Here is a 57,671-nt window from a genome sequence, read left to right as displayed (position 1 = left end):
TTCGTGGTGCAGCGAGCCTAAAGGCCGTACTGTTCGAGGAGCCGCAACCAGACCTCGCTGATGGTCGGGTAGGCGGGTACCGCATGCCACAACCGGTCCAGGGGAACTTCCCCGGCAATCGCGATGGTCGCGGCGTGCAGGAGTTCAGCGACGTCCGGGCCAGCGAAGGTCATGCCGATGAGGACCTTCCGGTCCTCATCGACCACCATCTGTGCCCACCCCTGATATCCGTCGGAATGTAGTGCCGACCCGGCCACAGCGATCTCCAGTGACGTTTCGCTGACGTTGAGGCCCGCGTCCTGCCCCTGCTTCAGGGTTCTGCCGGTCATGGCGATCTCGGGGTCGGTGAAAACTACCTGCGGGACGGCGTATTGGTCGGCGGTGGCCGCGTAGGCGCTCCAGTCCTGGACCGTGTTCCCGAGGGTCCCGGCCGCGCGCGCCGCGATCGCCGAACCGGTGATTCGGGCTTCATATTTCCCTTGGTGCGTGAGTAGGACCTTGCCCGCCGCGTCACCGACCGCGTAGAGCCAGCCGGCGCCCTGCACCCGGCCCGACGGGTCGATGACCAGCTTCGTGGGGTCAAGGTCGAACTTTTCCAGTCCCAGGTCAGCAAGGGCAGGACGACGCCCGGTGGAGACCAGGAGCTTTTCCGCGGTTACCGTGGCGCCACCGTCAAGGGAAACCGTTACCGTGCCATCACCCGACTGCCGCACCGATTCGGTGGCTGTGTCGGTCAGGACCTCGACGCCGTCGTTCTCCAAGCCCTTCCGCACCAGCTCCCCCGCGGGTTTGGGGTAGTTGGAGAGAAGGCCGCCCCGGGCGATGATGGTCACCTTTGCGCCCAGGCGGGCGAAGGCCTGCGCCAGTTCGGCGCCCGCAACACCGCCGCCCAGAACCGCGAGCGACGACGGCACGAGGGCTGCCGAGGTTGCTTCCCGTGTGCCCCAAAAGTCGACGGCGTCCAGGCCATCAATCGGGGGGATTATGGGGGAGGAGCCGGTGGCAAGGACAACGGCAATCCGCGCCCGGAGGGAAGTCACGCCGTCGTCGCGGGTCACCTCAACCGAACGCTCACCCGTGAGCCGGGCCGTTCCACGGACGAGGGTGATCCCGCTCTCGCTGACCCAGTCGGCTTGCGAAGCATCGTCCCAGTTGGAAGTGAATTGGTTGCGCCGCTCCAATACCTGCTCGACATCAAGCGAGCCCGTGGCCGCCTCCCGTGCGCCGGCAACTGTTGTTGCTGCTTTCAGGGCGGTGCCCGGGCGGAGGAGGGCTTTGGACGGCATGCAGGCCCAGTACGAGCATTCTCCACCCACCAATTCCGCTTCTATCAGCGCTGCCGACAGCCCCGCCTGCACCACGCGATCCGCCACATTTTCGCCGACAGCGCCGGCACCGATCACGATTACGTCGAAGTCTTCAGAGTTGGTCATGCTTTAAGCTTTTCACTGCTGCCGCAGCGGGGCAACCTCTGCCGGTGGTTAGACACACGTAATTGACACGTAAAGGCCTTCATTTTGCACATGATCGAATCAGCACGACGACGACGGCGGCGGACCGGCCGGGTTGCGTTGATTGTTCCGCACGGCGTGTTGCTCCGAGCTGGCTCCGAAAGACGCATCAAGAAGTCGCTGATCGAGGAAAACCTGCTGGACACGGTGGTGGGACTGCCGGCGAACCTGTTCACCACCACCGGCATTCCCGTCGCCATCCTCATCTTTGACCGTTCGCGTGAAAAATAGGGGGCTCCAGTGAGGGCCGAGACGATGTCCTGTGCATTGATGCCAGCCGGGACTTTACCGCGATCAAGGCCCGGAGCCCGCTCGATGAGGAACACCATAAGCGGATCGTTGAGACTTACCGCGGCCGGACGGAATCTGAAGGGTACTCGCGCCTAGTACCCCGCGAGGAGATCAGCGAGAACGATTTCAACCTCAACATCTCGCGCTGCATTGACACCCTAGCGGCCGAGTCTGAGATTGACGTAGCCGCCGTGCAGAGTGAGATCGAGCAGATCGAAGCCGAGCTGGTGGAAATTCGTGCCCGCATGGCCGGCTACCTGAAGGAGTTGGGTCTCGATGACTGAACAAGGGGCGGAGAGGGTGGCATAGCTGGTGAACCGGTGCTCTACACGAGCGACGACGGTCAGGCGCACGTGCAGGTGCGGCGTGGTTGACGCAGCGCGGAATTACTGAGCTGTTCGGGAAGGATGTGCGCATCATCAACGAGCACATCCAGAACGTCATCACCGAGGCGAGGCGGATTTCAACGCAATTATCCGGAAATTCCGGATAGTTCAAAACGAGGGCGATCGTGAGGTTGCGCGTGAGATGGAGCATTACAACCGCAATGTCATTTTTGCCGTCGGCTACCGGGTGCGTTCGGCCCGCGGTGTGCAGTTCCGCCGGTGGGCCACCACCGTACTGAGTGAGTACTTGGTCAAGGGCTTCGCCATGGACTATGCCGAGCTCAAGGATGCCAAGCAGTGGCATTACTTTGACGAGTGGCTCGGACGCATCCGGGACATTCGTGTCTGCGAGAAGCGCTTCTACCAAAAGGTGCTGGACCTCTAAGCCCCCGCCGCTTACTACGACCCGAAGCCGGATGGTGCGAGTGTCTTCTTCAAGGCGGTGCAGAACAAGAGGCTGTGGGCAGTGACCGGCAAGACGGCAGCCGAGCTTATCGAGAACCGGAGTGACTCCGGTGCACCGAACATGGGACTGACCAACTGGGCTGGCGGCCGAGTGCGCGAGGGCGACGTAGCCACGGGCAAAACTACCTGACGAGCGAAGAACTGGAGGCGCTGAACAGCATCGACACCATGTACCTAGACTTCGCTGAGGACCAAGCCAAGCGACGCCACGTGGTTGCTGTGGCCGATTGGAAGGACAAGCTGGATGCCTTTCTGCAATTCAACGGCACGAACGCAGACGAAGCGGACTCCGCTGGACGGCACTACGCCCGGATCAAAGGCGGACCGGATCGTCAGTGCCATGGAATAAGAAGAGCTCCTCACCCGGAGGTGAGGAGCTCTCAACTGTGCGCGCGAAGGGACTCGAACCCCCAACCTCCTGATCCGTAGTCAGGTGCTCTATCCATTGAGCTACGCACGCATTGCCGCTATATCAATCCGTGCCACGTCTCAATTTGGGACCTGACACGACCTATTGGCCTTGAATAACTTTACCGCTCTTGCCTATTTACGCCTAATTCGAGGTGAAGCGAGTTGCCCGGCTGGCTGCGGCACCGCTGAACCGTCTGGCGTAGACTAGACCGGTCTACGTGTCCTTAATCACATTGTAGCCCCTTGACAGCGCTCGGTCGCCGTGGATTCTAGGGAAATACCCCCATAAACCCGAGCTTGGACCGGGTGGTGGTGCCCCGGCCGCGAGTGAGAAGGACCATAGCATCGTTACACCACCCACCCAACGAAGGGACATGTTATGGGCGATCCTGTACGCCAACTGGTTGATCACAAGAACCTTGACGCAACCGATCAGAGCGGCATGCCTGTCGTGCGAGTCGGCGGGTCACAGACTCCGGCACCGACCACCCATGCAGGATTACTCGCCTGGGTTCAGGAAGTTGCCGACATGGTTCAGCCGGACCGGGTGTATTGGGTCGACGGATCCGAGGCTGAAAACAAGGCGTTGACTGACGAACTGGTTGACGCGGGAACGCTTCGGCGACTCAACCCCGAGACGTTCCCCAACTCATTCGCCGCGTTCTCCGACCCAGCCGATGTAGCCCGGGTCGAGGAGCAGACCTTCATCTGCTCGCGGAACGAGCGCGATGCCGGGTTCACCAACAACTGGATGGACCCCGACCAGATGAAGGAGAAGCTGCGGGGCCTTTTCACTGGAGCCATGCGCGGACGCACCATGTACGTGATCCCCTTCGTAATGGGTCATCTGGATGCGGCCAATCCCAAATTTGGCGTGGAAATCACGGACAGCGGGTATGTCGTTAGCTCCATGCGCATCATGGCCAACATCGGCACCGAGGTGCTGGCGCGGATGACCGAACTGAACGCCGAGTACGTGCCGGCACTGCACTCCCTGGGCGCTCCTCTTGCCGAGGGTGATAATGACGTGCCCTGGCCTTGCAACGCGGATAAGTGGATTGTGCACTTCCCCGAAGAGCGTTCCATCTGGTCCTTCGGGTCGGGGTACGGCGGCAACGCACTGCTGGGCAAGAAATGCTATGCGCTGCGGATCGCCTCGGTAATGGCGCGCGACGAGGGCTGGCTGGCGGAGCACATGCTGATCCTCAAGCTCACCTCGCCCGAGCACAAGACCTACTACGTGTCGGCGGCGTTTCCGTCCGCCTGCGGCAAGACCAATCTCGCCCTGCTGGATCCGACCATCGAGGGGTGGAAGGTCGAGACGCTCGGCGACGACATCACCTGGATGCGCGTCGGCGATGAGGGCGAGCTGCGCGCCATCAATCCTGAGGCCGGCCTGTTCGGCGTCGCGCCGGGCACAGGCTGGCTCACCAACCCCAACGCGATGCGCGCCATCGCGAAGGGCAATTCGATCTTCACCAACGTCGCGCTGACCGACGACGACGGCGTGTGGTGGGAGGGAATGACCGCCGAGGTGCCTGATCACCTCACCGATTGGCAGGGGAATGAGTGGACGCCGTCGTCGGACAAGACCGCAGCTCACCCGAACGCGCGGTTCTGCACCCCAATTGACCAGATCGACATGCTCGCCGACGAATTCAACAACCCGGACGGTGTCGAGATCTCGGCCATCCTCTTCGGCGGTCGACGGAAGACCACCGTTCCCCTGGTCACCCAGTCCCGCGATTGGGTCAACGGCATCTTCATGGGGTCCACCCTGTCCTCCGAGACGACAGCAGCAGCCGCAGGCGAGGTGGGTCGGGTGCGCCGCGATCCGATGGCCATGCTTCCGTTTATTGGGTACGACGCCGGCGACTACCTGCGCCACTGGATCACCCTGAGCAGCAAGGCAGATCAGGAACGCTTGCCGAAGATTTTCCTGGTGAACTGGTTCCGTCGGACCGCCGACGGCGGGTTCGCCTGGCCTGGTTTCGGCGAGAACTCGCGGGTCATGAAGTGGGTTATCCAACGGCTTGAGGGTACTGCCGAGGCCGTGGAGACGCCGATCGGCTTCGTCCCGACCGGGGATTCGCTCGATCTGACCGGGCTGGACATGACACCCGAAGAGGTGAATGCTGCGGTGCGGGTCGACCCCGAGGAGTGGGCCGCCGAACTGAAGGGTATCGACGAGTGGTACTCACAGTTCGGGGAGTCCCTCCCGGCCGAGCTTGAGGATCAGCTGCGGGGGCTCAGGGCGCGGTTCGCCGTCTAGCTTTATAGTAGACCACACTCCTAGTAGACACATCTACTAGGAGTGTGGTCTACTATTCGCATGATTCTTTCCTGCGTAATTCTGGGAATGCTGGCTGTCGCCCCAATGACGGGGTACGACCTCAAGAAGCGCTTCGATACGAGCGTCAATCACTTCTGGTCAGCGGACAAAGCGCAGATCTACCGCACCCTCAGCCAACTGGTCGCTGACGGGCTCGCCAAGGTAGTGACGGTCCGTCAGGTTGGTCTGCCGGACCGGCAAGAGCACCACATCACCGACGCCGGCAGGGTCGCTCTCACCGAATGGCTCGTCTCCGCCCCGGACCCGCACCGCGAACGGGATCCTTTCCTGGCACGGATCTTCTTCGCCGGAACTCTTGAACGCCACCACGTTCTCACCCTGATTGCCGAGCGGAGGCTGGCCGCGGAAGAGTTGCTGACCGGGCTGGTGGCCCAGTCGGGGCCTCCAGGCGGCGGCGCTGCTCAGGACCGTGAGCGGTACCTGAGGTTCGCCACGCTGGGGAATGGGATCACCCATGTACAAGCCGAGCTGCGGTGGCTTGACGAGGTCGAAAAGGACCTACCGTGAACACTCCCTCATTCCCGGTGCTGCACCCCGGGACAGGCGTCTCTTCCGGATCCGTCGTCTTCCTGCACGGGGGCAACGTAGCGAACTGGATGTGGCAGCCTCAGGTCGAGGCTCTGCCGGACTATCGGGTCATTACCCCCGACCTGCCGGGCTTTGGCGCCCGCACCACCGAGCGCTGGATCAGCCTGGACCAGACAGCGGACGGGGTGGCCGACCTGATCCTGGCCGAGGCCGACGGGCCGGTACACCTGGTGGGGCTGTCCTTGGGAGGGATGGTCGCCCTACGGCTGCTGGCCAGGCACCCGCAGTTGGTGGCCAGTTCGATAGTGAGCGGCGCTCCCGCCCTCGGCATCGGCGGCGTTGTTGGCGCCGCTTCCTGGGTACAGCTTCGATGCTGGGACTACACATGGTTTTGGGATCTGCAGGCTCGGGCCTTCCGACTGCCGCCAGACAGCTACCACCTGTTCGTTGAGCACGGCCTCAGCATGGACAGTGCCAACGCCCGTCGCATGATGGCCGAGGTGTTTGCCGGCGGGCTGCCGGCAGGGTTGGCAGGCTACCCGGGCCGGCTGCTTGTGCTGGCAGGGAGTAGGGAACCCCGTGCGGTGAAGGCTGCTCTGCCCGCGGTTGCCCGCGCGGTACCCAATGGTGTGGCGGCGGTTGTTCCCGGGATGCACCACGTGTGGAATATCGAAGACACCGCCCTGTTCAACGAGGTGGTGCGCCGGTGGATCGACGGGTCGGTGCATCCCGGCCTCGCCGTGTCCCACGCTCGTCCCGACTAGGCGATCCTCCCTGCCGGTCCTGCGCCAGGAACTCCTGGAGGTCCTGCGCCAGGACCTACTGCCGGACCTGCGCCAGGACCTCGTCGGTCAGGGTGCCGAGAATCTGGGGGTCGACTGCTTCAGCATTCAGGCGCAGATAAGGCTCGGTGTTCGACGCGCGGAGGTTGAACCACCATGACCCGTCGTCAGCAGTGAAGGTGAGACCGTCGAGTTCATCGACAGTGACGCCGTCGTTGGCGAATTCCTCGCGGACCCGGGCAACGGCCGCAGGAACGTCGTCCAACCGCGAGTTGATTTCACCCGACGCGAAGTACGGCTCGTAGTCGCGGCCCAGGTCTGACAGCGGCCCGTCCTGCTCACCCAGCGCGGCGAGCACGTGCATGGCAGCCAGCATGCCGGTGTCGGCGTTCCAGAAATCCTTGAAGTAGTAGTGGGCTGAGTGCTCGCCGCCAAAGACGGCGCCTTCCTTAGCCATCACCGCCTTGATGAACGAGTGCCCCACCCGGGTGCGGACGGGGCGCGCACCTAACCGTTCCACCAGTTCGGGCACGGCCCGCGAGGTGATGAGGTTATGAATGATGACCGGTGCGTTCTCACCGGCGGCCTGCGCCCGGGCTATTTCCCGGCGAGCAACCATCCCGGTGACGGCGCTGGGCGACACGGGGTTCCCGAGCTCGTCGATCACGAAACAACGGTCGGCGTCGCCGTCGAAAGCAATCCCGATGTCCGCCTGATTGCTGACCACAGCCGCCTGGAGGTCCCTGAGGTTTTCCGGCTCAAGCGGGTTGGCGGGGTGGTTGGGGAAGGACCCATCGAGCTCGAAGTACAGCTCGATGATGTCCAGGGGAAGCTTGGGGAGCATCGAATCGCCCAGGACCGCGGGAGTGGTGAGGCCACCCATCCCGTTGCCGGCGTCGACAACCACCTTGAGGGGACGCGACCCTGACAGCTCCACCAGTGAGCGTAGATACTCGGCGTAGCCACGGAGCACGTCGCGGACCCCGATGGTTCCGTTGCGCTCGCCCGCTGGAATGGATCCCTCATTCAGGTACTGCTCGGCGAGGGTCTGGATTTCCACCAGTCCGGTCTCCGATGACACGGGCACAGCGCCGGGACGGCACATCTTCATCCCGTTGTACTCGGCCGGATTGTGGCTGGCGGTGAAGGTCACCCCCGCCGCGTCGAGGGTACCACTCGCGTAGTACAGCTCGTCGGTCGAGATGAGATCAAGGAGGACGACGTCGGCACCGCGGCGGGTGGCGCCCTGGGCGAAGGCATTGCTGAATTCCGGTGAGGAGGGACGCATGTCGCCGCCTACCAGGACTGTTGTCCCCGCCAGCCCGAGGACGTCGACGAAGGCTGCGCCCACCGCTTCGACGATTTCCGGGGTGATGCTTTCGCCGACGATGCCGCGCACATCGTAGGCCTTGAAGGACGCTGAAAGATCGAAGGATTTACTCACGGAGAGAGTCTAGCCGCTGGCCCCGGTCAGACAAGGCGTGTGGAGGAGCGGATGGGAGGGTTGTCCACATCGGCGGATTCGCCGCCCCACTGTCAGCGTGGACTGCAATACTGGGGCTCATGGTTGATACCACCACACTTCATGATCAGGCAGCGGAGATTTTGCGGACCCTCGTGGGCCGCGACCACGCCGCGTTCCACGACGGCCAGTTCGAGGCGATCGAGGCCCTGGTGAACGGCGGTCGCCGGGCGTTGGTGGTCCAGCGGACCGGGTGGGGGAAGTCGGCCGTCTACTTCGTCGCGAGCCTGCTGCTGCGGTCCCGGGGTGCCGGGCCCACCCTGATCGTGTCCCCGCTGCTCGCCCTGATGCGGGACCAGGTCGCCGCGGCGGCCCGGGCCGGCGTGCGCGCTGAAGCGATTAACTCTGCCAACCAGACCGACTGGCAGGAGATCACCGCCAAACTCGACGACAATTCGGTGGATGTATTGCTGGTCTCCCCCGAGCGGTTGAATAACCCGGCGTTCCGGGAACGCCACCTTCCCGAACTGATCCGGCAGACCGGCCTGCTGGTGATCGATGAAGCCCACTGCATCTCCGACTGGGGCCACGACTTCCGCCCCGACTACCGGCGGCTCCGCGACCTGATCACCCAGCTACCGTCCGGCGTGCCGGTCCTCGCGACCACAGCGACAGCCAACTTCAGGGTGGTGAGCGACGTCGAAGAGCAGTTGGGCACCGACGGCACCGAGGTGTTCACCCTGCGTGGCACCTTGGCACGCGATTCCCTCCGGCTGGGTGTGCTGCGGTTACCCAGCCCGCGCTCGCGGCTGGCGTGGTTGCTGACCCATATCGACGACCTGCCGGGTAGCGGCATCATCTACGCGCTGACCGTCGCGGCGGCCGAGGACACCGCACACCTGTTGCGCGCCAACGGTCACCGGGTGCTTGCCTACACGGGGCGCACCGACCCCGCCGATCGTGAATCGGCTGAAGCGGCGCTGAAGAACAATGAGGTCAAAGCGCTGGTCGCCACCAGTGCGCTGGGCATGGGGTTCGACAAACCGGACCTGGGGTTCGTGGTCCACCTCGGCGCGCCGTCCTCTCCGGTGGCCTATTACCAGCAGGTCGGTCGGGCAGGACGTGGCACACCCAATGCTGATGTGCTGCTGCTTCCCGGGACCGAGGACCGGGAGATCTGGGAGTACTTTGCCACGTCGTCCATGCCCTCGGAGGAGAGGGCGACCCGGGTCCTCGAAGCGCTCGGCTCCGGCGGGATCCTGTCTACGCCCGCTTTGGAGGCGCAGGTCAACCTTAAACGAACTCCGCTGGAGCTGCTGCTGAAGGTCCTCGATGTGGACGGCGCCGTGCGAAAGGTGCAGGGCGGTTGGGAAACCACCGGGGCCCCTTGGGTTTACGACAGCGAACGGTACGGGCGGATCGCCAAAGCCCGGATCGCTGAGCAGAAATCCATGTTGGACTACGAGAACACCTCGCAGTGCCGGATGGAGTACCTCGCCGCGGCACTCGATGACCCAACCGCTGCGCCCTGCGGGCGATGCGATAACTGCGCTGGCCAGTGGTACTCGGATGAGGTGGCCCACGACGCTTCCGACAGCGCCCAGAAGGCCCTGAGCAAGGTGGGCGTGGAGTTGGACCCGCGGGGCCAATGGCCCAGCGGCATGGACAAACTTGGCGTACCCGTCAAGGGCCGAATCCCGGCCAGCCAGGCGAACGGGGCGGGCCGTGCGCTGGGTAGGCTCACCGACCTCGGCTGGGGTAACCAGCTGAGGGAACTGCTGGCTGACACGGCCGAGGACCAGCCGCTCGGACCGTTGGTGATCGAAGCGTGCATCTCGGTGCTGGTGCAGTGGGGCTGGGACACCCGTCCAGTAGCCGTGGTCAGCGTGCCATCCCGACGACGGCCGCTGCTGGTGCAGTCACTGGCCGAAGGGCTCGCCAGCGTGGGCCGGATTCCCTACCTCGGGGCTTTGCAGACGCCGCACGGCTGGCCGACGGGAGCCCCGGGCGGCAACAGTGCGTTTCGCCTCACAGCCGTCTGGGACCGGTTCGCAGTGCCCGACGAGGGAAGGGAATGGTTCGCCGCCAACCCCGGCCCGGTGCTGCTGGTCGATGACCTCGCAGACAGCCGGTGGACAATCACGGTGGCGGGCAAGGCGTTGCGCGACGGCGGAGCGCAGGAAGTGTTGCCGTTTGTGCTGGGCCTGAAAGCCTGAGCGCTTGTGCCAGGGTGAGGGTAACGCGGACAAAAACAGACACCCCGGTTCGATCAAGAACCGGGGTGTCTGGTAAATAACGCGGAGACGGGGGGATTTGAACCCCCGGTAGGCTTTAGGCCCACACTTCATTAGCAGTGAAGCCCATTCGGCCGCTCTGGCACGTCTCCAGCGGCTATTACTAGCCACCCAAGGCTACCTGTAAGGAGCGGGCAAGAGCAAAACCACCTGCGGTCACAGGCCGCCGGTTAACGCCTTCCAGACAAACTCCTGGGACATGACGTGCATGCGCGCTGCCTGCCGGTTGTCGGATGCCCCCGCATGACCGCCCTCCAGGGCCTCGTGAAACCACACATTGCCGATCCCGAGGGCCTTCATCCGGGCTGCCATCTTCCGGGCCTGCACCGGACCCACCCGGTCGTCGCTGGTTGCCGTCCAGATCAGGGTCCGGGGGTAGTCGACCCCCGAACGCAGCTGATGGTACGGCGAGAAGGTCTGCACGTACTCCCACTCCTCAGGCTTGTCGGGGTCGCCGTACTCGGCGATCCACGAGTAGCCGGCCGAGAGTTTGGTGTACCGGCGCATGTCGAGCAACGGGACACCGCAGGAGATGGCGCCGAACAGGTGCGGGTAGTGGGTGAGCATGTTGCCCACCAGCAGCCCGCCGTTGCTGCGCCCGGTGCAGCCGAGCAGCTCCGGCCGGGTGACCCCGCGTGTCACCAGGTCCGCGGCGATCGCCGCGAAGTCCTCATAGGCACGGTGCCGGTTGGCGTGCAGTGCTGCCCGGTGCCAGGCTGGACCGTACTCGCCGCCGCCCCTGATATTCGCCAGCACGTACACGCCGTGCCTGCCGGCGTCAGTGGTCCGCTCCAGCCAGCCCCGGCCGATGACTCCCGAGTAGGCGGGGGTCATTGCGTGCTCGAACCCGCCGTAGCCAGATAGCAGGGTGGGATTCCCGCCGTCGAGCGCCAGATCCGCCGCCGCGACCTGGAAGTACGGGACCCTCGTCCCGTCCTTGGACACTGCGAAGTGCTGCTCAACAGTGAACCGGTCGTCATTGAAGAACGACGGCGACGCTTTCACCTGGGTGTGCGTCCCGCCCACGGTCCCGCGCAGCAGGGTCGTCGGGGTCAGGAACCCGCTGGCCAGGAGCCAGTAGTCGTTCGCGGCGTCGTCGTCCTCATCGTCCACGGCAAACGCGTCGACCGAGTGCAGCGGCGGGCAGGCGTCGAGCGTCTCCACCCGCCACTGCCTGGACGGTTCCAGAACCCGGATCTCGGAGGACACATCGTTAAGGAGGTTGATCAGCAGGTAATCCCTCGTCCAACTCCAGGACTGCAGCGAGGTTCGCATATCGGGGCGGAACAGCGTGGTCAGCGATCGGCTTCCCGCCAGGAAGGAGTCAAGGTCAATGCCGAGCAACGACCCGGCGGTGAACACCGTGCCGTCCACGGCCCAGTCGGTGCGCGGACGCAGGGTCAGCCACTGCCGGTGGATCGAGACGTTGACGTCGTCGGGGACGTCCAGCTGGACCCACGCATTGTCACGGCGCAGGTGCGTGCGGCTGGAGTAGAAGTCGATGGTATCGACGGCGATGTCCCGCTCGAAACCGGGCGTCTGGTCCCGCATCACCACCGCCATCATGTGATCGTCGGGGATCTCGAAGTAGAGTTCGGCGTCAGCCAACGACGACTCTCCCCGGCGCACTGTGCGCACCGTCCGAGGGTAGGAACTGGACGTGATCGATCCCGGGCCGAAATCGGTGGCCACATGGAGGGCATCGGGCCCGGCCCAGCTGATCCGGCTCTTGGCGGCCGGAATGTCGAAACCGCCTGCAACGAAGGTCCGGGAGGCGACGTCGAACTCCCGGAACCGCCGGGCGTCACCACCATCGGGGGAGAGCGCGATCAGGGCATGCGTGTACGGTTCGCCATCGGTGGGACGCAGGAACATTGCCCCGCCCCACACCCACTCGATCCCCTCGTCAGAGCTGAGCCCATCAAGGTCCAGCAGTACGTTCCACTCAGTGTGCGCCGAGTTGTAGCTGTCCCACCCGGTCCGACGCCACAGTCCCTTCGGATGAGCCTCATCGCGCCAGAAATTGTAGAAGTGCTCACCCCGTTTGGAAACCATCGGGATGCGGTCAGTGGAATCGAGAACCTCGAGAACGTCCCGCTCCCTGTGCTTGAATTTGCCGGTGATGAGCAGCCGCTCGGTGACGGCATTCTCGGCACGAACCCACTCGAGGGACGAATCGCTGTAAATGTCCTCAAGCCAGAGGAACTCGTCGTCGGGGGTCGCGCCGTGGTGCTGGTCTGTGATGGAGGTCATAATTCCATCCTAGGCACGCCCGTCTGGGCTGCCGAACCAGCCAGTGACGATCGCTAACGAGGATCTGAACTTCTGGAACTACAACGGTCCCATGACCGGTGTCCGCAACTCGCGCACAGTCGAATGTGCACCACTCGCCGACGCCGACGCCGCGCACATCGGATTCGAGGCCGAGTCCGCAGTAATCACCGTGGTGGTCTGACCGTGTGGCCGTGCGCCCCGAAAGAGTTCGCGCGCCCAGATAGTTCAGCAGAGCTTGAATCCAAGAGCAGCGGCTTTCGCTATGAGGACGTAGATCAGTCCTTCGTTGGGACCACAGCGAGGACCGAACCATCCCCACACACAGCGGAACAGCGCCCAAATGGTGATGGCGAAGAACACGGCGACTGCGACGATCTTCCACCAGGGAATATTGTCAACCATCCCCCGGTCATTGCCGGCTCGCACCCCGGCTAGCTCTTTGAGCTTCGCGACTATGTGGTCGATGAGGGCAAGCGGGTCTCCGGACCTGGCCGCCCCTAAAGCCTCGTCGAGTTGCTCAATGATCCGTTCGATATCCTTGGGTTTGAGTTCAAGGTTGGAAAGCTCCCGTCGGATACCTTCGTCGAAGGCCGTGGCGCGTTGCTCCACCAACGTGGTGTCGTATTTCTGTCCACGTTCTGCCAGTGACTCGACATTGCGGCGAAAATCGCTGATTGCTCCACTCGCCACGTCCAGGTATTCAAGCCCGGCTCGCTGGAATGTCGCCAGCGCGGTCTCAATATCGTCATCGTTGTAAGGCTGGCGAGCCGCCCGGCTCCGCTCAGCTTTATAGACGGCCATCTCGGCCCTGCCAAAGCTGGCGACCGCACTGTCAAGCGCGAAGAGCCCCTCTCGCAGTGGAGCTTCCTCCAGGCTCGGGAACGCCTGGTACAGAAGGCTGCCCGACGACAGGTAGTACTGAACATTGTCTTGCTCGCGTGAAAGCATGAGAACCATCCCCGTATTATGTTGGGTCTACTGGAGGCACCAACGTAGTTCCAAGGCTGTTGCTGGGACGTTACCGTGGCCTTGCAGGAGCGTGGATCACCGACGTGAAAGCACGATCGCCGTGACGTCAGTGAAGTACTCACGAGTTTCTACCAAAGATCAGAGCGCCGCAGGGACCGCCGAACCAGCCTAAAGGTTCGGCTACGGTCAGGCCGGTTCCTTCCTGCACCAACCCACCGGATACCCTTAGCTGATGCACACGGGTCGTAACCAACGGGTAGCTGTAGTGGGTGCGGGCCCCCGCGGCACCTCAGTGCTGGAACGGCTCATCTCCCAATGGGTGGCAGCCCCGGCCGGTCAGCGCCGTCCCCTGCACATCCACCTGATTGACCCTGAACGTCCCGGCCCTGGCCACGTCTGGCGACCCGGCCAGTCGAGGCTCTTCCTGATGAACACGCCGTCCCTCTTCCCCACGGTGGTCCCCGTCGGGGCGAGTGCCGACGGACTCGCTCCATCGGTGGTCGATCATTCGTTCGATGAGTGGCGGGTCGCGATGACTGACCAGCCCGCCGCGTCCCTTTCCAGCGCCGATCACCATGAACTGAAGCGGCTCGGCAGCTCAGACTTTCCCAGCCGCGTGTTGTATGGCAGGTACCTGGAATGGACCTACCAGCAACTCATGGACCGCTGCCCGGCCGACGTCAGCGTCACCCACCATCCCACCGAAGCGCTGGCGCTCACGACGGCGCAGCCGAACTACCGGTTGAACCTGGGCGACGGTTCAGAGCTTACGGTGGACGCCGTCGTCCTGGCCCTGGGGCATGTACCGGCGCAGCTCAGCCCAGAACAGGTCGCACTCCGTGACGGTGCGGGTCGGTACAGTCTCGCCTACTGGCCGCCGGCCGTCCCCGCCGACATCGACTGGAACAGGCTTCCGGCGACGAAGCCGGTCCTCATTCGGGGGTTGGGCCTGAACTTTTTCGACGTCATGATTCAGCTGACCGAGGGCCGCGGAGGGCGCTTCGTCCCCGACGACGACGGGAGGCTGGCGTATCAACTGTCCGGCCGGGAGCCCAAGATCGTTGCGGCGTCCCGGCGGGGCGTGCCGTACCGGGCAAAAGCGCAGCTGGACAGTTACCTGCCGCGAAGCGTGTCCTTGAGCTACTGCACGCTGCCGGCACTGCAGTCATTTGCCGAGCAGGGAATCCAGCCGGGCTTCGACCACGATATTTGGCCGCTCCTGCACCGTGACGTGATGACCGCGTATTACACCACCCTGGCCAGGGTGTCGGGGGCACGAATCCTGGCCGACCCGGCCGGATTCCTCCGTCGGCTCCACACGGCCATTGCCGTCAGCGGTCCGGAATGGGCGGCGGCGCTCGCGACGCTGCTGAACGCCGAGGTGCCAGCAGAGCTTCACCTCAATGTTGAAGGACTTGGCCACCCATTTGCTGGCCGCCGGTTCGTCACCGCCTTCGACTATCAAGACGCGGTGCTGGAGTATCTCGATGAGGATGTCGCCGAGTCCGCTCGGGGCGAGGACAGCCCGCTGAAGATGGCGATTGGTGCGATGAACGCCGGCCGAACCGTGATCAAGCAGGTGGTGGCCGACGGCGGGCTGACCGATCAGTCGTGGATGAGGGAGCTTCGCGGCTGGTTCGAGCCTCTGGTGGAGGGGTTGGCCAGCGGGCCGCCGTCGATCAGGATCGCGCAGCTGGCTGCCCTGGCACGCGCCGGTGTGGTGCAGTTCGTGGGCCCTAACCCCACATTCGTGGTTGATGAGGACACCGAGCGGTTTGAGGCATCCTCGCCGTGGGTGCAGAGCACCGCGGTCTCAGCCAGCCACCTGGTGGATGCGATGATGCCGCCCAACCGGGCCGTGAACACCAAATCCCCACTGCTGCGGCAACTGCTCGACGACGGGCTGGTCCGCCCCAGAATGATGATGGCTGCCGACGGCGTGCCGGTCAGCTCAGCCGGACTGGACGTCACGCATCCCCCCTACCGTGCCATCGACGGCTCCGGCCGCCCCCAGCCCCGCCTCTATGTGCTGGGCCTGCAACTCGCTTCCACCCAATGGGGGATAGCGATCGCCGCGCAGGCGCATTCACCGGTCGACGCCGGTGGGCGGACGCTCCGCGACGCCGACGACATCGCCGCAGCGATCCTGGCCGGTAGTTAACCGAAACGGCGGACCCCCGAAGGCGCCCGCCGTCGGTCTTCCTAGGTTGGACTAGAGACCTTCTGCATACCTGCCGCAGGTTCCGATTTCGTCGTCGAACCGGTTGACGAAGGCTGCCATCGCGTCGCGGGCCACGGGGGTGACGGGACGGTAGGTGCCATCGCCCCAGCCTTCGGAGATGCCGGTGTCCTTCAGCCAGGAGATTTCCTTCTCGAACATCATGCCCTCAGGCACATCTGTGAAGGGTCCACCGTTCGGGTTTACGAAGCTCACCGCATCCGCGTTGAGGCAGACCTCTGTGGCGAGGCGCATCATGAAGGCTGCCATCGCGTCCCTGTTCACCGGGGTGACTGGGCGGAAGGTTCGGGTGCCGTCGGCTTCGGGCCAGCCAGTTGATAGACCGGTTTGATGCATCCACATGATCGCGTCGAAGTGCTCGATCCGGTCTGCTTCATCGGCGGGGAACGCGATGTCGCTGAAGGGTGACTCGTCCGGTAGTTCGAAGTCTGGTTCTCCGGCGAGGCGGTAGAGGAACGCGGCCATCGCGTCGCGGTTGATGTTCGCTAGTGGACGGTACGTCCGGGTGCCGTCGGCTTCCAGCCAACCGGTGGAGAGGCCGTTCCCGGCCATCCACTCGATGTGGTCCTGGTGTTCGTTACCAGCGATGTCACTGAACTCAATGGCCTCGTCCAGATCCAGACCGACGATCACCGGGTCGTGATCGCTGGCACGGTATTGGTCGGCTGTGTAGTAGTTCACCGGCGTGTAGTTGAACCGGCTGTATTCAAAGGCCAGTGATTCGACGGCGTTAATGTTCCAGATGTCGACGCCGGTCACAGTGGCGGCGGCTTCGGGGGAGGCGAGGATGTGGTCGAGCGACCCGGACTGTCCACGAAAGACGTAGGAGTATTTACCTGTCTCGACGCCCTGGTTGGTGTACCCGGCCTCGTAGAACACCTGCATGGGGTCTTCGGCCGTATAGGAGTTGAAGTCACCGGTCAGGAAAACCTTCTCGGTACCTGCTTCGCTCTGCATGGTGTCGGCGAAGTCGACAAGAGCGGTTGCCTGCTCGACGCGGTCGGGGTTTGACGCCCCTTGCCCGTCGCCCTGGTCTGCGTTCTCCCCGGAGCCGGAGCCCTTCGACTTGAAGTGGTTCACAATGGCGAGGAATTTCGTTGACTCGTCCCCGTCTGCGGCCTGGAAGGCCTGGGCCAGCGGCCTGCGGGCGTTGGAGAACGCGACGTCGTCGTCGAGGATGACCGAGTCGCCCACTGTCTCGACCGCAGCGGTCTTGTAGATGAAGGCGTTGCGGATCACGTCCTCATTGGCAGGAATTTCGGCGGGGGAAGGGACAAAGTCCCAGACGCCCGGCTCGACTTCGTTCAGCGCGGCGGTCAGGGTGGCGAGGGCCTCGTCGCGGTCCTTGCCGAACGCCGCCGAGTTCTCGATTTCTTCAAGCGAGACCATGTCGGCGTCGAGGTTGGTCAGCGCGTCGACAATCTTGGCTTCCTGCCGCTCAAAGCTGTCGGTGTTGGCAGCACCACGAGCGTCGCAGCCACCCCGGACCGTGATGAGGTTGCCCGCGCGGTCGTTGAAATACGTGCAACCGGTCAGCTCATCGCCGGTGGTGCTGAAGTAGTTCAGGACGTTGAACGAGGCGATCTTGATGTCACCGCCCACATCAATGGGGGTGGCTGGTCGCTCGCCAGCGAAGGTGACTGGTTGCACTTCGGCGGCATTCGCTGCCGTCAGGTGAGTGAGCGGTTGGAAGCGCCACACGCCGAAGTCAAAGTCAACGATGACATCGGAGGTGAAGGTTGCTGATCCGTTGACCCGGACCGGATCCTCAAGGGTCAGGTACGGCAGGGCCTGGTCGGTGTTCTGGACGAAGTCCACCGTGGCGCCGTCGTCGAGGGTAACCCCGCGTGCTTTGTTGTCGGCCTGTACATCGGCGTTCTCCTCAGTGCCAGGGGGAGCAATTTCGGTGGGCTGGACCAGGGCTTCGGTGCCGAAGGCCAGGTCGATCTCGCCGTACCGGTTGAGGTCATAGTTGTCAGAGACGGTGAAGTCGCCGGTTGGTCGGACGAGCATGCTCTCTAGAACTTCACGCCCTGCCTCGGTGGCGGGCCACCGCGTGATGAGGGACTTGACTTCCTCGGCTGGCTCTGTGAGCACCGTGGCGGCGCCGGCTACCACTTCAATCTGGGTGACGCCGAAGTTTTCTCCGACCTGACCGGTGACCTCGACATGGTCACCGATTGCGATGTCGGCGATGGTCCCCGGGGAGTAGATGAAGATGCCGTCGGAGGCGGTGCGCGCTTCCGACGTTGAAAGGCCAGTGCCTTCGGTCTGGATGACGTAGCCGTCAATGCCGCCGGTGGGGTAGGCAGCGGTGACTACACCCCGGGTTGTGACGGTGTCTCCTGCGAGTGGGGAGGCGTCTCCGGTGCCCTGGATTTCAGCGATTGGGACTACTGCGCCAGCAACCGGGGGGTCGGGGTCCGGTTCTAGCTCAACGCTGCCGGTTTCGCCGTCGGCGTTGGTCGGAGTCACAGCCTCGCTGAGGGTGAAGTCGGCGGAGTTGTCGTCGGTGTCGACGAAGTCGGTGCGGTTCAAGGAGCGGGGATCGGCGTTGCTGGCCGGTTTGGTCGCGACAGCGGTCTCGAATGTGTTTGAGGATCCATACCCCAGCAGATCCTCCACGGCCGGGTTGTCGACAATCGAACCGGTGGCCAGCGGATCGATTGCTGTGGCCTCGTTCGAGAGAATGAGCGTGCCGCCGCCGCCAGCGAAACTGGCGCCGATAGTGGCATCCGTGCCGGGAAGCGCAACTCCGTTGTCAGCATTGCTGGAGCCGCCAACAAGATAGTGGCCGTTTGCCGGAATGGTTCCAGTGAGTGTTGACACTCCAGTCGGCGCATTGGAACTGCCGGCTGCACGGTACTGGAGCGACCAACCGTTGACGTCGACCGGCTGATCGGTGGTGTTGTGGAGTTCGACAAACTTGTTCAGATACGGGGCGTTCGCGCTTCCCCCGTTGACGTAGGCCTCATTGATGACAACACCGTTCGGCGCCGCAAAGGCAGGTAGCGCAGCGATTGGTGAAGCGAGTAGCCCCACTGTGATCACGGCGCCAAGCCCGCCCTTCCATGACGAATGTTTCATCCGCTAGTTCTCCTTGGCTTTTGGCTGCTGTCAGCCGCGAGTGAGACCGCCCGAAGGGTAAAGCAACAGACGGTTATGGCCCAAGATCCTGGTAATTGTGAGCCAGATAACTTTTGGGTCGGTATTGAGCCAATCAGACAATAGTGAACGAGAGATTACGTAAAGTGAAGGGGCCAGGAGTTTACGGTAAACAAAAAGTTGGCCCCGGTAACTACCGGGGCCAACTTTTCTATGACGAGCGGAAGGTAAGAGATTCGAACTCTTGGTACGGGGTTACCGCACACTGGTTTTCAAGACCAGCTCCATCGGCCGCTCGGACAACCTTCCCAAGTGAGTAGTGTTTCACGTAGCTTCCAGTTCAACCAAAAACCATCCCAGCGGAGGACCTTGTGAAAGCAGTAGTCATCACCCGACCAGGTGGGCCGGACGTGCTCGCGGTGTCGCAGGTGGCAGCACCGGTGCGGGTGCAGGGGGAGGTGCTGATCGACGTCGTCGCGGCCGGGCTGAACCGTGCCGATGTGCAGCAGCGTGAGGGAAACTACCCTCCGCCGGCGGGTGCCTCCGAGTACCCGGGATTGGAAGTCTCGGGGCGGATAGCCGACCCTGGCGAGTCAGGTCTTGCCGTGGGCGATGAAGTGGTGGCGCTCCTTTCGGGCGGAGGCTATGCGGAACAGGTGGCGGTGCCGGCGGGTCAGGTCCTTCCCGCACCAACGGGAGTTGACCTTGTCACTGCTGCCGCGTTGCCGGAGGTGGCCGCAACCGTTTATTCGAATCTTTTCCTCTCCGCGCGTCTTCAGCCGGGGGAACGGGTGCTCATTCACGGCGGTTCAGGCGGTATTGGCACCATGGCCATCCAGTTGGCCCTGGCACTTGGGGCCGTCCCGATCGTCACTGCAGGTTCCGCGGCGAAGCTTGAGGTTGCCCGGAGCCTCGGCGCCGTCGCATGCATCAATTATCGGGAGCAGGATTTCGTCGCCGAGGTGACCGCCGCGACGTCGGGCATGGGCGTGGACGTGATTCTTGACGTCGTCGGGGCCAAGTACCTGGCGCAGAACGTGGCTGCGCTCGCCGTCGGGGGGCGCCTGGTGGTCATCGGGTTGCAGGGTGGCGCGAAGGCAGAACTGAATCTCGGCGCGCTGATGACCAAACGCGCGTCGGTGGCCGGCACCACGCTGCGCGGCCGCCCGGTGGCTGAGAAGTCCGCCATCATGGCGGCGGTCCGGGACGACGTTTGGCCGCTGGTCGCATCGGGGGCGGTGAAGGCTTTGGTGGACCGGACCTTCCCGCTCGAGGACGCGGCGGCAGCGCACCGCTACTTCGACTCCGGCGAGCACACCGGGAAGATCCTCCTCACGGTCAATCCCTCCCACTGATCGGCGTCCGGCAACGGGATGGTCTAGACAATCCCGTTGACGATAGCACGGTTGTACGAGCTGGTCGTGCCGTGGCCGCAACTGGGCGCGATCCTGGTTCTGGTTCCGATCCTCGGGACGGTCACGGCGTGGTTGTTTACCAGGGCAAGGCTGCCGATGACGCGAAGGGCACTCATTCAATAACTTCCTCTACCGCCCTCTGCTCCCACTGGCCGGCGTCCGTCAAGGGGATAGTCCGGACAATCCCATTGACGGGGCCGAGTCATGGGGATTCTTGGCGTGCACACCGCCCTTGGGCGCAAAATAGCACCCGCCTGCCGACTGGTCGGCGTCGTCGGTGGCTACACTATGGCGTAACGGCCATCACATTGCTAACTTCGGCAGGTTCAGACACTCAAATCTAAGGGAGCACCATGAGTGAGCAGCATAATAGTCCCGGACGCGTGGGGCATCACCCGGTCGACGGTGACCACGAGGACGCTGACGTCCTGGTGCAGGATCCTGATCTTCCACCCACGGCCCTCGACCCGGCACTAGCCGAGGCCGAGGACGGCCGTTGGACCCCAGCCAAGATTGCCCTCTGGGTAGGGATCGCCCTCCTCGGCGGGTTCAGCTGGACCATGCTGGCGATAGTGCGGGGCGAAACTGTCAACGCCATCTGGTTTGTCTTCGCCGCAGTATGCACATACTTCATCGCCTACCGGTTCTACTCGAAGTTCATCGAGCGCAACCTCCTCAAGCCCGACGATCGCCGGGCAACCCCTGCCGAGTACAAGGCGGACGGCAAGGACTACGCGGCGACAGACCGCAGGGTGCTCTACGGACACCACTTCGCCGCCATCGCTGGCGCCGGCCCGCTCGTCGGCCCGGTCCTCGCAGCCCAGATGGGCTACCTCCCGGGAACACTGTGGATCATCTTTGGCGTCATCGCCGCCGGCGCCGTCCAGGACTACCTGGTTATGTTTTTCTCGATGCGCCGCGGAGGTCGCTCCCTTGGGCAGATGGCCCGCGAAGAGCTCGGACTGATTGGCGGCACCGCTGCCCTGATCGCGACTCTCGCCATCATGATCATCATTGTCGCCATCCTCGCGCTGGTGGTTGTCAACGCCCTCGGCGAAAGCCCCTGGGGCGTCTTCTCCGTTGCGATGACCATCCCCATTGCGCTCTTCATGGGTGTCTACCTCCGGTTCATCCGCCCGGGCAAGGTCACCGAAGTGTCGGTCATCGGCTTTGTGCTGCTGATGGCTGCAATCATCGCCGGCGGCTGGATCGGCGAAACCGAGTGGGGCGTCGCCATCTTCGGCCTCGACCGCGTGGCCATCGCCTGGGGCATCATCATCTACGGTTTCATCGCCGCTGTGCTCCCGGTCTGGCTCCTGCTCGCTCCCCGCGACTACCTCTCAACCTTCATGAAGATCGGCACCATCGTGATGCTGGCGGTCGCCATCATCATCACCCGCCCTGAAATCAGCGTCCCCGCGGTCAGTGAATTCGCCAGCCGCTCCGACGGACCGGTTGTCCCAGGTACGCTCTTCCCCTTCCTGTTTGTCACCATCGCCTGCGGCGCGCTCTCCGGCTTTCACGCGTTGATCGCCTCCGGGACCACCCCGAAAATGATCCAGAAGGAACGCCAGACCCGCTTCATCGGGTACGGCGGCATGCTGATGGAATCCTTCGTCGCGATCATGGCTCTCGTCGCCGCCCTGTCGATCGACCGTGGCATCTACTTTGCGATGAACTCCTCGATGGCTGCCACCGGCGGAACCATCGAGGGTGCCGTCGCCTTCGTCAACGGACTGGGACTGGCAGGGGTAAACCTCACCCCCGAGGTATTGAGTCAGCTGGCCAACAACGTGGGCGAGGAATCCATTGTGTCCCGCACGGGTGGCGCACCGACGCTGGCCGTCGGTATCGCTCAAATTATGCAGTCCTTCATCGGCGGCTCTGGCATGATGGCGTTCTGGTACCACTTCGCCATCATGTTTGAGGCCCTGTTCATCCTCACCGCCGTCGACGCCGGAACCCGGGTTGCCCGGTTCATGCTGCAGGACAGCATTGGTAACTTCATCCCCAAGTTCCGCGACACCTCCTGGCGGACCGGAGCCTGGATTTGCACGGCCATCATGGTGGCCGGCTGGGGGGCGATCCTGATCATGGGGGTCACTGACCCGTTGGGCGGAATCAACACACTGTTCCCGCTCTTCGGTATCGCCAACCAACTGCTGGCGGCGATCGCGCTCGCCGTGTGTATGGCAATCTGCGCCCGGAAGGGAGCTTTCAAGTTCCTCTGGATCCCGGCGCTCCCGTTGGCCTTCGCAGCGGTGGTAACCATCTCGGCGTCGTTCCTGAAGATCTTCTCGCCGGTGCCCTCCGTAGGTTACTGGGCGAACCACTTCGCGTTCCGCAACGCGCTTGCAGCCGGCGAAGAAAGTTTCGGTGCCGCGCAGTCAGTGGCCGCGATGGAAGCTGTAGTCCGCAACACCTTCATCCAGGGCGTGCTGTCGATCGTGTTCGTCACGCTCGCACTGATCGTGATCACGACGGCGATCGTCGCCTCGGTCAAGGCATACCGCAACGGAGGTGGGCCAAACACCGAGGACAAGGCAGTTCCTTCACGGATCTACGCACCGTCCGGGATGCTTGCCACCCCTGCCGAGAAAGACCTGGAGAAGCAGTGGGCAGCACTTCCTGCTGAAAAGTTGCCGGCACGGACCGGTCACTGATGAGTGTTCTGGAGCGGGCCCGGCAGGCCGTGTGGTTGTTCAAGGGAGTGATGGGTGAGAATGCCTACCAGTCCTACCTCGACCACCACGCGGCTACCCACAACGCGGAACCTCCGATGACCGAAAAGGCGTTCTGGCGGGACAAAACCGACCGGCAGGAAGCCAATCCGGAGGGCCGCTGCTGCTAAGCCCGGCCTACCAGACATGAGTGCCCACTACCAGGGGTTGTTCGCTGAGCATCAACGTTTATGCTCAGCGAACAGGACCAGCTAGTGGGCATTTGTGTTTAATGACGGGCTATTTGTCGAAGTGCGTGGTGGTGGGTGCCTGGTTTGCCGAGGCGACCACGGCGCTGGCGACGTCGCGCAGTTTGATGTTGCGGGCACTGGATGCCGCCTTCAAGATCTCCACTGCCTCATCCTGGGAACACCGGTTCTGAGCCATGATGATTCCCGCAGCGAGGTCAATCACGGTGCGGGACTGCATGGCAGCCTCCAGATGCTTGCTGGCGTCGCTGAGCTGGGCCATCCGGACCGCTAACCGCAGCGACTTGGAAGCTTCGAGGGCAAAAGCCTCTGCTGCGGCCACAGCGCCGTCGTCGAACGCGTGGGAAACCGTCGAATAGAAATCGAGCCCGGCTCGCGCTTCGCCGCCCAACGGAACCGGAATTCCGAGCGCTGAGCGGATGCCGTGTTCGGCGACGGCGTCTCGGTACTCGGGAAATCTTGTGTCGGCGGGAATATTCTGCACATGAATCGTGACGTTCTCGCGAGCCGCCCGCAGACACGGACCGTCATCGAAGGCGTACTGGATCTCATCAGTCTTGCGGGCCAGCTCGCTACTGCTGGCGACCGTTCCCATGGTGCGGGGGCGGAGCAGGGTAAGACCACAAAGCACCTCGCCGGCGGCCTGTGAGGTGAGAGTGGTCGCCGCCAGTTGGGTTAGTCCGGTCAGAAACGTGCTCACATCATCGCTGTCCATCACCATGTCCAGCAAAACGTTATGAACATGCGATTCGACCCGCCGGGTTTCTGACATATCATCCTCCGCTTCCGGGCGTCGCTATCGCCCTTGTCCCTGAAGGATTCAACTGTAATCGGTGTGAGCGCCAAATGTGGTTGACCTACCTGATGGGTGGACGGCGCGAGAGGGTCCGGATGAGATATAGTCGTAGTCAGGTTGAGCAGACGGCCGCGGGAACTTCTCCTTTAGAGCAGGATTTTGATGGCCCACGCTGCGCGGATTGCCCCTCTGGGCTCCGGCTACAACACCAACACTCGTCCGCACCGCGTTCATTCATCGCGCGCCCCGCGTTTCGGCAACTACGTGCCGGTAGACATGGCCCTGCCCCGGAAAGCTGGTGCCTCGCCAGGCTCCCCTTGTTGTACTCCCAGCATCTCCTCGATCCAAGCCATTCTGGAAGGACCCCATGAGCAACACCACACGGCATTCTCCTGATCAGCCGTTCCCGGAAGACCTGACACAGCTGGAAAGTACTGAGGTTGAACTTCTCAACAGTAGGATCCATCGCGAGCTTGACTTCGAGTATGTGCGGTACGGTATGCCCGATCCGGAAACCGAGGGACGTCTCGAAGAGCTCACCGAAGAACTCGACCGCCGTGAGCAACAGGTGTCCCCGGCGGAGCAGCTGCCCATGGAACGCATCGGCGAGTAGCCGGTGTCGCTGGTAGGCGGCGACCCGGGTGACCCGCTGGGGGACTACCCGGGCCGCCGGACGCGTCTACCGTGAGACGATAATCCCATGAGTGAATATCGGGGTCCTGGTTACCCGGACGCCACTCCCCCTGACCATCCCCCACGGGTTGACGTGCTGGCCGACGTCCCTGGCGTCTAGCCACGATGGGATTTTTCACTGCGGCCCGCCAAGGGCGCAAGGACGACGCGGAGCTGGGCACCGGCGTCTGGCGGCGGGCACACGACCGTTTCCGGCGTGGGCTGGACCGCTATCATCAGATCCTGGAAGGCGTGAGCGACGATGACGTCTACAACCAGCTTGCGGTCCTCGCCAACGAACTGAGGCCACTGCTGGAGCGCGTTCGCGTGATTTGTGTGGCTGCGCAGGCGTTATCGCCGAGTACGGGGATGGAGATCCCCGGCGCCCTCACCCCAGTGCACCGAGCTCTGTCGAGAGCGGGCAACTCTCTCGCGACGACCGCGGAAGCCGCCGCGATGGCACGGCTCGACGGCGAACGGTGGGGACTGGCGTCCGCCGGCCTGGAAAATGTGCGGCGGCGGGCCGAACTGGTGGAAGAGGATATCGCCGAGGCCGAGCGCCAGTTGGCGTCCACCTAGTCATTTTCGCCGATGAAAAGTGAATCGATGAAATAATTCGGCGTTTGTGGCAGTTCACTTAACGACATCGCATTTAGTGAACACGGCGAAAGGCATTTATGACTACCTCACCGAATCTTACGTTCCATGACGGCGCCACCATTCCCCAGCTGGGCTACGGAGTGTGGCAGGTTGACGACGCGACAGCGGAGGACGTCGTCGGGCGCGCTTTCAAGGCCGGTTACCGCCACATTGACACTGCGGCTGCCTATCAGAATGAAGCGGGTGTAGGCCGCGCCATCGCTGCTTCCGGTCTCGACCGCAGCGAGCTTTTCATCACCACGAAGCTGTGGAACGCCGATCAGGGATACGAAAGTACCCTGAAGGCCTTCGATACCTCGATGGAGAAGCTGGGTCTGGAGAAGCTCGACCTGTACCTGATCCACTGGTTGCAGCCCAAGCAGGGCAAGTATCTTAACACCTGGAAGGCTCTGATCGAGCTGCAGAAGCAGGGTCGGGTGACGTCCATCGGGGTTTCAAACTTCACTGTTGAGGCGCTCCAGGAGGTCATCGACGCCACCGGTGTTGTCCCAGTGATCAATCAGGTGGAGACACACCCGTTCTTCAACCAGGCTGAGCTGAAGGCGTTCCATCAGAAGAAGGGCATTCTGCACGAGTCCTGGTCACCGCTTGGCTCAGGCAAGGGTCTTCTCGAGGATCCAGCCCTCGTGGAGATCGCGTCCAAGCACGATGCCACCCCGGCGCAGGTCGTCCTCGCCTGGCACCTCGCCGTCGGCAACGTGGTGATCCCGAAGTCAGTCACTGAGTCTCGGATCGTCGAGAACTGGGACGCCCTCGACGTGACCCTCGACAGCAGTGACATTGACGCGATCAACGCACTCGATAAGGGTGCCGACGGGCGTATTGGTGCGGATCCGGCGACTGCCGACTTCGCCTAACCGCCAAAAGCGCTAGCCGGGCGCGCCCCGGTGATCAATCTGGACATCGGTGGGGGAAATTGAATTTCCCTCGCCGATGTCCAGGTTAACGCGGTCTGTCCGGATTGCTCACCGGGACGGCCCCGGTTTCAGAAGGTGAGGCCGTTGGACCTACCTGGCGTGGCGACGCCGGCTTGATGTTGGGCGTAGTCGGCCAGTTCTGCCCGAACGGGCCACTCGCCCCGCTCAGGGATGACCTGGGTGCATCGCCCCGTTGCCGGGTTGACCAGAATCGGTGCCAACAGGGTTACCGTAGTGCCATTTTCGCCCGGGGTTCGCGACCACCAGAAGAGTAAGAGGATCAGCTTCCGGCAGGTCCAGCGCATTAACGTGCGACGACGAGACGGCCGGGTGATAGCTCGGCAGGTACACGGCGGCGTCGAGCACGAACAGCCGCAATGATGCGGTCCCGCTGGCCTGCAGCGCATACAGCCCATCGGCGCCGTCGATCTCATCCAGCGAAAAGTCAACAAGCGGGTCGAGTCCAGGCCGGGGAGTAGTGAATGTCAGTGCCGGGCTCACCGCAGGAAATCCATGAGGGTGGGCTGGAGCACGCGCGCCGTCACCGCGAGCCCCGATTGGTAGGTGACCACCTGCAGCTTCATCTCAAGGATGACCGCCGCCAGGTCGACATCTTCCACTCGGGAACGCTGCGTTTCGAGCGATACTGACTTATCCACGTTGACCTCCTGGGATTGCAGGATCTGGGCGTGACGGGTGCCAGCTTCGGCACGATGTGTGCGGACCGCCGCGAGCGTCGTGTCCAACGCCCCAAGGTTGCGGGTCACCTCCGCGCCCGACCGCAGGTCGGCTTCAATGGTATCGAGCAGCTTGAACACGGAGGCGTCCCCGGTGCCGAAGACCGCCGCGCCATCCATGTCCACACGCACCGTCACCAAGGCGTCGATCCGTCGCTCCACCGGGCTGCCACCGGTGTGGTCCAGTGCATCGGTGAACGCCACCCCGGTATCCGAGTTGCCCGCGTAAATGGTGCGGCCCTGGTACTTGGTGTTGGCCTGCGTCAGCAACTGATCCCGCAGCGCTGCTATCTCAATGGCCAGTGCCTCGCGGCCCGATGCCGACAGGGACCCATTGCCGCCCTGCACCGTGAGGTCGCGAACCTTGTCGAGGGTGGCGCTCGCAGCGCTCAGGGAGGCGTCAACGGCGGTCAGCCACCCGTCGCCGTCGGCAATGTTCCGGCTATACTGGCCGTCAGCCACCCGTCGCCGTCGGCAATGTTCCGGCTATACTGGTCGACGGCGCGCAATTCCGCCCGAACACGCAGCGACTCCGCAGCCGCGGCCGGATCGTCCGACGCCCTGGTGAACGCCTTCCGCCCCGAGGCCTGGTCCTGCAGTTCGGCCAGCCGTGCGAGGTTGGTCTGCAGATTGCGCTGATCGCTCTGCATCATGGTCTGGTTGGTGACACGGGTGATCATTTGGATTACCTTCCCACTACGCCAGTGCGGTTGATCAGGGTGTCGAGCATCTCGTCGATCGCGGCGATAACCCGTGCCGCCCCCTGGTAAGCGTGTTGGTAGGCGAGGAGATTGAGGTTCTCCTCGTCCATGTCCACGGACGCGTTGGACAGTTGGCGACCAGTGGACGCCGACGCCGCCAGGTCGGCGAGGACAGCCGTTTGCAGCGCGGCCTTCGTTTCGAGACCGAGTTGAGTCACAAATCCCGCCCAGCTGACATCGGGGGAATCCGCTGCCGCGCCGAGCTGGGAGATGGCGTCGGCGTTGGCGCCATTGAGCCCCCCGCCGCCGGGAGTGCCAGCGGCAATCCCCGACTCGTCGACCGGGACCACAGTCAGGTTGCGCGCGGCTGGGTCGCCGCCGATGGCGAAGAAGTCGAGTCCGGTGGTGCCGCTGGTGGTGGCACCCTGCGAGTGAATCGCGTTCACTCTCGCCGCCAGGGACGTGGCGAAGTCGTCGTAGAACGTGGCCGCCTCCGCGAGGGCACCGCGGGTGGCGGCTGGCGGCAGCGGCGTTGCGGGCGGCTTCCCGGTGTTCGCGGCCGTCGGGCTGGATGGTGCACGCCCGGGCGCTGACTGGGCCGGAAGCGTTGCGACGATTGCCGGGCTCGGCGCCGATCAGATCTGGATTGTGGTCGACGTGGGACGCAAGCCGATGGACACGGCCGTGTGGGTGGCCGAGATGACGCGGGAGTTGCCCGTCACCGCAGTGGCGGTGGTCGGGGCGGCAGCGACGTCGTCGCCGGAGAGCGTGAACCTGCTGGGCATCCCGGTGGGCTGGGTGGACGGGCGGCGGGCCACCTCGCCGGTGCTGTGAAGACTGTGGCTGCGAGCGCCGGACCGGTGCCCGGTCCCGAAGGACACCCGATGGCTGGGATAGAGTAAGCGGGTGCTGGTGCTTACACGCAAAATTGGGGAACAGATCCTGATCGGGGACGACATTGTTGTCACCGTGCTCGATTCCCGTGGCGAAGGCATCAGGATCGGCATTGATGCGCCGCGCGGCGTGAAGATCCAACGGGAAGAAGCGCTGCGCGCCGTCGCAGAAGCCAACCTCGCTGCCGCCCAACCCGATCCCGAGGCCGAGGCGCGGATCAAAGCCTTACTGGGGATCCCTGCGCCGGCTGCGACGCCCAAACTTACCTAGCGCTCCAAGACCTCCCAGGTTGTTACTGCTGCGTGTCGTCCCATGAACTACACGCAACAGCAACAACCACCCGGATTCTGCTCCGGGTTAGGGAATGTCTGCCTTGGCGGCGTCCTTGCGGAGTGACCGGGCGTCCTCGTCAGTCAGGAAGCGCTGATCCGCCAATCCCATGACATTCTCCTTGACCGCTTTCACATAGGACCCATGATTTGGGTACAGATTGTCAATGGTTGCTTGGTTGAACGGGCGTTCGTATCCTGCAATGAAGCAGAAGGAAGCTCCCGTCGCGGTGCCGAACCACGTGCTCGTCGGCACATCAAGGAAGGGGGAGCGCAACCCACCTTGCACGTTGCCAAATTCATCAAGGACAGGTGCGCCGTCCTTTACCAGGATCGGTGCTGCCCGCGGCGGAGCAATGTCCTCCCGCACCCATAGATCAAGGTTCTGTAAGGCCGCGTTGAAGAAAATGGAACTCGGGAAGCGGCTGCGTGGCCCCTCGTTGCAATTCATCGGGGGGACCGTTCGCCCTGCGGCCACGATGTCCTCGGAAGATGCAGAGAAAAACAGTTCATCCGGTGTGGCGTGCCCGGCCCCTGCCATCTCGTAGTGCCTGTAGCGGTCGCCCGGCGCGTCGCTGTCTGGCCGACGTGAGCCGATGCCCCGAAGGTAGTCGGACTGGGACATCATCCGGATGATTGGAACGCCGACGTTTTGAAACTGACGGCGCGGGTCATTCGCCCCGGGCGCGCTTTCGCACTGGTTCATGGGGTAGGCGCCGGCGAAGGCGCCACCGGCCACGCCAACAATGTATCCGTCATAGATCGGGGCCCCGTCCGTCTCAATGACGTGGGGCTGCACCCCATTAATGTAGTTCGCCAGATAGCCGCCGGTCTGCGAGTAGCCAAGTCCGTAGGCTTTTTCGACGAGACCATATTCGTTCCCGTAGGTCAAGGGGTTCGAGGAGGCATCACTTTTCAACCATGCGCCCACCTGGCTGTAAATGTCCCAGATCAAGCCGTTTTCGGTTGTTCTCGAACTATCCGCAGCTACCGTGGTGCAGTTTCGAGGGTCATCCAGTGGAAGAGGATTAGCGAAGGACAAGGAACTGTAGCGTCCGGCATCGAAATTCTTGAGAGCATCGATGGAGATAGGTTTGGCGGTGATTCCCACCCAGGCGTCCCCGTTGTTCACGATTTGCTCGTGGGCTACCGCCCACCCGATGTTCAGATCGAACAGATTTGACGGGTTGAGCATTTCAACGACGACGTTGCCGCTGAAATGTTTGCCGTCAGCGGGCTTCCGGACGAGAACCCGGGTTGTGTACGGGGCGTCCTCGGTGCGGACAACGGCAGGTCCCGGAGCCGGCCAGGAATAGACGTTGGCGTTGCCGCTCGCGAGATACTCTTCTTCCACATAGCCTTGCTTCGACAAGTCTTCCGGGACGAGTTGGTGATCCGCTGCCCCAAAGGGATACGACTCCTCGGTTGTGGACAGCTGCGTTACGTCCGGTATCGGTGTGACTCGCTCGCCAGCGGGTAAGGGCGCAGCATGATTCCCTTTGCCTGAGCCATCGCCGTCCTTGGCTTGAGCCGGCATCGTTCCCGCCCCCACCACTCCAATGGTCAGCGACAGGGAAAGCGCCACTGAAACGCTCGTAAATTTCTTCACGAAGACTCCTTTGTGTTCGTTCAGGTTCTGATCGATGTCAGGGCTGATTGCACGCTGATCCCCTAAGGGTAGGAAACCTGCTTGCTTCGAGCAAGCATCCTGAACATGTGTGCACCATGATCGGGAAATCCTCAGACTGGAGTTCCGGCGATAATCGCGGTCAGTGGGGTATGGGTCCAGACTCTTCCCGATATGACGGTCACCGCAAGCTCTCAGCTCGTCCTGGTAGCGGCCTTCACCGTGGAGCCTCCTGCCAGAGTCGAACTGGCGACCTTCTCATTACGAGTGAGACGCTCTACCGACTGAGCTAAGGAGGCTGAAGCTTCACGGGACACGCGTCAGCGCGGCCCAATCCACAAGGATCAACTCTATAAGAGCTGCCGTGTGCAGGTCAAAAGCGCCCCACGCGACGGCACTAGTCGCAGCTGACGCCGTCTTCGGGGACGGTGCCGTCGACGAAGTACGCATCCACGAGGTCCCCGATGCAGGACCCGGCCCGCCCGTAGGCGGTATGCCCCTCGCCGTCCCAGGTGACGTGGACAGCGGTCTCCAGCTGGTCAGCCAGGGCCAAGGACCAGTCATAGGGGGTCGCGGGGTCCCCGGTGGTGCCGATCACCAGCATCGGCGCAGCATTGGGGGCCGACGCCGGGGCGGGCTCCAGCACCGGTTCGAACTCCCACGCGTCGCAGGTCACTCCGCCGTAGGCGAGGTAGGGTCCGAAAGTGGGCGACGCTTCGGCGAGGTCGGCGGCGTCGGCCTCCAGTTGCGCGGGGTCGCCGGTCATCGGGTAGTCGAGGCAGTTGATTGCTGTGAACGCCTCGGCGCTGTTGGTGGCGTAGCTGCCGTCGGGCTCGCGCTCAGCGGCCAGGTCCGCCAACTGCAGCATCGCCGATGGGTTTCCCTGTAATGCCTCATCGATAGCTCCGGTCAACAGGGTCCAGTTGTCGTTGTCGTAGAGCGGCAGGATGAACCCGGTGAAGAAGGTGCTGATGGTGACCAGCCTGCCATCGGAGGCGGTCATCGGGCTTTCCTCGACCGAGAGGAACAGATCCTGGATCGCTGCCACCCCTTCCTCAACTCCGGCGGGAAGCGGGCAGTCGGCGGCCAGCTGGCAGTCAGCCACATAGGTGCGCAGCGCCGCCTCAAAGCCGCGGGCCTGACCCAGCGTGATCTCCTCACTGCTCAACGACGGATCCACCGCGCCATCGAGGACCAGTCGGCCAGTGTTGGCGGGGAAGAGCCCGGCGTAGGCCGCACCCAGGGCCGTGCCGTAGGAGAAGCCGAGATAGTTCAGCTGCTGATCCCCGACGGCCGCCCGCACGATGTCCAGGTCCCGGGCCGCGCTGTCCGTGTCCACAAAACCCAGCAATTCACCGGTGCGCTCGGCGCACTGGGCGGCGAACTCTTCGGCCTCACGGGTGAGCGTCTCGAGCGCTTCGGCGTCGGAAATCCCAGGCTCCAGATACTCCAGCCGGTCCGCTTCGCGCTCCTCGTCGGTCTGGCAGTCCACCGCCGAGGACCTTCCTACCCCGCGGGGGTCGAAGCCGACGACGTCGTACGCCTCGCGCAGCCGGTCGCTGGTCACAAAGGTGAGCGCATCCCTGACGATGTTGACTCCCGAGCCGCCCGGCCCGCCCGGATTGACCAGCACCGAGCCCTGGGATTCGCCGGTCGCATCGCTGCGGATGAGCGCAATGTCGATTGATTCGTGCGAGGGGTCGGCGTAATCCAGCGGAACCTCCACGGTGGCGCACGCGAAGCTCTCCTCGCACAGTTCCCAGGCCACGTCCTGCGTGTAGAAGTCTTCAAGGTCGGCGGGAACCTCGCCGACCACGTTGGGGGCCGCGGATTCCACACCCGTGTCCGGGCCGTCCCCGGACCCGGGGGAGAGCATCTGGCACCCGGACAGCACCAGTGCACCGGAGAGGACGACGGCGGCCGACGCCAGCCGGCTGGGGAGGATACGTCTCACGTGGTGTAGTCCTTTTCGGGGAGGAGGCTGACGGCCATCGCCTCGATGGCGAGCAACGGGGCAACGTTGGTGTTAACGATCCGGTCCCGCACTTTGTTGATGGCCTCGATCCGCACCAGTGTCCCCTCGGGGGTCCCCCGCCGGGCGAACGCCTCCAGCTCGGGCCGCAGGGGCTCGTTCACAAGGTCCCGACCGCTGGAAACCTGCAGCATCAGCACGTCCCGGTAAAATGAGGTGAGGTCTGTCAAGGCACGGTCAAAGTAGTCGTTCTTCGACCGTTTGGCGCGGCGGGTCTGGTCGTCTTCCAGCCGTTTGACCTGTCCCCGGATGGCTGGCGGTAGGGTGCCACTTTCCGGGGCGCCGAGTGTTGCCAGCAGGGCTGACTTTTCCTGGGCATCACGCTGCTCGAATGAACTCTGGGCCTCGGCTTCAGCAAGCTTGACCAAATCCGCGGCTGCTTTCATGGCGCCGGAGACGGTCTTCAGATCCAGCGGCAGCCTGACGATCTGGTTCCTGCGGTCGCGGGCGCCGTCGTCGGTGGCCAACCGTTTGGCAACCCCAATGTGGCTTTGCGCCGCCCGTGCGGCGGCCTCGGCTGTTGCCGGGTCGATGCCGTCGCGGCGGACCAGCAGGTCAGCGACATCCTTCACCGGCGGCAAACGCAGGTTGACGGACCGGCACCGGGATCTGATCGTCACCAGGACGTCGCCGGGGCTAGGTGCGCACAGCAACCAGATGGTCCGGGGCGGCGGCTCCTCGATGGCCTTGAGCAGCACATTGGTGCTGCGCTCCTGCATCCGGTCAGCGTCTTCGACGATGATGACCCGCCAGCGGCCGGTCGACGGCTTGTCCTGAGCTTTGCGGACGAGTTCACGCGCCTCGTCGATGCTGATGGTCACCTTTTCGGTGGTGACGTTGGTGATGTCCGCGTGAGAGCCGGCCAGCGCCGTCCGGCAGGCTCGGCACTCCCCGCAGCCACGCTCAGCCAACTGCTCCCTGTCGCACACGAGTGCCGCCGCGAACGCCCGCGCCGCATTGGACCGCCCTGATCCCGGCGGTCCGGTGAACAGCCACGCATGGTTCGGCTGGTCCGCCGACGCGGCGCGTCGCAACTGCTCGACCACCTGCTCCTGGCCCATCAGGAAGGTCCAGACGCTCACGCCAGGTGCCCCTCGACTGCTGCGAGGATGGCGTCGGCCAGCTCGTCGACTGGTGTCCGTGCCGGCAGCACCAGGTACTGCGCCGGGTCCGTCGCCGCCCGGTCGAGGAACGCGCCGCGGATCAGCGAATGAAAGGTATCCGGTTCCGATTCCAGCCGGTCTTCGGCGCCGTTCCGGATGCGCCGCCCGCGCCCCTCAAGCGGCTCGACGTCGAGCAGCACCGTCAGATCGGGGCGCAGCCCCTCGACCGCCCACAGGTTAACCTCCAGGACGCTGTCGGTTCCCAGCCCGCGACCGGCACCCTGGTAGGCCACCGAGGAGTCGATATACCTGTCGCAGACGACGACGACGCCACGCTGAAGGGCGGGCAGGATCGCCTGATGGACGTGGGCCGCCCGAGACGCGGCAAAAATGAGGGCCTCGGTCCGGGGGTCGATGGCGCCCTGGCCGTGGTCGAGTACCAGCGAGCGCAGCTTCTCCCCGATGACTGTGCCGCCGGGTTCACGGGTCCGCAGCACCTCGCGGCCGCGGTCCTGCAGCGCGGTAGTGAGCAGACCCGCCTGGGTCGACTTGCCGGCGCCGTCGCCGCCCTCGAAGGCAATGAACAGTCCGGACGTCCGGCGCGGGGATGGTGTACTCACGTGCCCAGCCTATCGAGGATCACCGACACAACGATCCCGGGTGAGTCCCACCCCGATCACAGATACGCTGAATCCATGACCCACCACGCCGACGACCACGCCCACCAGCTCGCCCCGGACACGATCGTGGTTGCCGCGGGCCGCCCCCCGCGGGAACACGACGCGCCAGTGAATCCGCCGATCGTGTTGTCGTCGACGTTCTACGAGGCGGTAGATCCGGTGGCGGGGGACCGGATCTACGGGCGCATGTCCAACCCCACCTGGGACCCGTTCGAGGAGGCGCTCGGGAAGCTGGAGGGCGCGGCGCTCCCGGCCTTGGTGTTCAGCTCCGGGCTCGGCGCTGCTGCGGCTGCACTGTCGCTGGTGCCGGCCGGAGGCGTAGTCGTGATGCCCCGCCATGCCTACGCGGGTTCGCTGAGCCTCGCCGCCGACGAGGCCTCTCGCGGCAGATTCACGTTACAGACCGTCGATGTCGCCGACACCGACCAGGTCCTCGGCCACCTGTCGGGTGCCGACCTGCTGTGGCTGGAAAGCCCCACCAACCCGATGCTTGAGGTAGCCGATCTGCGAGCGATCATCGGCGCCGCGAAGGCCGCCGGGGTGACGGTCGTCGTCGACAACACCTTCAACACGCCGCTGGTGTGCCGGCCCCTGGAATTCGGCGCCGATGTGGTGCTCCACTCAGTGACCAAATATCTTGCAGGGCATTCCGACGTCGTGCTCGGCGCGCTGGTCACTTCCGATGCCGAGCTCAACGCGAACCTCCACAGACACCGCACCCTGCATGGTGCCATCGCCGGACCGTTCGAGGTGTGGCTGGCGCTCAGGGGCCTGCGCACCCTCGCCCTGCGGGTGGAACGGTCGCAGGCAACAGCGAGCTACCTGGCCCACAGACTCCAGTCCCACCCGGCACTGACCCGGGTCCGGTTCCCAGGCCTCCCCGACGACCCCGGCCACCAGCGCGCTGCCGACCAGCTCAACGGCTTCGGCTCCATCATCAGCATCGAGCTGGCGGACGTGGCGGCAGCCGAAGCGCTCGTCGCGGCCGTGCGGCTCTGGTTGCCGGCCACCTCGCTGGGCGGCGTCGAATCTCTGATTGAACGACGACGGCGTCAGTCGGGCGAGCCGGTCACGGTCCCGGAGGCGCTGGTGCGGCTTTCGGTGGGGATCGAGAATCCCGAGGACCTTTGGGCCGACCTGGACCAAGCACTGGCGCCGCTGCGACAGTACGGCGACTCCACCCGATAGGCTTGACCCGTGGACATCGCTTATGAGATCAGATACTTCCTGTACTTGGCGCTCGGGTTGGTGGCGCTCGGCATTGAGGTCTGGGCGCTCGCTGACTGTGTGAGGCGGCCCGCCGCGAACTTCGAGGCGACAATGAAACGGACCAAGGGCTTCTGGACCGCGATGACCGGTGGCGCTGCCGCCGTCGGAGCGCTGACAGCGCTCGTTACTTCCACCGGCCTCTTCGGGCTGTTGCAGATCGTCGCCGTCGTCGCCGCCTGCGTGTACCTGGCCGATGTGAAACCTGCCGTCTCGGAAGTTCGCGGCGGCAGCGGTCCCTACGGCCCCTGGTAACCGACCACCGGTAACAGAGGTGCACAGCAGATGAGCTAAGTAGCTCCGATGCGGCAGACTAATCTCATGACCTCCTACAAAGTGATCCTGCTCCGCCACGGCCAGAGTGAGTGGAATGAGAAGAACCTGTTCACCGGTTGGGTTGATGTGCCGCTCACCGAGCAGGGCCGTGCCGAAGCGATCCGCGGTGGCGAACTGCTGGTCGAGGCCGGGCTGCTCCCCGACATTGTGTACACCTCGCGGCAGAAGCGTGCCATTATCACCGCCAACCTCGCACTCGAGGCGGCTGACCGCAGCTGGATCGACGTCAAACGCCACTGGCGCCTCAACGAGCGTCATTATGGCGCGCTGCAGGGCAAGGATAAGGCGCAAACCCTCGCGGAGTTCGGTGAGGCCCAGTTCATGGAGTGGCGCCGCTCGTACGACACCCCGCCGCCGCCCCTCGAGGATTCCAGTGAGTTCTCCCAGGCGAACGACCCCCGGTACGCGGATCTCGGCGACTCAGTGCCCCGCACCGAGTGCCTCAAGGACGTGCTGGACCGGTTCCTGACGTATTGGGAATCCGACATCGCCCCGGATATCCGGGCGGGCAAAACGGTGCTCATCGCCGCTCACGGCAACTCGCTGCGGGCACTGGTGAAGCACCTGGACGGGATCAGCGACGCCGACATCGCGTCACTGAACATTCCCACCGGCATCCCACTGATCTACGAACTCGACGAAAACCTGCACCCCGTGAAGGCCGGCGGCACCTACCTCGACGCCGACGCAGCCACGGCGGCCATCGAGGCGGTCGCCAACCAGGGTAAGCACTAGCCCGACCGGGTTACACCACGACGACGGCCGGCCCCGCGGGGACCGGCCGTCGTCGTCGTTGGTGGTCTAGTTCAGCGGTGCGCTGGGCTGCCATTCGCCGGTCACCAGGTAGGTGACCTTGCGGGCAACCGAGACGCCGTGGTCGGCGAAGCGTTCAAAGTAGCGGCTGGCCAGCGTCACATCGACAGTGATGGGCGCTGAAACATCCCACTCGGGGGCAGCGATTGCCTTGAACACGCCAGCGTGAAGTTCGTTGATCCGCGCGTTGTGAGCGTAGATATCGTTGCTCAGTTGGAGGTTGCGGGTCTCGAGGAGCTCCTTCACCTTCGCGGCGATCAGCTTGTCCAACTCAGCCATCTCAACGAACGTGGGGCGGATCGCCGCGGGAATCACATGTTCCGGGTACCGCAGTCGGGCGAGCTGGGCTACGTGGCGCGCGAGGTCACCCATCCGTTCCAGCGAGGCACTCATCCGCAGTGCTCCAACAATCATCCGCAGATCGCTGGCGACGGGACCCTGGAGGGCGAGAATGTCGATGGCACGCTCGTCGAGATCGTTCTGGAGGAAGTCGATGCGTGCGTCGGCCGCAATCACGTCCTGGGCAAGTTCGGTGTCAGCCGACTCGAACGCGGTGGTGGCTTTGTCCAACGCCTCCGAAACCAGCTGTGCAATTTCAATGAGCTGTTCACCGATCTGGTGAAGCTCCGCCTGAAAAACCTTCCGCACGGGAGGCATCCTTTCGATAGAGATGACTGCGTACGTCTATGCACAGTCCCACACAGCACAGTCTCAGCCGGTGATGAACTGTTGTGCGCCTTTGGGTGAACGTTAGTTGAACCACATCCCTAATGCCACCGGAACACCCGCCCCCAGTCCAGCTGTACGCATAAGCTAGGCATGTGGATCCCGTTCTTCTCATTCTGATCGCCGGACTGGTGGGTGTCGCTTTGGGCACCTTCGGCATGGCTGCCTTCCGGCTGAGCGAAATCCAGCGGCGCTCCCTCCTGTTCGTTGAGGAGCCAACCCTGCCCGAGGGTGCGGCCGAGGTGTTGTCAATCATCGGCCGTGCCTATGTGGTGGTGGACGCCATCGACGGGGTGGTGCGGGCCAGTCCGGCCGCGTACGCCTTCGGGCTGGTGCGCGGACACACCGTGGTGCACGCGGAACTGCTGGAGCTGACGGCCAGGGTGCGCCGGGATGGTGTGATCGAGCAGAAGCAGTTGGAGCTCCCGCGCGGCCCGCTGGGTCAGGGAACGATCATCGTGCTGGCCCGGGTTGCTTCGCTGGGGGAAGAGTATGTCCTGATCCTCGCCGATGACCGCACGGAGATCACCCGCACCGAGGAAATCCGCAATGACTTTGTGGCGAATGTGTCACATGAGCTCAAGACCCCGGTCGGCGCAATTTCACTTCTCGCCGAAGCGCTCGACGACGCCGCTGCGGATGAGGAAGCCGTCCGTCGGTTCGCCCGCCGTATGCATAAGGAGTCTGCCCGACTGTCGGCACTGGTGCAGGACATCATCGAACTCTCCAGACTGCAGGGTGCTGACGTGGTGCGGCGTGGCCGGCCGGTCGACATTAACACGGTGATCGCCGAGGCGGTCGACCGGAACCGGTTGCCAGCCGAAAGCAAGCAAATCGACATTGTGGTGGGCGGGCGCATCGACGAACCTGTCTACGGGGATCCGGACCTGCTGATGACGGCCTTCCGCAACCTGATTGACAACGCCATCCGGTATTCGCCCGAGGGCACCCGGGTGGGAGTGGGCCTGCGGTCCCGTGAGGGCCTCGCCCAGATTTCGGTCACCGACCAGGGGATCGGGATCACCCCCGAAGAGCAGGAGCGCGTGTTTGAGCGGTTCTACCGCATAGACGCCGCCCGGTCGCGCCAGACCGGAGGCACCGGCCTGGGCCTGAGCATCGTCAAGCACGTGGTCTCCAATCACGGTGGCGAGGTGACCGTCTGGTCCCAGCATGGTCAGGGCAGCACCTTCACTGTCCGATTGCCGGAGATGGAAGCCGACGCGGAGCCCTCGGAGACGCGGGCAGTCACCGGTGACAAGCGAGGCGACCGACGCGGTGAAAAGTCAGCCGGTCATGCCGGCGAGAAGCAGGGTGGATCTTCCGCCCGCGAACAAGGAGTAAGCGCTTGACCCGCATTCTGATCGTCGAGGACGAAGAGTCCTTCAGTGACCCGTTGTCCTATCTGCTGGGCAGGGAGGGTTTCGAGGTTGCGGTGGTCGACGATGGAATTGCGGCCATCGTGGAATTCGACCGGGCCGGCGCCGACCTGGTGCTGCTTGACCTGCAGCTCCCCGGTCAGTCCGGGACCGAAGTGTGTCGACAGTTGCGGCAGCGCTCAAGCGTCCCAGTCATTATGCTGACTGCAAAGGACTCGGAGATCGACAAGGTGGTTGGCCTGGAGCTTGGCGCCGACGACTACGTCACCAAACCCTATTCGTCACGGGAGCTGGTGGCACGGATCCGCGCGGTCCTGCGACGCCAGACCGAACCTGATGAGCTGATCTCGAGCACTGTCCAGTCCGGTCCGGTCCGGATGGACATTGAACGGCATACGGTCAGCGTGAACGGGGACCCCGTCTCCATGCCGCTGAAGGAGTTCGAACTGCTGGAGATGCTCCTGCGCAACGCCGGCCGGGTGCTGACTCGGGGGCAGCTGATCGACCGGGTGTGGGGGTCGGACTACGTGGGGGACACCAAAACCCTCGACGTACACGTCAAGCGTCTCCGCGGAAAAATCGAATCCGACCCCTCCAACCCGAGCCACCTGGTTACCGTTCGTGGCCTGGGCTACAAGTACGAGTCCTGAGATTCACTCTTCCTCTTCGCCGGTTTCTTCGGGCGTCGGCGTGGGGTCGGGGGTGTACCCGCCCGGCACGTACTCCCGGTACTCCTCGAGCGTGCCGTCCAGTACAGGAACCCGCAGCTCGGCCGTCTCCGAATTCACCACGAAGGTCAGGTCAACGAGGGCTCCGGGGATTTCGCTGATGCCGTCGAGGACGCCGTCGTCGGTCGTCTCATCTTCGAAGACCCATTTTCCTTCGGCGGGAACGGTGATGTCGACCGTCTCGTTGTCGCCCTCGATGGTCAACTGAACCGCAGAGTCGGTTGGGTTGAACACTGTTCCCAGGATGGTTCCGGGCTCGCCCTCATCCGACGTGATGATCATGATGTTGCGCAGTTCGAGGGGCCCCACCTCGTCGACGATGCCGTCGGACGCCGCGTACTGGATGGTGGTGGCCTGTTCGCTCGTCACGCTGCAACCGGTGGCACCAAGAACGGCAACCAGTGCCGCACCAGCAGCCAGGCTCCGCTTGGCCCGGGGGTGCTGTAGGGGATTGATTCGGTCACTCTTCACAGCGCAAACTCCTACGGTGGTTGATCAGCTGGGGGAACTGCTGGTTGAACTTTGGCTACAGCCTATCGGGAAAAGTCACCCGACGATGGAGCGCCGGAGCCCCTATAGAACACTTCTGGAGCGACGTGGATCACTTAAACACGGATCCGTCAAGGGGCGAATCATAGTCACCGACATCCGTAAGTCCCGGCTGACCTGCGAAAACACGCCGTCGGCGTGTCGAATTCGTGATAAACTGATCTGCGGGAAAGGGGAAAGTCCACATGGTTTTTGAGGTCGGCGAAACAGTAGTTTATCCTCACCACGGCGCAGCAAAGATTGAAGAGATCAAGATGCGCGTCGTCAAGGGCGAAGAGAAGATGTATCTCAAGCTCAAGGTGGCTCAGGGTGATCTAACCATTGAAGTTCCAGCAGAAAACGTTGACCTCGTTGGGGTGCGCGATGTAGTGGGCAAGGAAGGTCTCCAGCATGTCTTCGATGTGTTGCGGGCCGAGTTCACTGAAGAGCCCACCAATTGGTCGCGCCGCTACAAGGCGAACCTTGAAAAGCTTGCCTCGGGTGACGTGATCAAGGTTGCGGAGGTCGTCCGCGACCTATGGCGTCGTGATCATGACCGTGGGTTGTCCGCAGGGGAGAAGAGAATGCTCGCCAAGGCGCGGCAGATTCTGATCTCCGAGTTGGCGCTTGCAGAGAAGACTGACGAAGAGAAGGCAGCAACCGTTCTCGACGAAGTACTGGCTTCCTAGAGTGAGTGAGGGGCCGCCCGGGTGGGCGGTCCCTTTTTCTTGTCCTGACTGTCGAGCCCTGGCATAAGGTGATCACGTGTCAAAAACGAGTCCCCGCCCAGAGCCCAGCGCAGCGCAGGTCGGAGTCATCATTGTGGCAGGCGGAGCCGGTCAGCGACTCGGCCGCGGCATTCCCAAGGCCCAGGTGCAGATCGCTGGCCGCAGCATCCTCCACCACTGCCTGCAGGGTGTCGTCGACGCCGGTGTGGCCACCGAGATCTGCGTGGTCGTCCCGGCAGGAGACACTGTTCTTCGACGGGCCATCGCTGCTGTGGCCACCGATTCGAAAATCCGGCTGGTCGACGGCGGAGCGACCCGCCCCGATTCGGTGGCAGCCGGCCTCACCGCTCTCTCACCCGCGATCGCCCTGGTCCTCGTGCACGACGCCGCCCGCGCCCTCACCCCACCTGAGGTCTTCCGCCGGGTCGTCGCCGCGCTGCACTCCGGCGCCGACGCGGTGGTCCCCGCGATCCCCGTCGTCGACACCATCAAAACGGTGAAAGACTCCGTGGTGACCGGCACCCCACCCCGGGACATGCTGCGTGCCATCCAGACCCCCCAAGGCTTTACCGTGAAAGCCCTCCGCCGCGCCCACCAGGACCCTGGGTCCGCGGTCACCGACGACGCCATGCTGATGGAGCGCCTCGGCATTCCGGTGCAGGTGGTCGCTGGGGCCGACGCGGCCTTCAAGATCACCACCGCCCAGGACCTGCAGCTCGCTGAAATCCTCACCCGCACCTCGACAGAAACGACACAGCCATGAAGCTGCCGCGCACCGGCATCGGGGTCGATGTTCATGCGTTCGCCCCCGCCGACGCACCCCGGCCGCTGTGGCTCGCCGGTCTGCTGTGGGACGGGGAAATCGGCCTGAGCGGCCACTCCGACGGCGACGTCGTGGCTCACGCGGCCGCCGATGCACTCTTCTCCGCGGCGGGGGTCGGCGACCTCGGCACCCACTTCGGGACCGACCGCCCCGAATTCGCCGGTGCTTCCGGGGTGAGCCTGCTGACCGAAGCGGCCCGGATTGTGCGCGATGCGGGGTTCGAGATTGGCAACGTGGCGGTGCAGCTGATCGGCAATCGGCCCAAGTTCGCCCCCCGCCGCGCGGAAGCCGAAACCGTGCTGAGCGCTGCAGCCGGCGCGCCGGTCAGCGTGTCGGCGACCACGACCGACGGACTCGGCTTCACCGGGAGGGGCGAGGGCGTCGCGGCGGTGGCAACCGCCGTCGTCGTGCAGGTTAGCGAGGGGACCGAAACCACTGCCGGATGAAGCCGGCCACCGCGACCAGCTAGCCTTATGCGGTGAGCCTGAGATTCTATGACACAGCAACAGCGCAGACCCGCGACTTCGTCCCGCTCCAATCGGGGGAGGTGGGGCTGTACTACTGCGGTGCCACCGTGCAGGGCATGCCGCATGTGGGCCACATCCGCTCAGCGATCGCGTTCGACCAGCTGACCCGCTGGCTGAGTGCCAGCGGCTACCGGGTCACCACAGTCCGCAACGTCACCGATATTGATGACAAAATTTTGGTACGCGCCAAGGAATCCGAGTACGACGACGATCTGCCGCCCCACCTGCGCAACGAGCAGTGGTGGGCGTTGGCCTACCGCTACGAACTCGAATTCCAGCGTGCCTACGACACGCTCGGGGTCCGCCGCCCGACCTACGAGCCGCGCGCCACCGGCCACATCCCGGAAATGCACGCGCTGATCCAGCTCCTGATCGACCGGGGCCACGCCTACCCGGCGAATGACGAGTCGGGTGACGTCTATTTCGACGTCCGCTCCTGGCAGGGCTACGGCTCGTTGACCCGCCAGAACATTGACGACATGCAGAACGCGGCCGACGTCGAACCCCAGTTCAGCACCCGGAAACGGGATCCACGCGATTTTGCGCTGTGGAAAGGGTGGAAAGTGGGTGAGCCGGAGACCGCCTCGTGGCCCAGCCCGTGGGGGCCGGGCCGGCCTGGCTGGCACCTTGAATGCTCGGCTATGGTCACCAAATACCTCGGCGCCGAATTCGACATCCACGGCGGTGGACTGGACCTGCGGTTCCCGCATCACGAGAACGAAATGGCCCAATCCCAGGCCGCCGGACACCCGTTTGCCCGGTATTGGATGCACAACGGCATGGTGACCTTCGAGGGCGAGAAGATGTCCAAGTCGATCGGGAACACGGTGAGCCCCGCCGACATGCTCGAACTCGCCAGCCCCCGCGTGGTGCGCTACTACCTCGGACAGGCACACTACCGGTCGGTGCTCGACTACCGGCCCACCTCCCTGCAGGAGGCAGCCGCCGCCGTCGAACGCATCGACGGGTTTCTGGCGAAGGCCGCCGCCCGGGAATTCCCGAACGGGTTCGGGCCTGGCTCTCGGGATGTTCCTGAACCCTTCAGGGATGCCATGAACGACGACCTCAACGTGCCGCAGGCCCTGGCTGTCCTGCATGACACGGTCCGGGCCGGCAACACCGCGCTGGCCGCGGCCGACAGCGGTGCCACCCAGAGAGCATTCACCGACGTCATGACAATGACCGGGGTGCTGGGTCTCGACGATGTGCAGGATCCCGGCAGGGGTGCCCGGAGCTCGGAGCACGCTGCGCTCGACGCCCTCATCACCTCCCAGTTACGGCAACGCACGATCGCGCGGGACACCAGGGACTGGGCGCGGGCCGACGCCATCCGGGACGCCCTCAGCAGCGCCGGAATCGTCATTGAAGACACCACGGACGGCGCCTCCTGGAGCCTGAAAAACTAACCTTCCACACAGCGGGTAGGGCGCCGGTGCAGTCGTCCGCGTTCCCCGCGTAAACTGGGGTGACCAATCTTCTACCCAAAGGTGTTTTCCCCATGGCCACTCACGGACGTCCCGGCGCTGTGCGCAAGAGCAAAAAGGGCCCCTCGGGCGGAACCGGCGGCCTTGGACGCAGGGCACTGGAGGGCAAGGGACCCACCCCGAAGGCCGAGGATCGCCCGTACCACAAGGCGCACAAGAGCAAGCAGCTCGCCGAACGCTCGGCGGCCAAGCACGCGGGCACCCGCAACCCCGGTTCCTCCCGCAACGCCCGCGGCAAGGGCGCCGAAGAGATGGTCACCGGACGCAACGCTGTGGTTGAGGCGCTGCGCGCTGGCATCCCCGCCAAGGCACTGCACGTGGCGATCCGGATCGAGATGGACGAGCGTATCCGGGAGTCCCTGAAACTGGCCACCGAACGCGGCATCCCGCTGATGGAAACCGGTAAGACCGAGCTGGATCGGATGGCCGACGGCTCGGTACACCAGGGCATCATGCTGCAGATCCCTCCGTACGAGTACGCCGACGCCGTGGACCTCGCCACCGACACCATCCAGAAATGGAAGAAGGGCCACATCAACAACGCCCCGCTGTTCGTGGCCCTGGACGGCATCACCGACCCACGTAACCTTGGCGCCATCATCAGGTCACTCTCGGCCTTCAGCGGCCACGGCGTGATCGTCCCTGAACGCCGGTCGGTTGGCATGACTGCTTCGGCCTGGAAGACCAGCGCCGGTGCCGCAGTGCGCGTCCCCGTGGCGAAGGCGGGGAACCTCAACTCCACTCTGAAGTCCTTCAAAGAGAAGGGTATTTTCGTGCTCGGTCTCGACGGCGACGGCGACGTGTCCCTTCCCGATCTGACCCTCGGCCGGGAGCCGGTCTGCCTTGTGGTGGGCTCCGAGGGCAAGGGCCTGTCACGGCTGGTCCGGGAAAATTGCGACCAGATTGTCTCCATCCCGATCGACTCGGCAATGGAATCCCTGAACGCCTCGATGGCAGTGGGGATCAGCCTGTACGAGATTTCGCGTCAACGCTCCGCCTAACCGCGCAGCACCTCACCATGAGCGTCTCACTCGAAATCAGTCCGCCGTCCAGCGAGTTCCCGTTGGGTGTGCACCGCGGCCGGGCTGCCCAAAGCCTCAACATCGCCGTGTATGCGCCCGGAGTGTCCGCCCTGGCGGTGCACTTCCAGATACCCGACGGCAGTTGGCATTCGGCAGCCCTGCCGGATTACACCGACGGCGTGCATCATGGGCTGGTGGAGGGACTCGGAGACTCGGCGCGGTACGCGTTCTGGCCGGCCGACACCGACCGGCCAGAGAACAACCAGCTGCTCCTTGACCCCTATGCCCGGGCCATCGACACTGTGGACACCGTGGACGGTCCGGTGTACTGGTCGGTCTTTGTCGAGGACGGCAGTTTCGACTGGGGTACCTCAGCCCCGCCGCGGACCCACTGGCGTGACACGGTGGTCTACGAAGCCCATGTCAAGGGTCTGACCCAGCTGCACCCGGGCATCCCTGCCGAACTCCGCGGCACCTACGCGGGCCTGGCACACCCGGTCATGATCGGTTACCTCAAAGCACTGGGCATCACGGCTGTGGAACTGCTGCCGATCCACTTCCACATTGATGAGCCTCACCTGGGACCCCTCGGGCTGACCAACTACTGGGGGTACAACACCCTCGGCTATTTCGCGCCGCACCCCGGCTACGCCACCGAGGCCTCCCGCACCGCCGGGCCGACAGCCGTCCAGGATGAGTTCAAGGGCATGGTGAAACTCCTCCACGAAGCGGGCCTCGAGGTCATCCTCGACGTCGTGTACAACCACACCGCCGAAGGCCCACCGGATATACCGGCCCTGAGCTGGCGCGGCCTGGGCGACAAGGAGTACTACCGCCACGGCGACGGCGGCCGCTACCTGGACACCACCGGCTGCGGCAACACCCTGAACTTCGCCCATCCACGGGTGATCGCCCTGGCCCTGGACTCGCTGCGCTACTGGGTCGAGGAATTCCAGGTTGACGGCTTCCGCTTCGACCTGGCCGTGTCAATGTGCCGGGATGACACCCACACCTTCACCCCACGCCACCCGTTCCTCATCGCGGTCGCCGCCGACCGGGCGCTACGAGGTGTGAAACTAATCGCCGAACCCTGGGATATTGGCATGGGCGGCTGGCAGACCGGCAACTTCCCGCAGGGCTGGGCCGACTGGAATGACCGCTTCCGCGATACGGTGCGTGACTTCTGGCTCACCGATCAGGCCAGCCTCGCGGCCGGCGGCGACGCCGGCTCGGTGGCGCGCCTGGCCGGGTGCCTGAGCGGGTCCGCCGACGTCTTCGGGCCGTCGGGGCGCACCTCCGTGTCCAGCATCAACCTCATCACCGCGCACGACGGGTTCACGCTCGCTGACCTGACCTCCTACAGCCGCAAACACAACGAAGCCAACGGCGAGCAGAACCGCGACGGTCATAACGACAACCGTAGCTACAATCACGGCATGGAAGGCCCAACCGACCAGGAGAGCATCGCCGCGGCCCGGTCGCAGACCGCACGGAACCTGATGGCCACCCTCCTGCTATCCCTCGGCGTCCCCATGATCACCGCCGGCGACGAGTTCGGCCGGTCCCAGCGCGGCAACAACAACGCCTACTGCCAGGACAACGAGCTGGCCTGGCTGCCCTGGGACCACGACGACGACGCCCGCCACCTTCTCGAGCACACCCGTTCCCTGCTCCGGATCAGACGGGAGTTCCTGGCCCACCAGCCCCACGGCTACCCTGCCCGCGACGACAGCTCCTACCTGCACTGGTTCAATGCGGGAGGCACACCGATGACCCAGGACCAGTGGATCGATCCGGCGTCCCGGACAGTGCAGGTGCTCCTCGGCTCACCCAACGGCATCCTCGACGGCCTGGTGGTCATTAACGGCGGCCTGGAGGACGCCAAGATCACCCTGCCGGGGCGGGACGCCCTCAGGGACAGCGGGCTCCCATCAATCACGAGGTTCGAGCTGCGCTACAGCACAGCAGCTGACCAGGACCGCCGGCGCGGGGCGCGAATCGGGTCGGGGGAGACTGACATCGTGCCCACCAACTCCATCAGCGTGTACCGGATCTAGCGGCCCACGCAAAAGCGGCAGCCGCCCCAGGAAACTCTGGTGCGACTGCCGCCGATGCAAAGCAGGCGTTAAGCCTGCAAGCGTTAGATACTACGCGTTCGCGACCAGACCAAGCTCCGACTTGGACGCTAGGCTGACGTGTTTGGGTAGTACCCGCACGGTGTACCCGAAGGATCCCGAGTGGTCAATCGTCACCCCGCCCGAGAACAGGTACCGACCGGCACCCAGGTTTTCGGACGACTGAAGGTCAGCCAGCGCCACCTCGCTGAGTTCGTCGCTCTCTGAGGCGCGCCCGTACGCCACCTCGACGGCGACGTCGTCGGGGGAGAGGGCGCCGAGTGAGACGTACGCGTTGACCGTTAGCGAGTCACCGATCTGGGGATCTTCAGCGACACCGATCGAGTCAACATGCTCCACCTGGACCGCAGACCAGCCGTCGTTGATCCGTGACCGCCACGAGGCTGTGTGTTTGGCTGCCGAATAATCGGATTCAGCTGCCAGACAGCCGGCCCGCCAGGCCGGCTGATACAGGTGGCTGACATAGTCCTGTAGCATCCGCTCGGCGGACACGGCAGGGCCAAGGTTCGCCATGGTGTGCTTGATCATGGCCACCCACTGGTGCGGGACGCCGTCATGCGACAGCTCTGATGGTCCCGCCGCGCCCGCACCCTCGGAACGGACGGTGCTGTAGAACCGGGGAGCGACCTGCTCCTCGAGCAGGTCGTACAGCGCTGACGCCTCAATGTCATCGCGCTCCTCCGGGGACGCGTCATTGTTGGCCGTGGGAATGGCCCAGCCGTTGTCGCCGTCGTACATTTCATCCCACCAGCCGTCCAGGACCGACAGGTTGAGGCCGCCGTTGATCGCCGATTTCATGCCTGAGGTGCCGCATGCCTCCAGCGGCCGCAGCGGATTGTTCAGCCAGACGTCGCAGCCGGGGAACAGCGTGCGAGCCATCGCGATGTCGTAATTAGGCAGGAACACGATCCGGTGACGGACCTCGGGGTCGTCGGTGAACCGGACCAGGTCCTGGATCATCCGCTTGCCCTGCTCATCGGCTGGGTGGGACTTGCCGGCGATGACCAGCTGGATCGGGTTGTCGGGGTGGAGCAGCAGGGCTTTCAGCCGGGCCGGGTCCCTGAGCATCAGGGTCAGCCGCTTGTAGGTGGGAACCCGGCGGGCGAAGCCGATGGTCAGGACGTCAGGGTCCATCACGTTGTTGGTCCACGCCAGTTCGGCGTCGGCGGCGCCGCGCTTCTTCCAGGAGGAGCGCAGCCGCTGCCGCACATCGTCGATCAGGTTGGAGCGGAGGCGGCGGCGTAGCGCCCAGATGTCGGAGTCCTCGACGTCGTACACCTTGGACCACTGCGGGTCCAGGACCGATTCGGCGCCGAATCGATCCCGGGCGAAGTCGGCGATCAGCGGATCAACCCAGGTGGGCACGTGAACACCGTTGGTGACCGACGAGATGGGGACCTCGCTGGTGTCGAACCCCGGCCAGAGCCCGGAGAACATGCCGCGGGACACCACACCATGCAGTTTGGCGACGCCGTTGGCGCGCTGGGCCAACCGTAGGCCCATCACCGCCATGTTGAACTTGTTGGGGTCGCCGTCGACGTAGTTCTCGGCGCCGAGGGTGAGGACCTTCGCCGTCGGAACCGACGGTGCCAGGCCCGCGTCGAAGAAGTGCTCGATCTGGGACTTCTCGAACCTGTCGATTCCCGCGGGAACTGGGGTGTGGGTGGTGAACACGGTGCAGGACCGGCCGGCGGTGAGCGCTTCCTCCCAGCTCATTGGCGACGGGTTGGACGGATCCATCAGTTCGCGGATGCGTTCGATGCCGAGGAACCCGGCATGGCCCTCATTGGTGTGGAACACCTCGGGTGCCGGGGTGCCGGTCAACCGTTCAAAGATGCGCAGCGCCTTCACGCCGCCCATGCCCAGCAGCAGCTCCTGCTGCAGCCGCTGATCCCCGCCGCCGCCGTACAGGCGGTCGGTGACGTTGCGGGCTGCCTCGTCGTTGCCGGCCACGTTGGAGTCAAGGAGCAGGAGTGGGACGCGGCCGACGTCGGCCCGCCAAATGTGGGCGATCAGCTGGCGGCCGGCGGGCAGCGGCAGGACCACCCTGGCGGGCGTGCCGTCCTCCTCACGGAGCAGCGTCAGCGGCAGACCGTCAGGATCGAGGACGGGGTAGGTTTCCTGCTGCCAGGCGTCGCGGGAGAGCGACTGCTTGAAATAGCCGGCCTGGTAGAGGAGGCCGACGCCGATCAGCGGGACGCCAAGGTCGGAAGCGGCTTTGAGGTGGTCACCGGCAAGGATGCCGAGGCCACCCGAATACTGGGGGAGGACGGCGCTGATGCCGTACTCGGGGGAGAAGTAGGCGATGGAGCGCGGGGCATCAGCGCCGAGGGACTGATACCAGCGGGGTTCGGAAAGGTAGCGGTCCAGGTCGTCGCCGAGCTCCTGAATCCTGGCAACGAGCCGTTCATTGTCGGCGAGCTTACTCAGCTGCTCTCGTGTCACAGAGCCTAGGAAGGCCACTGGATCTTGGCCGCTCGCCTCCCATGCCGTGGCGTCAAGGTCACGGAATAGGCGGGTGGTCGGCAGATGCCACGACCAACGCAGGTTGCCTGCCAGCTTGCCCAGCGGGGCGATGCTTTCAGGGAGGACGGTACGGACTGTAAATCTGCGGATTGCCTTCACCCGGGAAAGGTTAGCGCATTTTTCCCGGTGTGGGTCCGTCTCGACGCGCTGAGGGGAGTAACTGACAGTAAACGTTTGCGTCAGGCCCCAACTCCACCGCTATATGCGCGGATGTTACGTGCGCGCGCCTTAGTAATCTCGGCAAATACTCGCTAACGTCTAACCTGTGACGACTTCAATCAAGCCACCACGTAAGGGACGCACCGCCAGAAAGCCGATAGACAGGGCTGATCTGCGGTTCGGACGAATTCCAATCACCAACATCTCTCCTGTGGTCGAAGGCGGGGCTTTCCCCTCCAAAGCGATCCCGGGATCAGATGTCGCGGTAGGCGCCACAGTCTTCCGAGAAGGGCACGACCAGCTGGGAGTATCAGCGGTCCTGCTCTCCAGCAAGGGCAAAGAGGTCCAGCGGGTGCGCCTGGCACCGGTGGGGCTGGGACTCGACCGGTATGAAGGTCTGCTCCGGCCGCCGGCGGCCGGCAGCTACACCTTCGTCATCGAAGGATGGGGCGACCTCTACGGCACCTGGCACCACAACGCTGAGGTGAAGATCGCCGTGGGCGTCGATGTCGAGCTGATGCTCGCCGAGGGTGCAGCCCTGTTCACCAACGCCGCCGTCTCCCGGTCTGGCAAGGATGCTGCGGCGTTTACTGCGGCGGCTCGGATCCTCGCCGATACCGCTCTCCCCGTGGACGAGCGCCTCGCCGCCGGTGAGTCAGCCGACCTTCTCGCCGCCATCGGTCGCGAACCGCTCCGCGACCTGGTCACCACGTCGCAGTCGTACCGGATCCTGGTGGAGCGCGAGCTCGCAGGCCGCGCCTCCTGGTATGAATTCTTCCCCCGGTCCGAAGGTGCAACGTACGACCCGGCCACCGCGCAGTGGACCTCGGGCACCTTCGTCACCGCGGCCGACCGGCTGACCGGCGTCGCTGACATGGGGTTCGACGTCGTCTACCTGCCGCCCATTCACCCCATCGGGCGCACGCACCGCAAAGGACCCAACAACACGCTGACGGCAGGTCCCGGTGACCCCGGGTCGCCGTGGGCCATCGGCGCCGCCGAGGGGGGCCACGACGCGATCCACCCTGACCTCGGGACGTTCGACGATTTCGATGCCTTCGTGGCGCGGGCCCGTGCACTGAACCTGGAAGTTGCGCTGGACCTCGCCCTACAGGCCTCGCCGGACCACCCCTGGGTCGCCTCGCACCCCGAGTGGTTCACCACGCGGGTGGACGGGTCGATCGCCTACGCGGAGAACCCTCCCAAGAAATACCAGGACATTTACCCCATCAACTTCGACAACGATCCGGATGGCCTCTCCCGCGAGGTACTCAGGATCGTGCTGTTGTGGATCAGCCATGGAGTGAAGATTTTCCGGGTGGACAACCCGCACACCAAACCGGTGGTGTTCTGGGAATGGCTGATTAGGGAAGTGAACGCCAAACATCCCGGCGTCGTTTTCCTCGCCGAGGCGTTTACCCGCCCACCGATGATGCACGCCCTGGGCCGCGCAGGATTCCAGCAGTCTTACACCTACTTCACCTGGCGCAACACCAAGACTGAACTCGAGGAATACTTCACCGAGGTCAGCAAGGTCAGCGCGCCGTACTTCCGGCCTAACTTTTTTGTAAACACCCCCGACATCCTCACCGAGTTCCTCCAGTACGGGGGGCCGGCAGGGTTCAAGATCCGGGCAGCGCTCGCAGCCATGGCCAGCCCCCTGTGGGGGGTCTACGCGGGGTACGAGCTCTACGAGCATGTGGCCCGCCCCGGCGCCGAGGAGTCAATCGACAATGAGAAGTTCGAGTACCGCCCCCGCGACTTCAAACGAGCCGAAACCGAGGGCAGGAGCCTGGCGCCCTACCTGACCAGGCTCAACCACATCCGCCGGGATCACCCGGCGCTGGGGGACCTCGAGAACCTGACCCTTCACCACAGCTCCGACCCGGACACCCTGGTGTTCTCCAAACACAAGGAGAATGTCGGTGGCGAGAGCTCAGCCAAGGACACGATCATCGTGGTTGTCAATCTGGATCCGCATGGTGCGCGGGAGAGCACTGTCTCACTGAACCTCGAAGCCCTGGCCCTCGATCCCGAAGACTGCAATGAGGATGGCACCTTCTGGGTGGACGATCTCATTACCGGCCAAAGTTGGGTCTGGGGTACCCACAATTACGTCAGGCTGGACCCGCATGTGGAACCAGCACACATTCTTTACCTCAGGAGGAAGCCCTAGTGGCCAACCCGTTTCAACTTAACGCACCCGGTCTCGCGCATGACCCACACTGGTATCGCAAGGCTGTATTCTACGAAGTTCTGGTGCGGGGGTTCGCCGACGCGAACGGTGACGGCTCAGGTGATTTCTCAGGCCTGATTGACAAACTCGATTACCTGCAGTGGCTTGGCGTCGACTGCCTGTGGCTGCCACCGTTCTTCAAGTCGCCACTGCGCGACGGCGGCTATGACATCGCCGATTACTACAACGTCCTCGACGAATTCGGGACCATCAGCGACTTTAAGCGTCTGGTCGCCGAGGCCCACGCCCGGGGTGTCCGCGTCATCATTGACCTGCCGCTGAACCACACCTCCGACAAACACCACTGGTTCGAGGAATCCCGGAACGATCCCGACGGCCCCTACGGTGATTTCTACGTCTGGAGTGACACCGATGAGAAGTACGAGGACGCACGAATCATTTTTGTCGACACCGAGGAATCCAACTGGACCTTCGACCCCGTCCGCCGGCAGTTTTTCTGGCACCGGTTCTTCTCCCACCAGCCGGACCTCAACTTCGAGAACCCCAAGGTCATCGAGGCACTCTTCGATGTGGTGAAGTTCTGGCTGGACCAGGGTATCGACGGTTTCCGCGCGGATGCCATCCCCTACCTCTTCGAGGAGGAAGGAACCAACAGCGAAAACCTGCCGCAGACGCACGCGTTCCTGAAGGACCTGCGCACCATGGTGGACGAGAACTACCCCGGCCGCATTATCGTCGCCGAGGCCAACCAGCTCCCCGAAGAGGTGGTCGAGTACTTCGGCGACGCCGAGGGCCCCGAGTGTCACATGTGCTTCCATTTCCCCATCATGCCCAAGCTCTTCTATGCCCTGCGCGATCAGAAGGCCGCCCCGATCATCGACACGATGGCCGAGACTCCCAACATCCCCGCCGGTGCGCAGTGGGGCACTTTCCTCAGGAACCACGACGAGCTCACCCTCGAAATGGTCACCAACGAGGAACGCGAAGCGATGCTCGGCTGGTACGCCCCGGACTCGAGGATGCGTGCAAACGTGGGTATCCGCCGTCGGCTGTCACCGCTGCTCGACAATTCACGGGCTGAAGTAGAACTGATCCACGCCCTGCTGTTGTCCCTGCCCGGCAGCCCGTTCCTCTACTACGGTGATGAGATTGGGATGGGCGACAACATCTGGCTTGACGACCGCGATGCGTCGCGGACCCCGATGCAGTGGAACCCCGACCGCAACGCGGGGTTCTCGACGGCGGACCCCGGAAAGCTGTACCTGCCGGTCGTGCAATCGCTGGTCTACCACTACAACCACGTCAACGTTGAAGCGCAGCTGGCCAGTTCGAGCTCGCTGCTCCACTGGATGCGGCAGATGCTTGCCGTGCGCCGGTCGCACCCCGCGTTCGGCCTGGGCACGTACCGCAATGTGCCGACCGAGGCGGAGTCAGTCCTGGCGTTCATCCGAGAGGTGGAGGTCGACAATGCTGAGGGCGAGCAGCCCGAGGTGGTGCTTTGCGTGTTCAACCTGTCGCAGCACCCTGTCGCCGCACAGCTGAACTTGCCGGAATACGCCGGGCGGGGTCTTCGTGACCTCTTCGGTGGCACCCCGTTTCCCGCATTCGGTGGGGATGGTGCCCTCACGCTGACGCTCGGTAGCCACGACTTCTTCTGGCTCCGCCTGCGGTCGACAAACTCCAACGTCGCTTCGCCGCACACCGAAGCCCTTCCTGTCATTCAAGCCCCGGAGGCCATGAAGTAATGCCCAAACTGACGCCGACCTTTCCAGAACTCCTAGCTTCATGGCTCCCCGGTCAGCGGTGGTTTCCTGCCAAAGGCCGAGAGTTTGATCTTCGAAGGGTCGGCGGCATCCGGCTGGAGGACCCGACCGGAAAGGTGGGACTCGACGTTCACCTGCTCGCCGTGGATTCCGGGCACCGGCAGGACATTGTCCAGATCCCGTTGAGTTACCGTGCTGCCCCGCTCAAGGGTGCCGAGGCTGCGCTGATCGGTGAGGCCGAACACTCCGAACTGGGCCACCGCTGGATTTACGACGCCACCCACGACCCGGTGTTCGTCACGGCCTGGGTCGAGTTGATGCGTTCGGGCGGCACCACACAGGACGGCCGGACCACGGGCTACCCGTTGGGTTCGTTCGCCACATCGGAACGGTCCGACGCGCCTCTTCCGCTGACAGTGCTCAAGGGTGAACAATCCAACACGTCAGTAGTAGTGCGGGCGCCAGCAGGCCCGATGATCGTCAAGTTCTTCAGGGTGCTCGCACCCGGGGAGAGCCCCGACGTTCAGGTGAGCGCCAAGCTCACCGATGCCGGTTCAGTCGACGTGCCAGCCACTTTCGGCTGGGTCACGGGCAGCTGGGAAGACTCCCGGGGCGGCGGCAAGCAGTGGCTGACCGGGCATCTCAGCGTGCTGCGGGACTTCATTGACAACAGCACGGACGCCTGGCGCACCGCGTCGGTGGCGGCCGCTGGCAATAAAGACTTCACCGCCGAGGCAACCGAGTTGGGCCGGGTCACTGGCCGGATCCATGCACAGCTGGCTGAAGCATTCGGAAGCCGGGCGGCGAGCGACGTCGAACGCGCGGAATTCATCGAAACCCTGGTCCAGCGCATCGAGTGGGCCTGGCTGGAGGCGCGCGACGTCGTCGGGCCGCTCGAGGATGAGGTTGCCGGGGTGGTGGAGCGGGTCCGCCGCGTGCTGACCCTGCCCGATCTGCAGCGGATCCACGCCGACTACCACCTGGGACAGGTGCTCAACGCACCGGATGGGTCCTGGCTGGTGCTCGACTTCGAGGGCGAGCCCCTGCGTCCCGCCGCCGAGCGGAGCGTCCCCGATGTGGTGCTGCGCGACGTCGTCGGGATGATGCGTTCGCTGGAATACGCTGGCGCCGCAGCGGCTCACGGCAATGACGCGGCGACTGCCGAAGCCGATCAGTGGACCGCGGCTGCAGGGGCCGCGTTCGCGGCCGGCTATCAGGCGCAGACCGGCACCTTGGTTGACTCTGCTGACCCCTTGTTCCTCGCGCTGTGGCTGGACAAGGCGCTGTACGAGGTGGTGTACGAGCTACGCAACCGCCCGGACTGGGTCGACATCCCGGTTCGCGATGTGCGTCGGGCCCTTGCCTCCGCCACGGTCAGCGCCGACGTCGCCGTTCCAGCCGTCGCCTCCACTCCGCCGGGCAGGATCGAACACTCCATCGACGTCCTGCAGCCGGTTTCCGAGGGGCGTTACCACCAGCCACATGCCGTGCTGGGTGCGCACCTCGACGGGCACGGGCTGGTGACCATCCGCACCCTGCGGCGTCTCGCGCAGCGCGTCACCGTAGTGACCGGCAGCGGGCGAACCGGGCTGGAACATGAGCACAACGGCATCTGGGTGGGCACGGTTGAAGCGGAAACCGCCGGGCAGGTCCCCGACTACAGGTTGGAAGTGACCTACGACGGCGAACCGCAGTTGGTCGACGACCCGTACCGATTCCTGCCCACACTGGGTGAAATCGACATGCATTTACTTGCCGAAGGCCGGCACGAGACACTGTGGACTGCCCTGGGGGCCCACGTCCGCCATTATGCGTCTGTGCTCGGTGACATCGATGGCGTGAGCTTTGCGGTGTGGGCCCCCAACGCCCAGGCGGTCCGGGTCAAGGCCGATTTCAACGGCTGGGATGGCTCGGTGAACGCTATGCGTACGCTCGGCAGCTCAGGGTTCTGGGAAATCTTCATTCCCGGGGCGGCTGCCGGGTCGCGCTACAAATTCGATATCCTCGGCAATGACGGCCAGTGGCGTGAAAAAGCCGATCCCATGGCCCGCGGCACCGAGATCCCACCACTCACCGGCTCGCGGGTAGTCGAATCCCGCTACACGTTCCAGGACGATGAATGGATGACGGCGCGGGCCGCCGCCGACCCCCACAACGGGCCCATGAGTGTGTACGAAGTGCACCTTGGTTCCTGGCGGCTGGGACTGAACTATCGTGAGCTCGCCGAGCAGCTGACTGAATACGTGCAGTGGCAGGGGTTCAGTCACGTCGAGCTGATGCCCGTCGCCGAGCACCCCTTCGGCGGCTCCTGGGGTTACCAGGTCACCTCGTACTACGCGCCGACGTCGCGGTTCGGGCACCCGGATGACTTCAAATACCTGGTGGACAAGCTGCACCAGGCCGGGATCGGCGTCATCATGGACTGGGTCCCAGCGCACTTTCCGAAGGATGAGTTTGCGCTAGCCAAGTTCGATGGCGGCACCCTCTACGAACACGGCGATCCCTTCCTCGGTGAGCACCCCGACTGGGGAACCCTGATCTTCGACTTCGGCCGCCGTGAGGTACGGAACTTTCTGGTTGCCAACGCGCTGTACTGGCTGGAGGAATTTCACATTGACGGGCTGCGCGTGGACGCTGTTGCGTCGATGCTCTACCTGGACTACTCCCGCGAGGAGGGCCAATGGACACCGAACCGTCTCGGCGGCCGGGAAAACCTTGAAGCCGTCGACTTCCTGCAGGAGGTCAACGCCACTGCCTATAAGCGGGTCCCCGGCATCGTGATGATCGCCGAGGAATCCACGTCCTTCCCGGGTGTCACCCGTGCCACCAACGCCGGCGGCCTCGGGTTCGGGCTGAAATGGAACATGGGCTGGATGCATGACTCCCTGGAGTACATGGCCGAAGACCCGGTCAACCGCGGCTACCATCACGGCAAGGCCACGTTCTCTATGGTGTACGCGTACACCGAAAACTTCCTCCTGCCGATCAGCCACGACGAAGTGGTGCATGGAAAGGGGTCACTGCTACGGAAGATGCCGGGCGACCGGTGGCAGCAGCTCGCCAGCGTGCGTGCCTACCTGGCGTTCCAGTGGGCGCACCCCGGCAAGCAGTTGATCTTTATGGGCACCGAATATGCCCAGGAATCGGAGTGGTCGGAACAGCATGGTCTCGACTGGTGGCTTTCGGATACGCCTGCCCATAAGGGTGTGCAGCACCTGGTTCGGTCGTTGAACGGTATTTACCGAAACACACCGGCACTCTACGTCAGGGACAACGATCCATCGGGTTTCCAGTGGATCGACGAGAACGACGGCGCCCGCAACACTTTGTCCTTCATCCGGTGGGACGGGCAAGGTAATCCGCTGGTATGCATTGCCAACTTCGCGGGTGCGCCGCACGAGGGCTTCCGGGTCGGACTTCCCTGGTCCGGTGAGTGGGAAGAGGTACTTAACACCGATGCCGGGGAATTTGGCGGATCCGGTGTGGGGAACTTCGGCGGTGTGAGCGCAGTCGAAGGACCGTGGAGTGGGCAGCCCGCGTACGCTGACCTCCGGATCCCCCCGCTTGGCGTGGTGTACCTGGCCCCGAAGAGAGCCTAGATCGGCGCGGGGCTAGGCTCTCCGAGCAGGTCCCGCTACCCGATTTACAACGCCGGCCGAAGGGTGCTAGAGTTTATATCCGCGCTGGTCGAGGGAATTGACCGGCTGACAACCACTAGAACTACGGTTCGTCTCCGAGTGCAGTATGGCCCAGAGATTGGAAGATCAGCCGATTTGACCTGAAGATGATCAGCCGGTAAGTTTGAAAAGTTGCTCCGGAGCGATGATGGGACTGTTTGGTTCTGTTTGGTGTCGGGTGTGTCTGTTGTTTGAGAACTCAATAGTGTGCCATGTTTGTTGATACCGATTGTTTTATTGATTGGTTGAATTTGGCTGCATGATGCCATTTTGTGGTGTTGTGTGGTTGTTTTTG

The 57,671-nt window shown here is 64.0% G+C and carries 48 protein-coding genes, 4 tRNA genes and 2 pseudogenes (1 of these 54 running past the window's edge); 32 read left to right on the top strand and 22 right to left on the bottom strand.

All coding sequences use genetic code 11. The features are described from left to right. Positions 1–21, top strand: partial view of a SixA phosphatase family protein gene (locus tag ACX80G_RS04100; protein ID WP_459305809.1) — the 3' end only. The gene continues 504 nt to the left of window position 1, outside the view; the window shows 21 of its 525 coding nt (coding positions 505–525); its start codon lies beyond the left edge, outside the window; its stop codon occupies positions 19–21. On the opposite strand, the gene ACX80G_RS04095 is transcribed toward ACX80G_RS04100, so the two are convergent. After that, positions 18–1,433 carry a dihydrolipoyl dehydrogenase family protein gene (locus ACX80G_RS04095; RefSeq protein WP_459305807.1) on the bottom strand — a complete coding sequence of 472 codons (1,416 nt, stop codon included), beginning with the start codon at positions 1,431–1,433 and terminating at the stop codon, positions 18–20. The genes ACX80G_RS04100 and ACX80G_RS04095 overlap by 4 nt on opposite strands. Before the next feature lie 84 nt (positions 1,434–1,517). Here ACX80G_RS04095 and ACX80G_RS04090 point away from each other — a divergent pair, with 84 nt between their 5' ends. The 3 genes and pseudogenes from ACX80G_RS04090 to rhuM all read left to right on the top strand — a co-directional run bounded on the left by ACX80G_RS04090 (position 1,518) and on the right by rhuM (position 3,082). Beyond that, a complete protein-coding gene (locus tag ACX80G_RS04090) occupies positions 1,518–1,742 on the top strand; it encodes an N-6 DNA methylase (RefSeq protein WP_459305806.1) in 225 nt (74 codons plus the stop codon). Next, a pseudogene (locus ACX80G_RS04085) lies at positions 1,739–1,957 on the top strand (N-6 DNA methylase); the annotation flags it as partial. The gene ACX80G_RS04090 and the pseudogene ACX80G_RS04085, both read left to right, overlap by 4 nt. Positions 1,958–2,330: 373 nt before the next feature. After that, positions 2,331–3,082, top strand: a pseudogene (rhuM, locus tag ACX80G_RS04080) (RhuM family protein). Here the strand turns inward: rhuM and ACX80G_RS04075 are convergent. Beyond that, positions 3,041–3,113 (bottom strand) — tRNA-Arg (locus ACX80G_RS04075). The pseudogene rhuM and the gene ACX80G_RS04075 sit on opposite strands and share 42 nt — an antisense overlap. Before the next feature lie 393 nt (positions 3,114–3,506). Here ACX80G_RS04075 and ACX80G_RS04070 point away from each other — a divergent pair. From ACX80G_RS04070 to ACX80G_RS04060, 3 genes are read left to right on the top strand one after another with little or no spacing between them, the layout of a single operon-like run. Then, positions 3,507–5,336 carry a phosphoenolpyruvate carboxykinase (GTP) gene (locus tag ACX80G_RS04070; RefSeq protein ID WP_459306212.1) on the top strand — a complete coding sequence of 610 codons (1,830 nt, stop codon included), beginning with the start codon at positions 3,507–3,509 and terminating at the stop codon, positions 5,334–5,336. Between the two features lie 60 nt (positions 5,337–5,396). Beyond that, entirely contained in the window at positions 5,397–5,924 is a 528-nt protein-coding gene (locus tag ACX80G_RS04065) for a PadR family transcriptional regulator (RefSeq protein ID WP_459305804.1), read from the top strand. Next, a complete protein-coding gene (locus tag ACX80G_RS04060) occupies positions 5,921–6,709 on the top strand; it encodes an alpha/beta fold hydrolase (RefSeq protein ID WP_459305802.1) in 789 nt (262 codons plus the stop codon). Before ACX80G_RS04065 ends, ACX80G_RS04060 begins: the two co-directional genes overlap by 4 nt. Before the next feature lie 55 nt (positions 6,710–6,764). Here ACX80G_RS04060 and ACX80G_RS04055 read toward each other — a convergent pair whose 3' ends face one another. Next, positions 6,765–8,171, bottom strand: a complete 1,407-nt coding sequence (locus ACX80G_RS04055) for a phosphomannomutase/phosphoglucomutase (RefSeq protein ID WP_459305800.1) — start codon at positions 8,169–8,171, stop codon at positions 6,765–6,767. Positions 8,172–8,290: 119 nt separating this feature from the next. Between ACX80G_RS04055 and ACX80G_RS04050 the strand changes: the two genes are divergently transcribed. Further along, the gene (locus tag ACX80G_RS04050; RefSeq protein ID WP_459305798.1) at positions 8,291–10,405 is read left to right on the top strand and encodes a RecQ family ATP-dependent DNA helicase; all 2,115 of its coding nucleotides are present in this window, start codon (positions 8,291–8,293) and stop codon (positions 10,403–10,405) included. Positions 10,406–10,487: 82 nt separating this feature from the next. On the opposite strand, the gene ACX80G_RS04045 is transcribed toward ACX80G_RS04050, so the two are convergent. Beyond that, positions 10,488–10,575, bottom strand: a tRNA-Ser gene (locus tag ACX80G_RS04045). A gap of 64 nt (positions 10,576–10,639) precedes the next feature. Beyond that, positions 10,640–12,736 (bottom strand): prolyl oligopeptidase family serine peptidase, encoded by a 2,097-nt coding sequence (locus tag ACX80G_RS04040; protein WP_459305796.1) that lies wholly within the window; start codon positions 12,734–12,736, stop codon positions 10,640–10,642. Positions 12,737–12,779: 43 nt separating this feature from the next. On the opposite strand from ACX80G_RS04040, the gene ACX80G_RS04035 reads away from it, so the two are divergent. After that, positions 12,780–12,938 (top strand): hypothetical protein, encoded by a 159-nt coding sequence (locus ACX80G_RS04035; RefSeq protein ID WP_459305794.1) that lies wholly within the window; start codon positions 12,780–12,782, stop codon positions 12,936–12,938. Positions 12,939–12,982: 44 nt separating this feature from the next. On the opposite strand, the gene ACX80G_RS04030 is transcribed toward ACX80G_RS04035, so the two are convergent. Continuing rightward, the gene (locus ACX80G_RS04030; protein WP_459305792.1) at positions 12,983–13,714 is read right to left on the bottom strand and encodes a hypothetical protein; all 732 of its coding nucleotides are present in this window, start codon (positions 13,712–13,714) and stop codon (positions 12,983–12,985) included. Between the two features lie 244 nt (positions 13,715–13,958). On the opposite strand from ACX80G_RS04030, the gene ACX80G_RS04025 reads away from it, so the two are divergent. Further along, a complete protein-coding gene (locus tag ACX80G_RS04025) occupies positions 13,959–15,887 on the top strand; it encodes an FAD/NAD(P)-binding protein (RefSeq protein ID WP_459305791.1) in 1,929 nt (642 codons plus the stop codon). Positions 15,888–15,938: 51 nt separating this feature from the next. On the opposite strand, the gene ACX80G_RS04020 is transcribed toward ACX80G_RS04025, so the two are convergent. Continuing rightward, positions 15,939–19,052 (bottom strand): ExeM/NucH family extracellular endonuclease, encoded by a 3,114-nt coding sequence (locus ACX80G_RS04020; RefSeq protein WP_459305790.1) that lies wholly within the window; start codon positions 19,050–19,052, stop codon positions 15,939–15,941. Positions 19,053–19,291: 239 nt separating this feature from the next. After that, positions 19,292–19,379 (bottom strand) — tRNA-Ser (locus tag ACX80G_RS04015). A gap of 62 nt (positions 19,380–19,441) precedes the next feature. Here ACX80G_RS04015 and ACX80G_RS04010 point away from each other — a divergent pair. Next, positions 19,442–20,425, top strand: a complete 984-nt coding sequence (locus ACX80G_RS04010) for an NAD(P)H-quinone oxidoreductase (RefSeq protein WP_459305788.1) — start codon at positions 19,442–19,444, stop codon at positions 20,423–20,425. 23 nt (positions 20,426–20,448) lie between these two features. Here the strand turns inward: ACX80G_RS04010 and ACX80G_RS04005 are convergent, their stop codons facing one another. Beyond that, on the bottom strand, positions 20,449–20,601 hold the full coding sequence (locus ACX80G_RS04005; RefSeq protein WP_459305787.1) for a hypothetical protein: 153 nt from the start codon (positions 20,599–20,601) through the stop codon (positions 20,449–20,451). Between the two features lie 237 nt (positions 20,602–20,838). Between ACX80G_RS04005 and ACX80G_RS04000 the strand changes: the two genes are divergently transcribed. Then, a complete protein-coding gene (locus ACX80G_RS04000) occupies positions 20,839–23,148 on the top strand; it encodes a carbon starvation CstA family protein (RefSeq protein WP_459305785.1) in 2,310 nt (769 codons plus the stop codon). Continuing rightward, complete coding sequence (locus ACX80G_RS03995) at positions 23,148–23,336, top strand: YbdD/YjiX family protein (RefSeq protein ID WP_459305783.1); 189 nt, start codon at positions 23,148–23,150, stop codon at positions 23,334–23,336. The genes ACX80G_RS04000 and ACX80G_RS03995 overlap by 1 nt, the downstream gene beginning before the upstream one ends. A 109-nt stretch (positions 23,337–23,445) precedes the next feature. On the opposite strand, the gene ACX80G_RS03990 is transcribed toward ACX80G_RS03995, so the two are convergent. Continuing rightward, the gene (locus tag ACX80G_RS03990) at positions 23,446–24,186 is read right to left on the bottom strand and encodes a GAF and ANTAR domain-containing protein (protein WP_459305781.1); all 741 of its coding nucleotides are present in this window, start codon (positions 24,184–24,186) and stop codon (positions 23,446–23,448) included. A gap of 391 nt (positions 24,187–24,577) precedes the next feature. On the opposite strand from ACX80G_RS03990, the gene ACX80G_RS03985 reads away from it, so the two are divergent. The 3 genes from ACX80G_RS03985 to ACX80G_RS03975 all read left to right on the top strand — a co-directional run bounded on the left by ACX80G_RS03985 (position 24,578) and on the right by ACX80G_RS03975 (position 26,399). Beyond that, a complete protein-coding gene (locus ACX80G_RS03985) occupies positions 24,578–24,823 on the top strand; it encodes a hypothetical protein (RefSeq protein WP_459305779.1) in 246 nt (81 codons plus the stop codon). Positions 24,824–25,008: 185 nt separating this feature from the next. Further along, positions 25,009–25,461 carry a hypothetical protein gene (locus ACX80G_RS03980; protein WP_459305777.1) on the top strand — a complete coding sequence of 151 codons (453 nt, stop codon included), beginning with the start codon at positions 25,009–25,011 and terminating at the stop codon, positions 25,459–25,461. Between the two features lie 98 nt (positions 25,462–25,559). After that, positions 25,560–26,399: an aldo/keto reductase gene (locus tag ACX80G_RS03975; protein ID WP_459305776.1), complete on the top strand. Its 840-nt coding sequence runs from the start codon at positions 25,560–25,562 to the stop codon at positions 26,397–26,399. Between the two features lie 225 nt (positions 26,400–26,624). Here ACX80G_RS03975 and fliW read toward each other — a convergent pair whose 3' ends face one another. Genes fliW through ACX80G_RS03955 form a run of 4 tightly spaced genes read right to left on the bottom strand, consistent with a single transcriptional unit; the run spans position 26,625 to position 28,343 of the window. Next, positions 26,625–26,960: a flagellar assembly protein FliW gene (fliW, locus tag ACX80G_RS03970; RefSeq protein WP_459305774.1), complete on the bottom strand. Its 336-nt coding sequence runs from the start codon at positions 26,958–26,960 to the stop codon at positions 26,625–26,627. Next, the gene (locus ACX80G_RS03965; RefSeq protein WP_459305772.1) at positions 26,957–27,658 is read right to left on the bottom strand and encodes a flagellin N-terminal helical domain-containing protein; all 702 of its coding nucleotides are present in this window, start codon (positions 27,656–27,658) and stop codon (positions 26,957–26,959) included. Before ACX80G_RS03965 ends, fliW begins: the two co-directional genes overlap by 4 nt. Next, positions 27,607–27,876 (bottom strand): flagellin N-terminal helical domain-containing protein, encoded by a 270-nt coding sequence (locus ACX80G_RS03960; protein ID WP_459305770.1) that lies wholly within the window; start codon positions 27,874–27,876, stop codon positions 27,607–27,609. Before ACX80G_RS03960 ends, ACX80G_RS03965 begins: the two co-directional genes overlap by 52 nt. A gap of 5 nt (positions 27,877–27,881) precedes the next feature. Further along, the gene (locus ACX80G_RS03955; RefSeq protein WP_459305768.1) at positions 27,882–28,343 is read right to left on the bottom strand and encodes a flagellar basal body rod C-terminal domain-containing protein; all 462 of its coding nucleotides are present in this window, start codon (positions 28,341–28,343) and stop codon (positions 27,882–27,884) included. Positions 28,344–28,380: 37 nt separating this feature from the next. Between ACX80G_RS03955 and ACX80G_RS03950 the strand changes: the two genes are divergently transcribed. Continuing rightward, on the top strand, positions 28,381–28,731 hold the full coding sequence (locus tag ACX80G_RS03950; protein WP_459305766.1) for a hypothetical protein: 351 nt from the start codon (positions 28,381–28,383) through the stop codon (positions 28,729–28,731). Between the two features lie 72 nt (positions 28,732–28,803). Beyond that, positions 28,804–29,061 (top strand): carbon storage regulator, encoded by a 258-nt coding sequence (locus tag ACX80G_RS03945; RefSeq protein WP_459305765.1) that lies wholly within the window; start codon positions 28,804–28,806, stop codon positions 29,059–29,061. A gap of 87 nt (positions 29,062–29,148) precedes the next feature. Here the strand turns inward: ACX80G_RS03945 and ACX80G_RS03940 are convergent, their stop codons facing one another. The 5 genes from ACX80G_RS03940 to tmk form a co-directional block, all read right to left on the bottom strand. Further along, positions 29,149–30,729, bottom strand: a complete 1,581-nt coding sequence (locus ACX80G_RS03940; protein WP_459305764.1) for an alpha/beta hydrolase domain-containing protein — start codon at positions 30,727–30,729, stop codon at positions 29,149–29,151. A 241-nt stretch (positions 30,730–30,970) separates the two neighbouring features. Then, a tRNA-Thr gene (locus ACX80G_RS03935) sits at positions 30,971–31,046 on the bottom strand. Positions 31,047–31,144: 98 nt separating this feature from the next. Continuing rightward, positions 31,145–32,701 carry an alpha/beta hydrolase gene (locus ACX80G_RS03930; protein ID WP_459305763.1) on the bottom strand — a complete coding sequence of 519 codons (1,557 nt, stop codon included), beginning with the start codon at positions 32,699–32,701 and terminating at the stop codon, positions 31,145–31,147. Then, the gene (locus tag ACX80G_RS03925; protein ID WP_459305761.1) at positions 32,698–33,861 is read right to left on the bottom strand and encodes a DNA polymerase III subunit delta'; all 1,164 of its coding nucleotides are present in this window, start codon (positions 33,859–33,861) and stop codon (positions 32,698–32,700) included. The genes ACX80G_RS03930 and ACX80G_RS03925 overlap by 4 nt, the downstream gene beginning before the upstream one ends. Beyond that, entirely contained in the window at positions 33,858–34,502 is a 645-nt protein-coding gene (gene tmk, locus ACX80G_RS03920) for a dTMP kinase (protein ID WP_459305759.1), read from the bottom strand. Before tmk ends, ACX80G_RS03925 begins: the two co-directional genes overlap by 4 nt. A gap of 75 nt (positions 34,503–34,577) precedes the next feature. Between tmk and ACX80G_RS03915 the strand changes: the two genes are divergently transcribed. The 3 genes from ACX80G_RS03915 to ACX80G_RS03905 all read left to right on the top strand — a co-directional run bounded on the left by ACX80G_RS03915 (position 34,578) and on the right by ACX80G_RS03905 (position 36,899). Then, complete coding sequence (locus ACX80G_RS03915; RefSeq protein WP_459305757.1) at positions 34,578–35,750, top strand: trans-sulfuration enzyme family protein; 1,173 nt, start codon at positions 34,578–34,580, stop codon at positions 35,748–35,750. 9 nt (positions 35,751–35,759) lie between these two features. Further along, positions 35,760–36,083 (top strand): DUF2516 family protein, encoded by a 324-nt coding sequence (locus tag ACX80G_RS03910; RefSeq protein WP_459305755.1) that lies wholly within the window; start codon positions 35,760–35,762, stop codon positions 36,081–36,083. Between the two features lie 66 nt (positions 36,084–36,149). Next, on the top strand, positions 36,150–36,899 hold the full coding sequence (locus tag ACX80G_RS03905; protein ID WP_459305754.1) for a phosphoglyceromutase: 750 nt from the start codon (positions 36,150–36,152) through the stop codon (positions 36,897–36,899). A 66-nt stretch (positions 36,900–36,965) separates the two neighbouring features. On the opposite strand, the gene phoU is transcribed toward ACX80G_RS03905, so the two are convergent. Continuing rightward, on the bottom strand, positions 36,966–37,625 hold the full coding sequence (gene phoU, locus ACX80G_RS03900; protein WP_459305752.1) for a phosphate signaling complex protein PhoU: 660 nt from the start codon (positions 37,623–37,625) through the stop codon (positions 36,966–36,968). 173 nt (positions 37,626–37,798) lie between these two features. Between phoU and ACX80G_RS03895 the strand changes: the two genes are divergently transcribed. Continuing rightward, positions 37,799–39,052, top strand: coding sequence for a sensor histidine kinase (locus ACX80G_RS03895; RefSeq protein WP_459305751.1), 1,254 nt, complete (start codon positions 37,799–37,801; stop codon positions 39,050–39,052). Next, a complete protein-coding gene (locus tag ACX80G_RS03890) occupies positions 39,049–39,729 on the top strand; it encodes a response regulator (RefSeq protein WP_459305749.1) in 681 nt (226 codons plus the stop codon). Before ACX80G_RS03895 ends, ACX80G_RS03890 begins: the two co-directional genes overlap by 4 nt. A 3-nt stretch (positions 39,730–39,732) precedes the next feature. On the opposite strand, the gene ACX80G_RS03885 is transcribed toward ACX80G_RS03890, so the two are convergent. Further along, the gene (locus tag ACX80G_RS03885) at positions 39,733–40,278 is read right to left on the bottom strand and encodes a hypothetical protein (RefSeq protein ID WP_459305748.1); all 546 of its coding nucleotides are present in this window, start codon (positions 40,276–40,278) and stop codon (positions 39,733–39,735) included. A gap of 263 nt (positions 40,279–40,541) precedes the next feature. On the opposite strand from ACX80G_RS03885, the gene ACX80G_RS03880 reads away from it, so the two are divergent. From ACX80G_RS03880 to glgX, 6 genes are all read left to right on the top strand, one after another. After that, positions 40,542–41,024, top strand: a complete 483-nt coding sequence (locus ACX80G_RS03880) for a CarD family transcriptional regulator (RefSeq protein ID WP_459305746.1) — start codon at positions 40,542–40,544, stop codon at positions 41,022–41,024. Positions 41,025–41,100: 76 nt separating this feature from the next. Then, positions 41,101–41,826 (top strand): 2-C-methyl-D-erythritol 4-phosphate cytidylyltransferase, encoded by a 726-nt coding sequence (ispD, locus tag ACX80G_RS03875; RefSeq protein ID WP_459305745.1) that lies wholly within the window; start codon positions 41,101–41,103, stop codon positions 41,824–41,826. Continuing rightward, on the top strand, positions 41,823–42,332 hold the full coding sequence (gene ispF, locus ACX80G_RS03870) for a 2-C-methyl-D-erythritol 2,4-cyclodiphosphate synthase (RefSeq protein WP_459305744.1): 510 nt from the start codon (positions 41,823–41,825) through the stop codon (positions 42,330–42,332). Before ispD ends, ispF begins: the two co-directional genes overlap by 4 nt. A gap of 32 nt (positions 42,333–42,364) precedes the next feature. Continuing rightward, positions 42,365–43,819 carry a cysteine--tRNA ligase gene (cysS, locus tag ACX80G_RS03865; RefSeq protein ID WP_459305742.1) on the top strand — a complete coding sequence of 485 codons (1,455 nt, stop codon included), beginning with the start codon at positions 42,365–42,367 and terminating at the stop codon, positions 43,817–43,819. A gap of 92 nt (positions 43,820–43,911) precedes the next feature. Beyond that, positions 43,912–44,898: a 23S rRNA (guanosine(2251)-2'-O)-methyltransferase RlmB gene (gene rlmB / locus ACX80G_RS03860; RefSeq protein ID WP_459305741.1), complete on the top strand. Its 987-nt coding sequence runs from the start codon at positions 43,912–43,914 to the stop codon at positions 44,896–44,898. A 17-nt stretch (positions 44,899–44,915) separates the two neighbouring features. Continuing rightward, positions 44,916–46,976 (top strand): glycogen debranching protein GlgX, encoded by a 2,061-nt coding sequence (gene glgX / locus ACX80G_RS03855; RefSeq protein WP_459305740.1) that lies wholly within the window; start codon positions 44,916–44,918, stop codon positions 46,974–46,976. A 90-nt stretch (positions 46,977–47,066) separates the two neighbouring features. On the opposite strand, the gene glgP is transcribed toward glgX, so the two are convergent. Further along, positions 47,067–49,679: an alpha-glucan family phosphorylase gene (gene glgP, locus ACX80G_RS03850; protein WP_459305738.1), complete on the bottom strand. Its 2,613-nt coding sequence runs from the start codon at positions 49,677–49,679 to the stop codon at positions 47,067–47,069. A 178-nt stretch (positions 49,680–49,857) separates the two neighbouring features. Between glgP and ACX80G_RS03845 the strand changes: the two genes are divergently transcribed. Genes ACX80G_RS03845 through glgB form a run of 3 tightly spaced genes read left to right on the top strand, consistent with a single transcriptional unit; the run spans position 49,858 to position 57,298 of the window. Then, positions 49,858–51,915, top strand: coding sequence for an alpha-1,4-glucan--maltose-1-phosphate maltosyltransferase (locus ACX80G_RS03845; protein WP_459306210.1), 2,058 nt, complete (start codon positions 49,858–49,860; stop codon positions 51,913–51,915). Then, on the top strand, positions 51,915–53,681 hold the full coding sequence (treS, locus tag ACX80G_RS03840) for a maltose alpha-D-glucosyltransferase (protein WP_459305737.1): 1,767 nt from the start codon (positions 51,915–51,917) through the stop codon (positions 53,679–53,681). Before ACX80G_RS03845 ends, treS begins: the two co-directional genes overlap by 1 nt. Continuing rightward, entirely contained in the window at positions 53,681–57,298 is a 3,618-nt protein-coding gene (gene glgB, locus ACX80G_RS03835; RefSeq protein WP_459305735.1) for a 1,4-alpha-glucan branching protein GlgB, read from the top strand. Before treS ends, glgB begins: the two co-directional genes overlap by 1 nt. Positions 57,299–57,671: the final 373 nt, after the last annotated feature.

It is taken from the genome of Arthrobacter glycogeni (genome assembly GCF_054510815.1).
This window is presented reverse-complemented; position numbering and strand designations above follow the sequence as displayed.

Excerpts from the sequence above, each read along its gene's own strand:
- ACX80G_RS04095 (WP_459305807.1), bottom strand. The coding sequence starts at position 1,433 with ATGACCAACTCTGAAGACTTCGACGTAATCGTGATCGGTGCCGGCGCT.
- ACX80G_RS04070 (WP_459306212.1), top strand. The coding sequence starts at position 3,507 with ATGCCTGTCGTGCGAGTCGGCGGGTCACAGACTCCGGCACCGACCACC.
- ACX80G_RS04065 (WP_459305804.1), top strand. The coding sequence starts at position 5,397 with ATGATTCTTTCCTGCGTAATTCTGGGAATGCTGGCTGTCGCCCCAATG.
- ACX80G_RS04050 (WP_459305798.1), top strand. The coding sequence starts at position 8,291 with ATGGTTGATACCACCACACTTCATGATCAGGCAGCGGAGATTTTGCGG.
- ACX80G_RS04040 (WP_459305796.1), bottom strand. The coding sequence starts at position 12,736 with ATGACCTCCATCACAGACCAGCACCACGGCGCGACCCCCGACGACGAG.
- ACX80G_RS04030 (WP_459305792.1), bottom strand. The coding sequence starts at position 13,714 with ATGGTTCTCATGCTTTCACGCGAGCAAGACAATGTTCAGTACTACCTG.
- ACX80G_RS04025 (WP_459305791.1), top strand. The coding sequence starts at position 13,959 with ATGCACACGGGTCGTAACCAACGGGTAGCTGTAGTGGGTGCGGGCCCC.
- ACX80G_RS04020 (WP_459305790.1), bottom strand. The coding sequence starts at position 19,052 with ATGAAACATTCGTCATGGAAGGGCGGGCTTGGCGCCGTGATCACAGTG.
- ACX80G_RS04005 (WP_459305787.1), bottom strand. The coding sequence starts at position 20,601 with ATGAGTGCCCTTCGCGTCATCGGCAGCCTTGCCCTGGTAAACAACCAC.
- ACX80G_RS04000 (WP_459305785.1), top strand. The coding sequence starts at position 20,839 with ATGAGTGAGCAGCATAATAGTCCCGGACGCGTGGGGCATCACCCGGTC.
- ACX80G_RS03995 (WP_459305783.1), top strand. The coding sequence starts at position 23,148 with ATGAGTGTTCTGGAGCGGGCCCGGCAGGCCGTGTGGTTGTTCAAGGGA.
- ACX80G_RS03990 (WP_459305781.1), bottom strand. The coding sequence starts at position 24,186 with ATGTCAGAAACCCGGCGGGTCGAATCGCATGTTCATAACGTTTTGCTG.
- ACX80G_RS03985 (WP_459305779.1), top strand. The coding sequence starts at position 24,578 with ATGAGCAACACCACACGGCATTCTCCTGATCAGCCGTTCCCGGAAGAC.
- ACX80G_RS03980 (WP_459305777.1), top strand. The coding sequence starts at position 25,009 with ATGGGATTTTTCACTGCGGCCCGCCAAGGGCGCAAGGACGACGCGGAG.
- ACX80G_RS03975 (WP_459305776.1), top strand. The coding sequence starts at position 25,560 with ATGACTACCTCACCGAATCTTACGTTCCATGACGGCGCCACCATTCCC.
- ACX80G_RS03960 (WP_459305770.1), bottom strand. The coding sequence starts at position 27,876 with ATGATCACCCGTGTCACCAACCAGACCATGATGCAGAGCGATCAGCGC.
- ACX80G_RS03915 (WP_459305757.1), top strand. The coding sequence starts at position 34,578 with ATGACCCACCACGCCGACGACCACGCCCACCAGCTCGCCCCGGACACG.
- ACX80G_RS03905 (WP_459305754.1), top strand. The coding sequence starts at position 36,150 with ATGACCTCCTACAAAGTGATCCTGCTCCGCCACGGCCAGAGTGAGTGG.
- ACX80G_RS03880 (WP_459305746.1), top strand. The coding sequence starts at position 40,542 with ATGGTTTTTGAGGTCGGCGAAACAGTAGTTTATCCTCACCACGGCGCA.
- ispF (WP_459305744.1), top strand. The coding sequence starts at position 41,823 with ATGAAGCTGCCGCGCACCGGCATCGGGGTCGATGTTCATGCGTTCGCC.
- rlmB (WP_459305741.1), top strand. The coding sequence starts at position 43,912 with ATGGCCACTCACGGACGTCCCGGCGCTGTGCGCAAGAGCAAAAAGGGC.
- glgX (WP_459305740.1), top strand. The coding sequence starts at position 44,916 with ATGAGCGTCTCACTCGAAATCAGTCCGCCGTCCAGCGAGTTCCCGTTG.
- glgB (WP_459305735.1), top strand. The coding sequence starts at position 53,681 with ATGCCCAAACTGACGCCGACCTTTCCAGAACTCCTAGCTTCATGGCTC.